At 47.1% G+C, this 57,671-nt stretch carries 47 protein-coding genes and 2 pseudogenes (2 of these 49 cut by a window edge); 27 read left to right on the plus strand and 22 right to left on the minus strand.

Translation table 11 applies throughout. From position 1 onward, the window contains the following. From BQ7489_RS10460 to BQ7489_RS10535, 16 genes are all read right to left on the minus strand, one after another. Positions 1-3,461, minus strand: the 5' portion of a protein-coding gene (locus tag BQ7489_RS10460; protein ID WP_072530953.1) for a hypothetical protein. It extends 637 nt beyond the left edge of the window; 3,461 of the gene's 4,098 nt are visible here — the first part of the coding sequence; it begins with the start codon at positions 3,459-3,461; its stop codon lies off the left edge, out of view. A 17-nt stretch (positions 3,462-3,478) separates the two neighbouring features. Continuing rightward, positions 3,479-4,582, minus strand: coding sequence for a hypothetical protein (locus BQ7489_RS10465; protein WP_072530954.1), 1,104 nt, complete (start codon positions 4,580-4,582; stop codon positions 3,479-3,481). A gap of 3 nt (positions 4,583-4,585) precedes the next feature. Further along, positions 4,586-8,176, minus strand: a complete 3,591-nt coding sequence (locus BQ7489_RS10470; RefSeq protein WP_072530955.1) for an nSTAND1 domain-containing NTPase — start codon at positions 8,174-8,176, stop codon at positions 4,586-4,588. Beyond that, a complete protein-coding gene (locus BQ7489_RS10475) occupies positions 8,166-9,545 on the minus strand; it encodes a toll/interleukin-1 receptor domain-containing protein (RefSeq protein WP_072530956.1) in 1,380 nt (459 codons plus the stop codon). Before BQ7489_RS10475 ends, BQ7489_RS10470 begins: the two co-directional genes overlap by 11 nt. Positions 9,546-9,612: 67 nt before the next feature. Continuing rightward, a complete protein-coding gene (locus BQ7489_RS10480) occupies positions 9,613-10,947 on the minus strand; it encodes a hypothetical protein (protein ID WP_072530957.1) in 1,335 nt (444 codons plus the stop codon). Positions 10,948-10,993: 46 nt separating this feature from the next. Next, positions 10,994-13,342 (minus strand): CHAT domain-containing protein, encoded by a 2,349-nt coding sequence (locus tag BQ7489_RS10485; protein WP_162617802.1) that lies wholly within the window; start codon positions 13,340-13,342, stop codon positions 10,994-10,996. Between the two features lie 17 nt (positions 13,343-13,359). After that, positions 13,360-14,508 (minus strand): protein kinase family protein, encoded by a 1,149-nt coding sequence (locus BQ7489_RS17435; RefSeq protein WP_072530959.1) that lies wholly within the window; start codon positions 14,506-14,508, stop codon positions 13,360-13,362. Then, positions 14,505-15,890 carry a trypsin-like serine protease gene (locus BQ7489_RS10495; protein ID WP_072530960.1) on the minus strand — a complete coding sequence of 462 codons (1,386 nt, stop codon included), beginning with the start codon at positions 15,888-15,890 and terminating at the stop codon, positions 14,505-14,507. The genes BQ7489_RS17435 and BQ7489_RS10495 overlap by 4 nt, the downstream gene beginning before the upstream one ends. Next, the gene (locus tag BQ7489_RS10500; protein WP_162617803.1) at positions 15,875-16,891 is read right to left on the minus strand and encodes a hypothetical protein; all 1,017 of its coding nucleotides are present in this window, start codon (positions 16,889-16,891) and stop codon (positions 15,875-15,877) included. Before BQ7489_RS10500 ends, BQ7489_RS10495 begins: the two co-directional genes overlap by 16 nt. Positions 16,892-17,376: 485 nt before the next feature. After that, a complete protein-coding gene (locus BQ7489_RS10505) occupies positions 17,377-18,033 on the minus strand; it encodes a hypothetical protein (RefSeq protein WP_072530962.1) in 657 nt (218 codons plus the stop codon). 150 nt (positions 18,034-18,183) lie between these two features. Continuing rightward, positions 18,184-19,944 (minus strand): outer membrane beta-barrel protein, encoded by a 1,761-nt coding sequence (locus BQ7489_RS10510; protein ID WP_162617804.1) that lies wholly within the window; start codon positions 19,942-19,944, stop codon positions 18,184-18,186. Between the two features lie 434 nt (positions 19,945-20,378). Further along, entirely contained in the window at positions 20,379-21,188 is an 810-nt protein-coding gene (locus BQ7489_RS10515) for a hypothetical protein (protein WP_072530964.1), read from the minus strand. Positions 21,189-21,194: 6 nt separating this feature from the next. After that, entirely contained in the window at positions 21,195-21,827 is a 633-nt protein-coding gene (locus BQ7489_RS10520; RefSeq protein WP_072530965.1) for a hypothetical protein, read from the minus strand. 12 nt (positions 21,828-21,839) lie between these two features. After that, complete coding sequence (locus tag BQ7489_RS10525; protein WP_072530966.1) at positions 21,840-23,051, minus strand: caspase family protein; 1,212 nt, start codon at positions 23,049-23,051, stop codon at positions 21,840-21,842. A 6-nt stretch (positions 23,052-23,057) separates the two neighbouring features. Continuing rightward, positions 23,058-23,615 (minus strand): hypothetical protein, encoded by a 558-nt coding sequence (locus tag BQ7489_RS10530; RefSeq protein WP_072530967.1) that lies wholly within the window; start codon positions 23,613-23,615, stop codon positions 23,058-23,060. Positions 23,616-24,052: 437 nt separating this feature from the next. Continuing rightward, the gene (locus tag BQ7489_RS10535) at positions 24,053-25,525 is read right to left on the minus strand and encodes a PP2C family protein-serine/threonine phosphatase (RefSeq protein ID WP_072530968.1); all 1,473 of its coding nucleotides are present in this window, start codon (positions 25,523-25,525) and stop codon (positions 24,053-24,055) included. 215 nt (positions 25,526-25,740) lie between these two features. Here BQ7489_RS10535 and BQ7489_RS10540 point away from each other — a divergent pair, with 215 nt between their 5' ends. Genes BQ7489_RS10540 through BQ7489_RS10550 form a run of 3 tightly spaced genes read left to right on the plus strand, consistent with a single transcriptional unit; the run spans position 25,741 to position 27,112 of the window. Next, positions 25,741-26,388: an MBL fold metallo-hydrolase gene (locus tag BQ7489_RS10540; protein WP_072530969.1), complete on the plus strand. Its 648-nt coding sequence runs from the start codon at positions 25,741-25,743 to the stop codon at positions 26,386-26,388. A gap of 59 nt (positions 26,389-26,447) precedes the next feature. After that, positions 26,448-26,687: a DUF4160 domain-containing protein gene (locus tag BQ7489_RS10545; protein ID WP_072530970.1), complete on the plus strand. Its 240-nt coding sequence runs from the start codon at positions 26,448-26,450 to the stop codon at positions 26,685-26,687. 8 nt (positions 26,688-26,695) lie between these two features. Continuing rightward, positions 26,696-27,112, plus strand: coding sequence for a DUF2442 domain-containing protein (locus BQ7489_RS10550; protein WP_072530971.1), 417 nt, complete (start codon positions 26,696-26,698; stop codon positions 27,110-27,112). 35 nt (positions 27,113-27,147) lie between these two features. On the opposite strand, the gene BQ7489_RS10555 is transcribed toward BQ7489_RS10550, so the two are convergent. The 5 genes from BQ7489_RS10555 to BQ7489_RS10575 all read right to left on the minus strand — a co-directional run bounded on the left by BQ7489_RS10555 (position 27,148) and on the right by BQ7489_RS10575 (position 32,450). Continuing rightward, positions 27,148-27,393: a DUF4248 domain-containing protein gene (locus BQ7489_RS10555; protein WP_072530972.1), complete on the minus strand. Its 246-nt coding sequence runs from the start codon at positions 27,391-27,393 to the stop codon at positions 27,148-27,150. Positions 27,394-27,518: 125 nt separating this feature from the next. Further along, positions 27,519-28,505, minus strand: a complete 987-nt coding sequence (locus BQ7489_RS10560; RefSeq protein ID WP_083580568.1) for a type II toxin-antitoxin system antitoxin SocA domain-containing protein — start codon at positions 28,503-28,505, stop codon at positions 27,519-27,521. Between the two features lie 9 nt (positions 28,506-28,514). After that, on the minus strand, positions 28,515-28,862 hold the full coding sequence (locus tag BQ7489_RS10565; protein WP_072530973.1) for a toxin: 348 nt from the start codon (positions 28,860-28,862) through the stop codon (positions 28,515-28,517). Between the two features lie 460 nt (positions 28,863-29,322). Then, positions 29,323-31,842, minus strand: coding sequence for a DUF3987 domain-containing protein (locus BQ7489_RS10570; protein ID WP_072530974.1), 2,520 nt, complete (start codon positions 31,840-31,842; stop codon positions 29,323-29,325). 218 nt (positions 31,843-32,060) lie between these two features. Beyond that, positions 32,061-32,450 carry a hypothetical protein gene (locus BQ7489_RS10575; RefSeq protein ID WP_162617805.1) on the minus strand — a complete coding sequence of 130 codons (390 nt, stop codon included), beginning with the start codon at positions 32,448-32,450 and terminating at the stop codon, positions 32,061-32,063. A 302-nt stretch (positions 32,451-32,752) separates the two neighbouring features. Here BQ7489_RS10575 and BQ7489_RS10580 point away from each other — a divergent pair, with 302 nt between their 5' ends. The 6 genes from BQ7489_RS10580 (at position 32,753) to BQ7489_RS17980 (ending at position 40,629) form a co-directional block, all read left to right on the plus strand. Then, a complete protein-coding gene (locus tag BQ7489_RS10580; RefSeq protein WP_072530976.1) occupies positions 32,753-34,159 on the plus strand; it encodes an undecaprenyl-phosphate glucose phosphotransferase in 1,407 nt (468 codons plus the stop codon). A 178-nt stretch (positions 34,160-34,337) separates the two neighbouring features. Beyond that, positions 34,338-34,769 (plus strand): BT0820 family HAD-type phosphatase, encoded by a 432-nt coding sequence (locus BQ7489_RS10585; RefSeq protein WP_072530977.1) that lies wholly within the window; start codon positions 34,338-34,340, stop codon positions 34,767-34,769. A gap of 49 nt (positions 34,770-34,818) precedes the next feature. Further along, entirely contained in the window at positions 34,819-35,619 is an 801-nt protein-coding gene (locus BQ7489_RS10590) for a polysaccharide biosynthesis/export family protein (protein WP_072530978.1), read from the plus strand. Positions 35,620-35,658: 39 nt separating this feature from the next. Further along, positions 35,659-38,118, plus strand: a complete 2,460-nt coding sequence (locus BQ7489_RS10595) for a GumC family protein (RefSeq protein ID WP_072530979.1) — start codon at positions 35,659-35,661, stop codon at positions 38,116-38,118. A 256-nt stretch (positions 38,119-38,374) separates the two neighbouring features. Further along, positions 38,375-39,826 carry an MATE family efflux transporter gene (locus BQ7489_RS10600; protein ID WP_239496945.1) on the plus strand — a complete coding sequence of 484 codons (1,452 nt, stop codon included), beginning with the start codon at positions 38,375-38,377 and terminating at the stop codon, positions 39,824-39,826. A 326-nt stretch (positions 39,827-40,152) separates the two neighbouring features. Continuing rightward, on the plus strand, positions 40,153-40,629 hold the full coding sequence (locus tag BQ7489_RS17980; protein WP_394334080.1) for an acyltransferase family protein: 477 nt from the start codon (positions 40,153-40,155) through the stop codon (positions 40,627-40,629). A gap of 29 nt (positions 40,630-40,658) precedes the next feature. Here BQ7489_RS17980 and BQ7489_RS10615 read toward each other — a convergent pair whose 3' ends face one another. Continuing rightward, complete coding sequence (locus BQ7489_RS10615) at positions 40,659-41,822, minus strand: IS4 family transposase (protein ID WP_072529666.1); 1,164 nt, start codon at positions 41,820-41,822, stop codon at positions 40,659-40,661. A gap of 123 nt (positions 41,823-41,945) precedes the next feature. Between BQ7489_RS10615 and BQ7489_RS10620 the strand changes: the two genes are divergently transcribed. From BQ7489_RS10620 to BQ7489_RS10705, 18 genes and pseudogenes are all read left to right on the plus strand, one after another. Next, positions 41,946-42,377, plus strand: a complete 432-nt coding sequence (locus BQ7489_RS10620) for a hypothetical protein (RefSeq protein WP_072530983.1) — start codon at positions 41,946-41,948, stop codon at positions 42,375-42,377. Between the two features lie 86 nt (positions 42,378-42,463). After that, on the plus strand, positions 42,464-43,579 hold the full coding sequence (locus BQ7489_RS10625; RefSeq protein ID WP_072530984.1) for a glycosyltransferase family 4 protein: 1,116 nt from the start codon (positions 42,464-42,466) through the stop codon (positions 43,577-43,579). A 101-nt stretch (positions 43,580-43,680) separates the two neighbouring features. Then, positions 43,681-44,049 carry a hypothetical protein gene (locus tag BQ7489_RS10630; protein WP_022054426.1) on the plus strand — a complete coding sequence of 123 codons (369 nt, stop codon included), beginning with the start codon at positions 43,681-43,683 and terminating at the stop codon, positions 44,047-44,049. 1 nt (position 44,050) lies between these two features. Beyond that, positions 44,051-44,395 carry an IS66 family insertion sequence element accessory protein TnpB gene (tnpB, locus tag BQ7489_RS10635; protein WP_022054427.1) on the plus strand — a complete coding sequence of 115 codons (345 nt, stop codon included), beginning with the start codon at positions 44,051-44,053 and terminating at the stop codon, positions 44,393-44,395. An 87-nt stretch (positions 44,396-44,482) separates the two neighbouring features. Beyond that, a pseudogene (locus BQ7489_RS10640) lies at positions 44,483-45,385 on the plus strand (IS66 family transposase); the annotation flags it as partial. Positions 45,386-45,464: 79 nt separating this feature from the next. Further along, a complete protein-coding gene (locus BQ7489_RS10645) occupies positions 45,465-45,842 on the plus strand; it encodes a hypothetical protein (protein ID WP_239496946.1) in 378 nt (125 codons plus the stop codon). A gap of 11 nt (positions 45,843-45,853) precedes the next feature. Further along, positions 45,854-46,222, plus strand: a complete 369-nt coding sequence (locus BQ7489_RS10650) for a hypothetical protein (RefSeq protein ID WP_204352751.1) — start codon at positions 45,854-45,856, stop codon at positions 46,220-46,222. Position 46,223: 1 nt separating this feature from the next. Further along, positions 46,224-46,568: an IS66 family insertion sequence element accessory protein TnpB gene (gene tnpB, locus BQ7489_RS10655; protein WP_072530987.1), complete on the plus strand. Its 345-nt coding sequence runs from the start codon at positions 46,224-46,226 to the stop codon at positions 46,566-46,568. A gap of 88 nt (positions 46,569-46,656) precedes the next feature. Continuing rightward, entirely contained in the window at positions 46,657-48,438 is a 1,782-nt protein-coding gene (gene tnpC, locus BQ7489_RS10660; protein WP_072530988.1) for an IS66 family transposase, read from the plus strand. An 87-nt stretch (positions 48,439-48,525) separates the two neighbouring features. Further along, a pseudogene (locus BQ7489_RS10665) lies at positions 48,526-49,410 on the plus strand (IS66 family transposase); the annotation flags it as partial. Positions 49,411-49,671: 261 nt separating this feature from the next. Beyond that, positions 49,672-50,925: a glycosyltransferase family 4 protein gene (locus tag BQ7489_RS10670; RefSeq protein ID WP_072530990.1), complete on the plus strand. Its 1,254-nt coding sequence runs from the start codon at positions 49,672-49,674 to the stop codon at positions 50,923-50,925. Then, on the plus strand, positions 50,918-52,240 hold the full coding sequence (locus tag BQ7489_RS10675) for a hypothetical protein (RefSeq protein WP_083580570.1): 1,323 nt from the start codon (positions 50,918-50,920) through the stop codon (positions 52,238-52,240). Before BQ7489_RS10670 ends, BQ7489_RS10675 begins: the two co-directional genes overlap by 8 nt. A gap of 47 nt (positions 52,241-52,287) precedes the next feature. Then, positions 52,288-53,271: an acyltransferase family protein gene (locus BQ7489_RS10680; RefSeq protein WP_072530991.1), complete on the plus strand. Its 984-nt coding sequence runs from the start codon at positions 52,288-52,290 to the stop codon at positions 53,269-53,271. 11 nt (positions 53,272-53,282) lie between these two features. Then, a complete protein-coding gene (locus BQ7489_RS10685) occupies positions 53,283-54,284 on the plus strand; it encodes a GHMP family kinase ATP-binding protein (RefSeq protein WP_072530992.1) in 1,002 nt (333 codons plus the stop codon). A 15-nt stretch (positions 54,285-54,299) separates the two neighbouring features. Then, positions 54,300-55,268, plus strand: coding sequence for an NAD-dependent epimerase/dehydratase family protein (locus BQ7489_RS10690; protein ID WP_072530993.1), 969 nt, complete (start codon positions 54,300-54,302; stop codon positions 55,266-55,268). A gap of 14 nt (positions 55,269-55,282) precedes the next feature. Continuing rightward, positions 55,283-55,921: a D-sedoheptulose-7-phosphate isomerase gene (locus BQ7489_RS10695; RefSeq protein WP_072530994.1), complete on the plus strand. Its 639-nt coding sequence runs from the start codon at positions 55,283-55,285 to the stop codon at positions 55,919-55,921. Positions 55,922-55,936: 15 nt separating this feature from the next. Continuing rightward, positions 55,937-57,253: a D-glycero-beta-D-manno-heptose 1,7-bisphosphate 7-phosphatase gene (gmhB, locus tag BQ7489_RS10700; RefSeq protein ID WP_072530995.1), complete on the plus strand. Its 1,317-nt coding sequence runs from the start codon at positions 55,937-55,939 to the stop codon at positions 57,251-57,253. Positions 57,254-57,257: 4 nt separating this feature from the next. After that, positions 57,258-57,671: the 5' portion of a glycosyltransferase gene (locus BQ7489_RS10705; protein WP_072530996.1), read on the plus strand. The gene runs 579 nt beyond the window's last position; the window shows 414 of its 993 coding nt (coding positions 1-414); it begins with the start codon at positions 57,258-57,260; the stop codon falls past the right edge of the window.

The following is a 57,671-nucleotide window of genomic DNA, read 5'->3' on the forward strand; positions in this document are numbered from 1 at the left end:
TTCAGGTGGACAAACACAGTAGTGCTGTCTACATTATCCCATGACGTATCCCCCTTCATATCGACTTCCATTTCACCGTTTTCCTTCAACGAAAGTACGCACGAAGATAAAAGGAGTTCAGGAATCGTAGTCCACCATTGCCCTACCAGCCGCCTGGAGTCTGTGTCATTAACCAGGTTTACCGTTCTGGCGGAAGCGGGCGTCTCCTCCAGGCCATTCCCTTTTTTCTTCTCTTTTGCTACCAGCCTTGACAGCGTATAGATAACCGTGGGGCCCTCAACGACCAGCGTTTCGTCCGAAAGGGATTTCACCAGAAACAGATTGTCCAAATTTCCGACATTCATTCTCCCGGTAAAGTAGGCAGGGTCATTTTTGATCATATTCTTGACAACAGACCATATTTCCGCTTCCTTGCTGCTGTCTCCTCCTACCATACTGATATATTCCAGTTCCGGCTGTAATTTTCCGGAAAGCCTCCACTCCAGGAACTTACCCGATATGCGCCATTCCCCGTCAAGATCCTGACGGTATCTGACGATAACCGATGTTTCATCATCATAGATAAACGAAGCGTATTTTTCCACATGACCTTCCAGGGTTCCGTCCTTCAGCAAGACCATCCTGACGTCGAGCGAATCACCGGCTGCACCGGAACGGAATTCCCATGTGCCCACAAATCCGTCGGCCTCTATCCGGGGAACATCCGTCATTTCGCGCGAAATGGCAGGTTCCGTACGTTTCAGTAACGGCAACAACTGCTCATACACCTCATCCGATACCATTACCTTAAGCCACCGGGTATTCACGGAATTTTCAGTACATTCCCAGTCAACCACATCCCTACCGTTTCTTGTCAGGAAGAAATGCAGGTCCGGATATTCCGAAACATTACTCCGAAACATTGAATGCATGTTCTTAAAGACAGAAGAATCCTCTCCCATCCTCCATACCATGTCACCGTCTTTCATACACGAGGCCACCAGGACCGCCGGATCGGTAACCAGCCTGCCGTACGGAAGGGTCCTTTCACTGCGGTACATGTCGGTATAAGCCAGAATAAGACAATTACTGCCCGAATAATCCTTTCCATCGAAGTCTCTTTCCTTCACCAATGGAGCATCCGACTCCATATTTTCCAGGACACAGCCCTGGATCCGTTCCACCTGTTTCCAGGTCAGATAACGGATGTGGGCAAGGTATCCCAGGTCCGAGGGGGAACCTTTCAGACCGTCTATCTTCACCAGACCGTATTCCAACGTTTCCGGATCTACCCGGAACACCACCATGCTACGGTTCCGGCCGGCGTCCACCACCGAATGGAGTGTCCAGCTCCTGATCAAGTCATCAACACTTATTCCAGTGATGCCGAGTGAAAGGACATCGGCGGCATATCCACCGTCAATCAGAACCAAATCGTTGTCACGGAGCCCCAGCCGGTAAGCTGCCGAATCGGTCACCTCTATGGTCATCAGTTTCGGACACGCATCCTTGAACAGGCCCTGGTCGGTTATAGGCTGGTTATTCTCGTCATAATGCTTCGCCCCTCCCTGATACAGGAGTTTCGTATAATAATAGATGCCGGTTCTAAAATATACATAATCGGGTTCACCGAACTCGTCACGTCCGATAAAGGATGACAGCTGCTCTCCCGAGGTGGAATACATGACTTTCCCTCTGTAATACCGGATCGAAGGATCTCCCCCCGCACGGCACGTTACCCCGTAGGCATTCGCATCATCCTCACTGAGGACATTGCCGTTCTTGTCGTATCTCCATATGTAAGACTTTGTCAGTGCACCCTGTTCATCATACGTCCGGACAAAGCTCCTGACAGATTCCGATAATGTATCCTGTACAATTTTCTCAACCGCATAATCCCCGAAAGGATTGCAAAGACGTCCGTTGCCGTCATAATAGCTGTCCGTGTATCTGTATCGGTTCGGGCGCTCTATATATTCGATCCTGTTGAAAGCGAACTCCTTGCTTTTATCCGGATTCCCGTCTTTATCATAATAGGCACGCAGCGTAATACGGCCCCGGGCATCCAGTGAATCGATTCTGGTACTGCCATCCTCCCATCTGACAAATGAATAACCCTTGCCGGTTTCCTCCATGTAACTCTTTATCTCCTTACCGTCTACCACACTGTATTCTTCATACAGAATCCGGTTACCTTCGTCATCATACCTGTAGACAACTCCCGACAGATACCCTTCTGTCGAACAGGGCTTCCTGTCTTTTCCCAGATAAACACTTCGTATGGTTCTTCCGGCATCATCGTATTCGTGCATCACAAAAGCCGTACCCGCGGAACTCTCCGTCGGCTCACCGTTCTTGTCATAATTCACCACTTCCGTCATATTCCCCCGGTCATCGAATGTATAGACTGTCCGGTGTACCCCGTATGCATTGGTGTCGGGCACATCATCCGCCGTATAATAGGCTTCCTCCGTATTTCTGCCGTAACGGTCATATTTAAATCGGATCTTTATGACATTTTTCTTGCTTTCCACATTCCGGCTGTCCGGCATCCGCATCGGCTGCCACTTGTCGTCCATGTACATGGACGAAACATTCTGGTGGTCGGCATTCCATTCATATTCCACTCCACAGTTGTTCCAGTTGTCGATGGTCAGGTTTCCATCCCCGTCTCTCGACTGTTGCTGCACGACATGCCCGTACCTGTCATAGGCGAAAGCCTCCATAGCTACCCCGTCCGAGTTGGGTTTCCGGCGTCCTTTCGCATCTATGTATTCCACGATGGAATCATTCCCCCACCGGTCTTCGGTCAGACGCACCAGTGTCCCGTAGGTAAACAGTGAATCCTTCCTCATTTCGGCAGGCAGGCCGTAACAGTCCTTGTAAGAGCCTATATATTGTCCGTTCCCTATCGGCACGCGCGAGTAGGTATACACGATGTTTCCGTCCTTATCGTACACACGTTCCTGAATGACATTCTTTCCCGACGGGTCGGGTACAAACTCATAAATGCAGTTTGTCTTCAGCTTTTCAATCCATTCGGCATTTGCCGTGGTATCCGTATCTGCCGAACCCAGCTTCAGGATATAAGGCGACAAATAGCTGGAAGCAAAGTTTCCGTAAGCGTCTATGGTCTCCATCTTTCCCCAGTTTCCGGAAGGATAGCGGTGGGTGAAACGGTACGACAGACTTCTATGTGAAGCATCCTCCTTACTGATCGTATCCATGGGAAGTATCCAGCCATACTGTTTCTTGGTCTGTGTACTGTATATCGTATCGTTCCCGTACAGGCTGCGGCTCCGTACTTCCTTCCGTCTTTCCGTCTCCGTCCGTTCCGTTGCCCCGTCATTCCGCATCACGGCATCCGTTTCCCTTCCGGTAAGCCCCACACTCTTTCTGATGCTTTGCGGATAGAGTAATACCGGCCATGACAGCAGCAGCCATACCGGCAGCATGCAGATTCCTGTCAGTTGTCTTTTCATAGCGTCCTCCTTTCTGGTTAGAATGTCAGCGGGTCATTGTCCAGGTCATAAAAGGTCTCTCCCAGAAGTTCACCCGTGTCGGAATATTCGTATACCACCCGGTGTATGCCGGCCAGGGTCGTATCGGGGTTCCCTCCGGCATCCAGGAAGACCATCTCCCGCTTCCTGCCCCACTTGTCAAGCTTCACCAGGCAGCGTATGTAGGTCTCCAGCTTCCCCGCCCTTCCTTCCGGCATCCGCATCGGCCGCATCTCCTGGTCCACCCGGGTTATGGTATAGCTGTTGCCGGCATCGTCATATTCATAGACGTTGCCGCAGTTGCCCCAGTTGTCTATCATGTAGTCGCCTACGGCATTGTTCGAACTGCTCCGCAGCACACGCCCTTTCTCATCGTATGTATACTGGCGCTGGTCCACCCCGTCGTTGTTCAGCCGCCGGAAACCCGCCCCGTCCAGGTAGTCAATGATGGAATCATACCCGTGCCTGTCGTAAGTGATCATCACCACATTTCCATAGGCATAGTTACCCGATTCAGCAATATCCACCGGATAACCGTAATCGTTGGTATAGCTTGCCACCACCCGGTTCCTGCCGTTCCTGATGGGCTGGAACCCGTAAATCATATAGTTGTTTTTGTCGTAGGCCCGTTCTTCGGCCACCTGTTCGCCCGAAAGGTCGGACGTGATATACCACTGGCATATCCGCGCCAGCTTGTCTCTCCATTCACGGTTCTCGTCCGACGTATCCGATTCGGGGTCGAGTATGTAGGTCCCCTGCCCGTGGTCCGATGTCAGCGAATCACCGTGCATGGCCTGTATATGCTGCCAGTGCCCTTTCGCGTTCTTCAGGGCCAGCTTGAAATAATACGGCAGGTGGTCGGCCACCTCCTGGGTAATGGGGTCGCCCTTTCCCACAATCCACGAATACCTGCGGGTAATGTCCCGGTACAGTACATAGTCGGGTTCGGGAGCAGCTTCCCCCGCTTTTGCCTTTACCACTCTTGGAGCAGGTTTTTCAAGTACCAGCCTAGTCTCTTCGTTGGGTCTGAAACGGCTCAGCTGCTGCGCTTCGGCTACCGTGATGCCGGCAGCCAGAAGCAGGAACAATAACGCTTTCTTCATGTGTCAGTCCTCCTTTTCCATTTGTCGTTGAACCCATTCATACTCCGTACCGGTCAGAGCCAGCACATGGAACTCGGCACCCGGTCCTTCCTCCGCTCCGGCACCTATGCGCTCTGTCACTTCCGCATAACCTCTCCGGATATCCGGCCGCAACACCGTGATCACACTGGGTTCCGCCCCGATCCGTTTCCATTCCTGTTCCAACATCCGTGTATCCATCCCGAAGCTCCACCGCCCACAGGCCACAATCCGGTCGCCGTCCTTCAGTCCGGCCCGGTACAGTACACTTTCCTTGTCCAGGATGTGCAGGTAAGGAATGTAATGGCCGCTCAGGTCGGTCGGGGTCACGAAATTCATCTGGCTGTACGAATTGGAGATGATGTACTTCTTTTTCCCATAGATGAAAAGACGCCCCTTGCAGTCCAGGTATTCGGTCTCCCAGTAGCTGACACCGTCATACAGCACGCTGTTGTCCTCCCACTCGTTCACGGCACGTATATTGGCGTAATTGTTGTCGTTGTTCTTGTTGAAATAGATCTTGTAATACTCGAATCCTTCCTCTTCCCAGCTTCTGCAGCGTACCGGCGTACCGTCTATGCCGCATACCGCACGGCCTATCTGCTGCCCGTTCTGGATGAAGTACATCATCGACTTCACGATCTTCCCCCCGGCGTCATAGATCCGGTACTTCGATACGATACCGTTCGGGTCGGTCGTGGTCTCCTTCCTGAAATAGGAGGTCACATTACCGTAAGCGTCCGTCTTTGTCTCCAGCGGAAGGACGGAGCCTTGTTCCTCGTCGTACGTGTAATACGAAGAGACGGTCACATTCCCTTTCCGGCTTCTCACCACCCGGTGGAACACCAGGATGGAATCCTGACCGGAACCGTTCCTGAACCACTGTCCGTTGATCTTCCGGCCTTTCTCACCATAGAAAGATGTTACAAGGGTATTCCCGCTGATGGAATCCACCCGCTTCACCAGCGGAACCGGCTTGGTGATGTCATTCACCTCCTCGGTTACCACATCCTGCTGCCGGGTCACGGTCCTCCGGTAGGCGGTCACGTTCCGTGCGTTGACGCGCTCCTCCAGGGTAAGCCTGTCGGCATCGTCGTATGCCCACTTCCACCGGTAAATCTCGTCACCGGTCTTTCCGTAAGGTGTTCCCCGGGCGGTAAGGACACTCTTCGACACCAGGATGCCTCCGGCATCGTACTCATATTTATAGATGGCAGGAATCCCTTCGTCCATACGGCCGTCTATCCGGGTCTCGAGCACGTTACCCCGTCCGTCACGGGTGGTGACCAGTTCGGCCACGGCCTTCCCGTCGCGGCTGTCGAACAGGAATTCACGCCCCCCGGTGCTGACGGTCATCACATACCCCAACGGTCCCCTGGCAGGATCGGATGCCAGCGCCTGGATGGAATCACGGATGCTCATGCTGTTGGCATACCAGGTAACGATACTGTCGTTCGCCGCCCGGAAATAGATGGTGTTATATGCCTGGCCCGACTGGCGGGTGGGCTGTGCGTATTCGTTCAAGATGTACTTGCACACAACACCGTCGGCGGCATAGACCCAGAGGTAACCGCTCACGCCCGGCTCAATCTCCTGGCACACCCCGTTATAGTCGTAATAAGTGATGCCTACCAGCCGCCCCCTGTCATCCCACGAGAGCTTGGCCTGTTCCACACCGCTGTCGCGCACCTGCAGACTCTGGCCACGGCCCGACACGAAATGTACCCAGGCTTCCCTGTCGTTCATGTATGAATAGTTCAGCTCGAACAGTACCGTCCCTTTTTCGTTGACGTATTCTTCCTTGATGATACGCCCGTTCTTGTCTTCGTTGATCCTGATACCGGTCACCGACGACAGCAGACCCGAGAACAGGGTACCTTTCGCATCGGTCTCCGCACATTCACCTATCTCCAGGGCCTTCAAGCGGGGACTGTGGGGCAGCTTCCCGTTCGACGACCGTACCTCGATTTCCGAAACGTGCGTCAGCCATCCCGTATGCTTCAGGCAATAGTACAGCGGCGTCACCTTACATTCCGCATCGCCGAGCTCAAAGAACGGCAGTCCCACTATCTGTCCGTTCCGGATGTCGTAGCGGGTGAAGTTCCCGCTGTATACATGGAACTTCAGGAAATAGGTAACCGCACCTATCAGCAGCAGGGAAACGATCACCGTACCGAAAAACGCCGTACGCCTGCGGTTCTGCCTTCTCGCCCGCCGGGCGTTCTCCATCAGCAGCTTCCGCTTGCGCTCTTCCTCCGCCAGCAGCTTCTGCTTCTCTTCTTCCTGCTCCCGGAGCTGCGCCCGGACCTCGCGGCGGTTCTTCACCACCCCGCACAGGATGTCGTGGATGTATTCCACACGTATGTCGCCTCCGTACGAGAACAGGCGCAGCAGTTTCCGGCCTTCACAGCCTTCGCAGCCGTCGGCAAGCTTCCTGATGTCTTCGGCTGCCACCCCATGGGCCGTCAGGTCCGAAAACGACACATTGTTGCGCCGCCCCTCGTTGGTGATGAGCACGTCTTCCAGGTAATCGGCCGTAGCCTGCGGTATGTCACGGATGGAGTCCTCATAGAAATCCTTGATGATATCATCGCTGAACTGGTCCACCAGTCCGGCCGTAATGCAGCCTCCCTCGGGCATCTTCTCATAGAGGCGGCTCAGGTAGAGCGAGAGGATGGCGGCGTCCACGTCTATTTCGGGAATCCCGTCGAGCAGGAAATCCTTCCGCCCCGTCACCTTCTGGATGATCAGTGCGGCCACATCCTTCTGCACCAGTCCCGGACGGGGCTTCATGATGATCTCGGCGGCCTGCTCCTCGTTGATGGGCTGCAGGGCGAAACGGTTGACCTTCATCACGGGGATGTAGGCGGTATAGCGTTCCAGGTACGAGAGGAAATCCTCACGCAGGGTAAACACGATGTGGTACCTGGGCGACTGCAGGTATTCGGGCATCCCGCTGCCGCCGTCTTCATCCAGGTCGATATCAAGGTCCAGGTCGTCCAGACTGGCTACCTGTACAGGTGCCGGCTTCACGACAGGCTCCGACGTATCCGTCATGGCGTTGACGATGTATTGCGGCGTGACGTCGTTCAGCAAATCGGCCAGTTCGGCAAAGAACCGGGTCTTCACCTTCTCGTTCTGCTGCAGGGTGAAGATCTCCTCAAACTGGTCGAACACCAGCAGCAGCTGCACTTCCTTCCCGTCCTTATCACTGAAAGTATTGCGGTGCAGGTACTCCCAGATGGTTTCACGGTCCTTGTCTATGACCGGAACCACTTCATTCACCGTCACACCGGCCTTTACCACCGCCACACGGATCTGCTCCATATAGTCTCCCTCACGGTGATGGTCGAAACGGATTCCCACCGGGAACAGGCCGCAGGCTCTCGCCACAGGGAAGATACCTGCGTTCAGGATGGACGACTTACCGATACCCGACTTTCCGTACAGCACGGTCTGGGTATTGTTGATGATGTATTGTGAGAGACTTTCTATCTCCCGGTTTCTTCCGTAGAGTATCTCACCCTCCACGTAGAAGTTCAGCCCTTTCCAGGGATTATCTGTCTTAGTTGCCATAGTTCAATTCCCTTTCCATCCGTTTAAATTCCTGAACTCTTTCACAAAGCTTGTCGGCAATGCCTTCTATATCGGCCGAATAACTGTACCATGCGGCGTTCTGACTGCTGAACGACCGGGGTATCGCCGTATTCTCGTTATAGAAGTCGAAACCCTGCTCGGCTACCGGACAGATAAAAGGAAGTCCGCCCCGCTTCACGGATACGGCATCGGCTTCCAGCCACTCGGTACGGTATTCATGTTCCTGCAGAATCTCGGCCTCGATGTTCTTCGTCAGGACGGGCACGAACAGGCGGCTCTGCCTGATGCCCGCCATGATCTTCTGCTTCCAGCCTTCCCATTCACGGATACCGCCTCCCGTATCGAACCATACGTTCAGCCCCCGGCTGCTCAGAATGTCAAACAGGTGGCTGGCTACAGCCGAATCGCTGCGCGAATAAGAGATAAACAGGTCGTAGTTGAATACCGGCCCCCTGGGTACGGCCTGGTTCGCCCGACGGTAGATACGGGTCACTATTTCATTGACCGCCTTTTCCGGATCGGTCTGTACAAACGTTTCCAGGCGGTTCAGGAACTGCTCCAATGAATTTTCGATGTGACTGCTCACGAACACCGAAGGCTGGTTGCGCTCGGCCGAGCGCATGAAGTACCAGATGAACCGGAACAGCCAGTCGCTGTAGTTGTTGCCCAGAAACAGCAGGTACTTCTGCCTGATCACTTCGGCCAGCAGTCGGGGCACTCCCGTACCCGACATCCACGCCTTGCAGAACTGCATCATGTCAATGTCGGTCACCACGTAGCGGTGGGGTTCGATGCTGTACTTGCCGAACATGTAGAACACGGTAGGCTGCCTCAGTTCCCGCTCGTTCATGATATCGCCCGCCCCCACCCGTGTGTCGTGGATGGGGTTGTTCGTGAACTGCAGCACCCTCACGCTCCCCTCTCCCCACACGTCGTCCATGGCCTTCTCTACCACACCCGTAAACGAGGTGGTGATCACAAAGGGGAACTTCTTGGTCTGCAGGAGCTTCAGCAGCAGTTCCGACGGTTTCGAAGGGATCTGACTCAGCACCTTGTATATCAGCGGATATATCTTGTCGCGCTTGTTGTCTACGGCCGCCGTGAATGTCTTGTCGTACACCAGTTGTGCAAACGACTGCGGGTTCGACGTCACGCCATACTTCTTGGCAAAGAACCTGATCAGCTGGGTATGCAGGTTTTCCGGGTCGTCTACCTGGAAATCAGGCCCTATCACAGGTATCACGTTTCCCTCCATCACTTCATCCAGGAGGGACTTCCACCGGTTCTCGGTCTCTTCCTTGTTCACGTCAATGTCTATGTCGACAATGTCAAAATCTTCCAGACTCATAGTATGATAGTATTTGAGGTTCAGGTTTTCGGGTTTGTTTCTCTTCCGTACCGCTTCCGTCGTCCCGTCACGGCTTCTGGCCCGTCTGGGGCGATCCGCCTGCCGGCTTGCCCGACGCCGCCGGAGCTCCTCCCGTCATCTGTGCCTTGGAGGCGCTTGCCGAACCGCTCAGGCCCAGTGCCTGTACCCCGTAATTGAGCAGGGGTGTATAGGTGGCCTTCAGGATGGTGGAACTGTTGTCGCGGAAGGTGGTCACGATGTCCGAAATGTAGTCGTTGCCATTTTTACCGTTGTTCTGCATGCGTACAAGCTGCTTGTAGTCCTTGTGCCAGTCGCGTGCGCGACCGTCTTTCGGGTTGTAGCGGCACTTCTGGCTCATCACCACCTTCATCTTGTACTCGCCGGTTCCCCACGACGGACTGGTGGCCGATACGGGCATGTACGAGCGGGGCACCACAAAGCAGTCGCCGCTGATGTCTATCGTCTCCTGCCCCCGGGCCAGCGCTTCCTCACGGCTGTAGAAATAGACCGAATCACGCAGCATGGATTCCTTTATGGGGATGTCGACCGAGAAAGAGCCCAGGTGCACGTCCTGATACACCTGTACCGCCTCGTTGATCCACGATGAAGTAATGTCCATGCGGATGTTCACACTCGGTTCCTGCTGCTCGTTGAAGTCGAACCGGCTGATGGTGTTCCAGTATTCCTGCTCATCCTCCGAAGCGTCCTCGCCCGGCCCCATGATCCGGTTGGCCGACAGGTTGGGCAGGTACGACTCGTACGGATGGAACTCCAGCGTGTCGAGCACCAGGTAGAACTTGCTGTGCATGAAAAGGTGGGTAAAGCGGGCCGTGTCCAGGTGGCACACCATGCGCAGCACATCCCTGCCGCCCCGGCGCGCACGGAAGGTGATGCCGTCGAAATTCATGTCGGTGGGGTCCAGCGGACCGTAGTTCGAGGGCATGCGGTAAAAGTCGCGCTGTCCTTTCACCGACTGCAGACTGTCTATGAACATACATTCACGGTTACGCATGGCCTCCCATTTCGCCCTCTGTTTCTTGCGTATCTTGGTCAGGTTGATGATTTCGGTACTGATTACGTTCACCACCGAAGTCACTCCCCCGTAGAGCATGGCCTGACCCAGATCGAGCAGCACGCCCCGGTTTTTCGAGCGGTACTTCGAGGCCACGGCGTTCAGCTTGTTACGCCGCTCGCTGGTCATCGGGTTGACGTCTACCACAAACTCGTCGCGCAGCGGCAGGCCGTTCATGCTCTGCGGGACAGATATGCCGGCTCCCGCCGGACGGCCTTCTCCGGGCCGGCTGCCGCCTTCGGCTCCGGGCTGTGCCCAGACGCCGGTAAAGAACAGGGGCAGGATGAATAACAGTGCTTTCCTTTTCATAGTCGTATTTCCTTAATTTTCATATTCCATATTGTATATTTTCCGGCTACATTCCGTCTATCAGGATGAAGGCGTCATAGTAGCGGGGTTTCCCGTATGTCTTCTTCACTGTCAGGTCGGGCAGCTGTGCCCGGCGGTACCTCTTTTCGGTGACGGCTGTCCGCAGGGTTTCCCGGGCATGGAAGAACGCGTCGTGCAGACTCTCCCCCCGGTCGAGGTTGGCCGTCAGGTTCCGCATCAGAATCGCGGTGGCCTGGTCGTCCACTTCCCACAGACTTGCCACCACGGCCCGTACCCCCGCCGTCTTCAGTCCGCGCTGCAGCCCCGACACACCGTCGGCAGTCACATACCCCAGTCCCGACTGGCAGGCCGAGAGCACCACCAGGTCTACGTCCGAGAGGTCGAGCGACGCCAGTTCCCGTGCCGAGAGCACCCCGTCCAGACTGGCCGGATTGAAGTCCCTGTCGTTCAGGTTGGTCTCCGCACCCGCCAGATACAGGCAGGTCCTCGACAGCTGCTCGTCGGTAGCCAGAGGCCGGATGTCGGTCCCTGCCGTCTCCGCGTCGGGGAATGTCCCGTGCGTGGCGATGTGCACCAGAGGGTACCTCCCCATCAGCCGGCGCACCGCCGCTTCCGAAGCCGAGACATCGGTCAGCAGGGTATCCCGCTTCCCTTCGCCCCGCAGGGCAGCTATGCTGTCCACTTCCGCCAGCGACCCTTCCAGGTAAGGCAGACCCGCACCCGCGGCAGCCATGGCGGCGTATGCCACCTCGTCGTTCCCTTCCGTACCGTCTCCGTCATCAGCGGTCTTGTAGTCCACCCCGCCGCACAGCAGCATCGCCTCCGTGCGCACCGCCGGCCGCTTCTCCACCAGCATCCGCGTAGACGTCAGGCGGTAAAATTTCCGGTCCTTCAGGGCATCCGGCAGCAGGTATTCCACGGCCAGCAGGTGAAAAATCCCGTCGGCGGCGAAATACACCGAGGCGGCACCGTCCAGCGCCTCCACCAGCTGCCTGTTCCATATCTTCCCGGCCAGCACACTGTCGGCATACAGCAGGTCCTTCCCTTCGTGCTCCGTCGATGCCAGCGCCTCCCCGACGGTCGTCCCGCCGTCCAACCGGAGCGATGTCAGCTCATCCAGCGCGCCCACCTCCACAAACACGGGAGCCGGAGCCTTCCTGCCCAGCACCAGCGCACCCAGCCGGCTCTTCCCCGCCTTTCCGTAGGCGATGAACTCCACGGCGGCCGACGACGCAGGCAGGGCTGCCCGTACCTTCTTCCAGTCCACCCTTACCGCCGACAGGGCCCCGGCGCGCTGCCGCTCCGTCATGCCGGGAGCGAACACACGCCCCATCTGCAGGAGCACCGCCTTGCTGAACAGGGCCACGTCATACAGCAGACCCGGATCCTTGTCCTCCAGCCGGTAGCAGTCGGTCACGAAAGGCTGTTCGGCCATCCAGAACTGTTCCCGCTGCGAGGCACTCATGGCCACAAACTGCCGGTCCACATACTTCCTCGCCACCGCAAGGTATTCCTTATAATACGCCAGAGCCCGGGCGTCATACCTGCCCGTAGCATCGTATTCCAGCATCAGCACCTTGGCAGCCTTGCGCAGCGCCTCCGCCAGCATGCGGCTGTCGTTCTCTTTTCTGAAGAAGGAAACCACCTCCTCCATCACCTCCCGCGCATCGGCATACCGCCCCATGCGCGCCAGGCAGAGCGCCCGTTGCGACTCGATCTCCCGGCGTTCCTGCAGGCTTCCCTGCACCCGTGCGGCGGTCCCGAACCGCCTGCCCGCCAGGATGGAATCAAGCTGTGCCAGCGCTTCGGCGTAACGCTCCTGCCTGTAATACAGCTGTGCCAGATCATCCCGTACGGCATCCGCATGATCGAATCCGGCATTGGGGGTAAGAGCCGCCTGCAGGCGTTCTTCCGACCGCCGGTAGTCGCCCGCCAGAAAATACATGCAGCCTTCCACCCGGGCCAGCTCGGCCTCATAGCCTTCCGTAAGCGCCTCATTACCGAACGCACGTGTAGCGAGCGCTTCGCGCAGCTCTCCCGCCACCTCGCGCATATCGGCGTAAAGCCCCAGCTTATACGCCACCTCGGCACGGCTCTTCACCGCCGGCCAGTAAGGAAAACGGAACTCACCGTCGCCCAGTCCGGCCACCGTAATCCCGGCAGCGTCCATCGCACGGTCCATCATCCGGGCCACTGTTCCGAACGCAGCATACGCATCCAGATACTCCTTCCGGTCGTTCAGGTCGTACGCCTCCAGGTAGCGGTCGGTCACCGCATCGGCAAACACCCTCTCCTGCGCCCCCGTACCGGCAGCCGCCGCCAGCAGGGCAACAAGGACCGACAGTCTGTAAATAGTGTGGCATATCCTTTTCATACGGTATCCTCCTTCCGTCATTTTCCCGGGTTATGGTTGATAATCACAAACGCCATGTTCTTTCCCGAAGTGTTCTTCAGCGTCAGCCTGAACCGGTCCTTCCGGGTCACCTTCCCGTCCAGCTGCACATAACACACCCCGTCCTTCACCGTAGCCGAAGAGAACTTCCTGCCGTCTTTCGTCACCTCCGCACCGAACGTGGCCGAAGCCTCATACGGCACAATGGCAAACCGCTGCAGGCCCTCCCGGCCCGTAATCTCATAATTCACCGTAGCACCCTTCTTCACCGTAATCTCGATGAACGAGTACCGGTAGCGCGCGTCCTGCCCGTTGCGGAACCTCCCGCCGGTATTCACCGCCCCGCCCTGCCTCCGGGCAATCCGGTAGCCGATGTCGTTGATGCCGAACATGTCTACAGGGTCTTTCGACGTACATTCCCCCTGCCGGTCGATGTCTATCTCGTCCATCAGCGTCCATTCCATGTCGTACAGCAGCTCACGCTCCACCCGGACGGTGTTGGCAGGCATCCGCAGCTCCTTGCACCTCCGCACCAGCGCCTGCATCTCCGCCGTCACTCCCGTCTGCGCCTGCAGCACAAGCGGCATGAAAGTCATCAGCAGGAAAAGCGCCACAGTCACCATCTCCTCGGGCCAGAACCCCACGAGCGACGAGGCATACGCCTTCCCGCCCGTATTGGTGAGCCGCCTGGCGGGACACACCTTCGCGGCAGCTGCTTCACGGGCCGCCATCAGGATCTCCTCCATCGGAGGCCTCGCCTGCGGTTCATAAGCCAGGCACCGGTACACCAGGTCGCTCAACCTGCGGCTGCAGTGCGCCGACCCCATGTGAGGCACCTCCGTCCGTGCCGTCTGGTTCCTTCCCCCCATGCCGTCGAACACATGCATGCCCGTCACGGCATAGAACGCCAGGGCGCCCAGGCTCCATACCGCAGCGGCGGCACCCTCCTTCTCCGGAGCAGCGAACGGAGCGTCCGTCTCCCCGCTTCCGGCATCCGCCGACAAGGCGATGCGGTCGTCCTCCACCACGATGTCCGCGGCCGAGAACGCCGCCCTGCCATGCTGCAGCCAGCTTCCGGCCACACATTCCATCAGGGTCCAGACGGCCTTCTCCGTCATATATCCGGCTATATGGTCCAGTGTAATCATCTTCTGTATGTTATTGAATCGTCCATCAATCCTCCATGTGCGCGCAGCAGGTGCACCTCGGTTACGGGAACCGCCCAGAACACCCCCTGTTTGGCCATCCCGTCGGCCTTCGACACGATGCCTATCACCTTGATCCGGTTGCCCGTACGCGCCACCACAGGCCCGCCCGAATTTCCCGGGTTGACCGGCGCCATCATCTGGATGCATCCGCGCAGGTTCTCCCCCTTGCCGTCAAACTCCAGGTGCTGGCTGTTTCCGTACACCTTCACACACAGTTCGTCGGCGTTGTTGTCGTTCACCGGGAAACCGATCACGGCAATCTCCTTGTCGGCCTGGCGGTCAAAACGCTTCAGGTCCTCCAGCGATGCCAGCTCCAGGTTGCCCGTAATGCCCCCTTCCGCCTCCACATAAGCAAAGTCGCCCAGCTCCATGTCGCGGCGGTTGGCCAGCGGCATGATGGTGCGCCAGTATATCGGTTCCTTCTCCGTCCCCAGACGCAGCACCTTGTCGCGCGTCTTGTTGAAACGGAAGTCGGTAGAATACAGGTAGAAAGTCTCCAGTCCGTTGCTGATCACGCAGCGCGCCTTCACCCCGTAGGCATCCGTGCCCTGCGTCCGGTTCCTCGTCTCCGCTTCGGCGGCCATCCTCACGGCGGGCGGCATCTTCACGTCGAAGCCGGTCCCGTCCCATTTCTCGTCGGTAATCCAGGGCTCCACACAGTGCCGTGCGGTGACAAAGAGCCCCTCGTCGGTCAGGAAGCACGTACCCGAAGCCGGCACCTCCAGCGCCACCGCCTCCAGCACCTCCTGCCACGGCCCCCCTGCCACGGCCGTATCGTGCACCAGGTACACCGAATCGACGGTGATGCGGTAAATGCTCCGGTCGAACACGTCCAGGTTCTCCTGCCGCAGCGGGTTCCTTCCCCGTCCGGTAAACACGGCCACCAGCGCCACCGCCAGAGCCGCCGCCACGGCCGCCAGCATGGCATACTGCATACGGCGTCCCTGCACCCTTTCCCTGTACACCAGTCCCTTGCGTGCGTCATACTCACCGTCGCGGCACACCACGAAATCCAGCCGGGTACGCCCGTTGTCCGTCACCACCGTAATACCGTCGCCTCCCGCCAGCCTCCGGCACACCTGCAGCGGCGTCCCGTTCACCAGCACACTGTAGCAGTCGGTCCGCTTCACGATGATCCACCCCTTCCCGTCGGGATCGGGCAGCACCGACGCCATCACCTCCGGCTCAAACCCGTCCGAAGCGTGTATGTACACGTCGCACGAAGGCGACTGGCCGATGTCTACGGGCTTCTGTCCGCAGAACACCACGTCGCCCACCTGCTTCTTCAGCGGCGAATTACGGTATATCAGCTTGTAATACATGACTTGATAATTAAAGGAATACCCTGTGTAAGCACCTTGTCGTACACATCCACGTTCTTTCCGGTACCGTCTTCCCTGAGGTCGGAAAAAGCCCTCAGGTCGTAATGTATCTTCTGTTCCCTCAGCACCTTCTTCATCCGTATGTCATCCTCCACCAGCTTCTGCTCGGCATCGGTCACGGGCCGGTACCCAAGAATAAGCTCCTCCACACTCCACCGGTTGTGTTCCACCTCGGTGAGGATGTCGACCTCATTCATCGATACCGCATAAAACGTGTCCCAGTCGCCGCGGCTGTGACCGAGCGAATGCATCTTCGGACCGAACGTCATGGCGTTGAAGATATTCGAATACTGTTTCGGGAGAGAAGGCACGGCCGCCCACTGGCTGTCGAGCACATCCGTGTCAATGGCCGACGGAGCCGATACAGGCTCGCCCGGCTTCAGTGAGAATACATAGTTATAGACATAGTTCACCCTTTTGGCCATCTCCTTCAGCGCCCAGAGCGTATCAAGACTGCATATCCCGCTACCGAAAGGCAGTACGGAGTCATAGAGGCTGCACCCCTTGGCCAGTTCCATCATGTCCGGCTCCTCCAGCCGGCACAGCACAGGCACCTGCGCCCGGTACACCTCTTCGGGCAGTGAAAGAGATTCGGTGAAGTTCCGCTGCATATCATCGTGGCACACGGCCAGCGTCAGCTGTTGTCCGGGGTTACAGGCCCATTCCACAAGCTTCCGCCTCAGGGCGGCGTTCCCCAGGCTCCCGCTCACGAACTCCCATTCCACATCCACGAAATCCTCGCGCGTGTCCCTGTACAGCGGCGTATGGCACACACACTGCGGCATCTCGTCGCCCAGATCCAGGCTGCGGTAATACGAGTGTTCGAACAGGTGGCAGTAACGCTGCAGCATCCGGTCGCGGAAGCCGGATACGTCATCGTCCACCACCGTAATGCGCGTCCGCAGGCGGTGGTCACGGCAGTAGTTGGGATAATGCGCCACCAGCGCCGCATTGACCACCAGGGCTTCGGCCATATCGTTCCCTCCGGCCACCACCAGGTGCACCGTAGTTTCAGAATCCCTCGTGATGCCGTCGCGGTCCAGCGGCGGGAACGGCGTCTGCACCGCCGGGAACTGCACAAACAGCGTCTTGGCAGTCAGGTCGGCCACCGTAACGGCCAGCACATCCACCTTCCGGTGCACATATTCCGGCACGCCTGCCGTCTGCATGATCCACAGCGAGATCTGGTTTTCCAGTATCAGGAAACACTCCAGCCGCTTTCCGCCGTGGGCACCGATATCGTATTCCGAAGCCACCTGCAGGAGCCGCCTTACGGCAGCGCTGTCATCGGGCTCCGGATACACTATCCCGCCGGCAGCCCGTTCACGGGCCACCAGCGGGAAACCATCAGTAATATGACTTGTTATAAGCATCCCCGGTTATTATATAATATGTATAATCCTGATTACGGCAGGAGCTGCGCCTGTCAGTTGGTCCTCAGCACATAATTGTTATACACATTTCCACGGTTCACGATCTTGATGACGAACAGACCCGTCCAGCGCGGATTGAAAGTCACCACACAGTCGTCCGTATAGTCCACATCCTTCGCAATCAGGTTGTTGTTCTCGTCGTATACATACAGGTCGAGGTCGGTATCACCGTCGCCTATCACCACTACCGTAGCCTGCCTGTTGGCGTCGAACGTAATGTTATACACATCCGTACTGCCCGCGTTCACCGAACTTTCGGCGTAACGTGCGCCGTTGGTGGCTCCCCGTACATTATTCTTCACTTCGTCAATCAGTGCCAGCAGTACCCCGTCGTCACCGGCCTTGGCCTTGGCATCGGCCAGCAGCTGTTCCGGATCCAGGGAAATATTCCCCTTCTTGTCTCCTGCCGGAGTCTCCGTACCCGAACCGGTCTTCTCCCGTTCTTCCTTCACAAGCCCCGCCTTCTTCGAGAGGCGTGCCGCCTGTATCAGCGAAAGGGCATCGTCATTGGCATACCCGAACTTCGACAGCTGGGCTGCCATGCGGATCAGATTTTCAGACTGCGGAACAACAAGCGTGTTGTCCTTCTCCTCCTGTGCGGCTGCTGTCACCGGCAGCAGAAACGCAACGGCTAACAATAGATTCTTCATTTTCTTCAGTTTTTAATGGTTTTCATCATAGGGTTTTCAGACTTAAGGCCTCGTCTTAAATAAAGATATGCAACAAATTTAGTAAATTTTCCGTATAATCAAAATTTTATTTACAAATTTATTCTTCAGGAAAAACAAAATGTCATTGCCTTAAAAATAAACGGTTGCACCAATGTTCATCAATTTATTCTGTTTTACTTTGTACTCCTCACTGCCCGACATATTCACAAAACCTTTCGACATGGTAAAATTCAGCTGAAATCTATTGATTCTCAGTGCAGCACCATATTCAAGTGAAGCATTAAAATGCTTCATGTCAAGTTCTTTGTCATACAGATTCTGAGAATCAAAGGTTTCCCCATCCGAACGTAAATAAATCCTGCCTTTAATCCCATAATCAAGACCGATACCTCCATAAAATGCCAACTGGAACCATTTGCTGAAATTAAGTGAATACTTTAAGTGGACCGGCATATACAAACTATGTTCTTCGGATGTATAATGATAATCAATACCCTCTTCCGTCAGATTTTCACTTTTATCGAAATAATACTCATAATATAGACCCGTATTGATACCGAAACCATATCCAAATTGAGGATCTATACGAAGACCGAATTGAACCCCGTTAGTATACTGATCTTCCCCAAACACATCCATTTTTTCTTTCGTATCTCCCCAATCGTACACCCACTGTTTTTGTACATATCCTGCCGACAAGCCAACACAATATTTGTCTTTGGCTTCATTGAACTGATGAGAAGAATAGGTATATACATGACTGTCTGACAGACTGCCGGTATTTGTGTGGTTATAATTATTCATTGATGTATGCGACTGTGAAGACGGATGACTTTGAATATTTGAATGATTATTTCCGACATTATCGGTATGACTTACAGAATTATAGGGAACACTGCCACCTGCATTACTTGAAACTTGTCTTATCAATTTCCGGACATCTTCTCTCGAAGCAGGCCAAAGCTCCAATCCCATGAATTCTCTCAAGTTTTCAATATCTTTTTCCAGCCTATCACCTTCCAATGACTTTTCCAGCCATTTTATGCCCTCTTCTTTCCTGAATGAAAATTCGGATTCCGTGGCAAGGATTTTGCCCAGGATTGCCATAGTAACCGTATTTCCAGTTTCTGCCGATCTTTCGTACCACTTTACAGCTTCCTTTTTATTTCCCACATTATATTCCTCTAATGCCAGACAGAAAAATGCAGGAGGATAATTTTTCTCTGCCGCTATCTTCAAATATGACATGGCTTCCGAATATGTCATATCTTCATCACTAATTCCAATCGAATAAGATTGATATATATTCCAGGCCACATAAATCATGTATGCAGCTTCCACCGCATTATCTTCATTGGCCTCTACACTTTTTTTCAGATAATAGGCTGCCTTTTTACTGTCAGCATCAGGAAAATTAGCTTTAGGCATACTATAAAACAGACCCAGCATATAATACACTCCACCCAAGGATTGGTAAGACTCTGCTCCTTTCAACAACTCAGATTCTAGTTGTCTATAACATTGAAAGGCATCCATATACCGTCCTTCCTGCAAGGCTATTTGCCCTTTTATGCTCAAAATATATCCGATATCACCAAGCAGATTCGCATAATTGAGGGCTGCTTTAAAATCCAAAGACATAACACATGACAGATAGGCTCCCATATAACAATCTCTTTTCATGCTAAACTTTTTTCCACCGTTATTGACGGCTTCTTCAAAATAAGACAGAGCCTTTTTATATTCTTGCTTAGCAAAAGCGTCAAGTCCTTTTGAATAACTTAATATAGGACTGTCTTTGCACACAAACGCCGTAATTTTCCCGCTTTTCCGACTATAAATCAACTTTCGTTCCGTAGATTTTCCCAAAGAAGGCAATTTCTGTTCCACATTGAAGACAATCACCGTATTCAGTAACCGGTCATGTTCCAGTTGGGGTGTCATTGCCATCAGGTATTGCTCTCCCGTAAATGCGCTGTAAGCTCCAGATACAGAAAAATCATATTCCTGATACATTTCACAGGCACTAAATGTAGGCTTTGACAACTGCATTTCCAGTTTTGCAGGATATTGCCGTTGTATTGCCATCAAATAATTACGCAATGTAGTTTCCGTATTTGTCTTTATATCGTCAAAAGCCGAACAGTCCGCACCGGAACACAATGCAAAGATTTCCGTGTTCAACATCCGCTCCCCATTGCTGAACCTGACCAACAGGTCGCAGAATCGGGTAGCACATTGCAAGGCTTCTTGTTTCTGAGTTTCAGTCAATGCCTGAGCCGACGCAAAAAATGGTATACAGCTCAATATTAATAATAGATATCTCATAGCTTATCATCATTTTTCAGTTTCGTAATATTGCTTATCAACCACCCTTTATTATATGAATCCGCTTTCTCGAACCTTTCAACGGTAAAACCATAGTCATCAAGCCGAAAGTGATAAATCACTTTTGTCACAGTCTGCAATTTAATCTTACCGGTCGATACGAGATAGGCAAATACAGTCAGAAGATCGGGCCTGTATCCTTTATAAAACAAAGCCTGTACCGACTTGGCATTATGGTTTACGGTTTCAGGTAATGTCATGAACGAAGTACCATGTGCACCCGGCATGATAGAGGCCCCCGACCTGATGGTATCGGTCAGCTCCGCAAAAGCCGGGGTTTCTATATCTGTAATTACCCATTTATAAATGACATCCTCTACCTGTTCTGTCCGTAAAAAGATTCTGGCAGGATAGGTTTTCCCATTCATCGAGAATGATGATATAGCTTCGGCATTCCATGTAGTATCCGTATAATGGATCTGTTTGTCATTCGCTATTACATAATTCAAGAAAGCCGTTGAAACAGAATCCAGAACCCCATTTTTGTCAGCAAATGTATCGAGATTCAAAAGCGTTACAAGATTCTTGCGCTTCATGACGGAATCATTGGAGACGCTGTCCGTATTTGCCACAATCGGATCTCCCTTATAATCCGTTTCATAATTAAAACGCCGGAAAAACTCATCAATCAGTTTAACTTTAAACTGTAATTCCTGTTCATCTATCGCTTGTGTGAAAATCTGGGCATCTACAGCATTCATACCTATTATCCCAGACAAGAATATGATAAGTGTGATCTTTTTCATAGGAAATCAATTATTATCCAATTTAGTCGTTTCCGATACATTTATATCTCCAAACTTCATATCCCAATAAGTTCCAAGGCTACCGTCCTCGATACGTTGGATATAAATATCGACATCCTTTTGCGTATAATCCCGATAAACGACAACTTCACCCGATTGCCCTGTAAAGTATTGAAAGAACGTACAGGTTCCCATATACATATTTGCACTGACTTTATAGAGATTACTTATCATACATGTCTTAGCTTTCTTAAGCTCTACCCTTGTATAAGGGAGATTCCTTAAATTTGACAAATATTTTTTTAATGTCGGACTGGGGGTACGTACCGTAACCCTTCCGTTTTTATCAATTGACGAGACCTGCATTTTTACAGCATCATGCCATTCGTTGTTTGCATCTTTCCAAGGGTCGCCTTTTCCCATGAACATGTCAGGAATCGTCTTGATATAATGATCTTTGATCTCAGAACTTTGTTGTTTGTCCGCTATGATCTCCAATCCCATCTGAAAGGCGTCGACACGCTCCTGACATTGAATCTTAAAGGCTTCAAGTTCTTCTTGCGTCAAATCATGTGTCTGCTGGGCGTTTACCGTCAAAAATGAAACGGCCAGCGATAAAAGCAATAATAATTTTTTCATTGTATTATTTTTTTACTGATAATGTATTTCATGGACTTTCAAATATGTCACTTTTCCCGCATTATTCCGGTTCATTTCAAGTACAACCACCTGATCCATTTTTGTAGCTATACTCAAATAGTTAAGATAGCTATCTATATCACAGGTATTTACAATAGTCCTGTTATCAAATCCAACCACCTGTACTTTCGCAGATGTCCCCTCAAAATATTTCTTGGCCTTCGGTATATTCCGTATCCGGTCAAGTCTGGATATACTTTGATTACATATCATTGATAATGAATAGGAAATGTTATCCTGCTGATTTGTTTCCACATCATTTGAAGAAAGTGGAGCCTGCGGTGGGGTCACGATATCCGTATTTGTCGAAGGCGACTGAACCGGAGTGATATTTTCCTGATATATAGGTACCTGAGGACGTCTGGAATTACCGTTAATATCGGTTTTCGTCAAATCTTTTGTCAAAACAATTGTATTATTCATCAATGACGGCCAACTTACATTTTCGTTTTGTCCAACAAAATATTGCAGAACACATAAAAAAGAATGAGTAAGATAACCTCCGGCATTATACCATTTCCCGTTCTCTGAGAAGACATAACATCCTGATGGATATTCAGGCTCGCTCGATGCGGCGATGAGTCCGCCTTTAACATTAAGAAACAGATTCTTATATACATTACAAGTTCCCTTAGACAAAATTGTCGCACCCTTTGAAGCGTTGCCTTCACTCCTGTAATATCCTTCCACCAACGAATTACATAAATCCCCCATAACAACAGTAAGCCGGGGGTTCTTTTTCATAATACGTGAATAGACATCATACAAGGGATATAATTGGGCATTACTGTTATAGTCCTCATCATTTACAAACAGACACATTTCAGGAAAATCGGTCTTCTCATTCATTGCACGGCCTCCGTGTCCCGAATAATAAAAAAACACAATATCCTCAGGCGAGCAAGAAAGATCTGCAAGCACTTTATTCAAATTATTGTGATTGAAATTTGCAGGAGATCCATAATAATAATATTTTTTTAATGTATAGCCAATAGATTTCGCTATCGTGGTCATTTCAAGCCCCATCCGCTTGAAGTCTACTGCAACAGATTCCCCAATGCTATTATTCTGGGTATTGGCAAAAATAATCGCATGAAACGTTTGTCCGACAATTGCAACCGGAACCAACAGCGACAATGCTATTATAAAAACAAGCTTTTTCATCTTCTGTCATTTTATAAGTTTTTGATAATATTCTTCTGCAGGAAATTTCCGATAAGCCCATCTGGCCATCGGACGTTTGTCATACATTTGATAAAACTTGAAGTCACCTTCCACATCCGATATTGCCACCTCTTCTGTCCCAAAAGAAATAAACATAAAGGCCTTACATTTTCCTAACATAAATTCCAGTGCAATATTAGGGTGGAACGGCTGACGTATAGGAGCGTATCTTTTTATATACCACTTTTTGTCAGAAATAATAAATGATAAAACGGCCTTTTCATCCTTTCCCAGCAAACCGGCATCACGCTTGATTACATAATTGAAAAGGCTGTCCCTTGTTCCAACAGAATCTCTGAGTGCAGAGAAATCAACCATCCTATAGACGCGTACCTTACTTGCATTTATAATGATAGAATCTATAGAATCACTATAAATTACCGATGTAGAATCATTATCAGCAAGATTGTCAGCCAAATGATGTGAGCATGAATTCTTGAATAATGTACAGGACACCAAACTTGCAGAAACCACCAAGAGTCCGATAAGATATTTATAGCGCATAAGTATTTTTATAGCTCCTTCAGTTCCCCAGCAGCATTTCATTTATAATAAGAAACGTGGAACTGCAATGCATCTTGTATGCAATTATAAATTTTTCCAATTACTAATTACAAGATAAACATAACGCCTCTTTTTTCATATGTATTAGATATAACTTTACGTATACAGACACAAAAATATATAATTTATTTAACAAACAATCATCTCCATGATATTTTTTTACACCTATATACATTTAAATAAATTCCATATTTTTACTAAATCCAAAAACATTTCCAAATATCATCAGTGAATGACCTGACAGGCGTATTTCATATCAGAATACGTATCCGCATTTCTCATTGCATATTGTCACAAAAAAGGCCGGTATCATTTGAACCGGCCTTTTTTGTGACAATATGCAAGATTTATATAAAAAATTCCGTATAATCAAAATTTTATTTACTAATATCTTTCCTGATCTTTTCCACGATGGCCCGGATATTGTCCAGTGCCTTCCGCGACATCTGTGTATTCCGGTACATCCCGTCCTCTCCGGGCTTGTCTATCAGCATGGACAGCTTTCCGTCGCCCAGTTTCTCTCTTATCTCTTCCGTCTGCGCACTATAGTTCTGTCCGGTCAGCCGGTCAAAATGCCCCAGCCGTTTCAGGATTCTGCTACGGTATTGCGACTTCATGTCCAGCACCTCCCCGAGCACAGATCCCGATACATCCTTCATCCTGTTCAGGTAACCGTCCACCTCGTCAAGTATCGCTTCCGGCGTATCCGACAATCCCGGAGAATCCGGCACGTCCGGCAAGACAAACTTTTCCGACGGTGCCGGCACGGTCTTATCCTTGCCCGGAACCTTTTCTTTTCCAGACTCGCCGGCTTTGGTTCCCGGTTGTACCGCACCTTTCAGTCCGGCTCCCAGACTGTCCGGTCCATTATGTAACGAATCAGTTTTCCCTTCCATCAGCCGGTTATAGCGCAATTCATAGGGCTTCAGACGTTCCACTTCACTCATCAGACTCTTCATTCCGTTCTGCAGCTCCTTGTCCTGTTCTTCATTACGGATATAGAGGTTGATGTTCAATGCGATGCTTGCCAATAGCAATACCGCCAGCACAGCTACCATAATTCTACCCAATCTGCTCATCTTTTCCTTTAATATTGAATTTGTCATTGTTTCAACTACAGCTATCGTACGGCTGCCGGGATATTCTCCTGCACCAACGGCTGCCGGATCCAGACCGGCCACCAGCGACTCCATGTCGGGCCTGCCCGTAAAATGCTTTTCCAGTTCCCGCTCCGGCATTATCCTCCATATACCGCCGGTGCACAGAATGAACCTGTCGCCTTTTCTGAAAGGCTGTTCCCCGATTTCCGGCAAATGGTTACCGGGCCTTCCCAGCACCCGTGTTACGACGTCCAACTCGGGCGAAGTGCGGGCTTCTTCTTCCGTCATGACCTTGTCTGCCACCATTTCGTTCACCAACAAATGGTCGGACGTACGGAACACCACCCGTCTCCCGTGCCGTATCCGGTAACAGCGGCAGTCACCCAAATGGGCTATCATTGCCGATTTCTCACTGATAAGGATAGCCACCAGTGTAGAACCCGCCCCCTTGAGCCGGGAATCCTTCTCCCTTTTTTCGTACAAGGTATCATTGGCAACGGCCACAGCCTTCTGGAAGGCCTCCCTGCGTGACATCTGCCCGTCGCATGAACCGAGCACACGCATCAGCTCCTGTTTCACGATACACGAAACAGTATTGCCTCCCGGACCTTCACCTACCCCGTCGCATACCACCACCAGGAACCCCAGCGGAGTATCCATATAGCCCCAGTTATCCGGGTTTCCACTCCCTGATACAGAAGCAGCCACGCCACGGACCGGAAATCTTTCTGATATAATCTGAACTGCCATAATAGAATCTCTTTTCAGTTTACTTTAGCATAGACGGAACGACGGTCCGGCCCGCCCCCATAGTACGGGCATGCCGTTTTTCCGTCCTTTCATTGAAATTAAGAAACAAATGTAGCGAAAATTTAATACATCCACTGCTTCATTTCCAAATTTATTCCTTATGAAACAAAAAATGTCAATTTGAAATCCGTATCTTTACCCCAAATAATCCCACCATGCAGATACACACGGAATGTTTCAATCCCTACCACACCAACTGCTACTTCCTGACCGACGAGACCAGCGGCAGTACGGCAGTCATCGACCCCGGATGCTATTTCCGGCGTGAACGCACGCGTGTGCAGCGCCTGGCACTCCTTAACGGCTGGCACATCGAGCTGGTCATCGCCACCCACCTCCACATAGACCACATCTTCGGCGTACATTTCCTGACCTCCACCTACGGATGTCCTTTCGGAGCTTCTCCGGCCGACAACTACTGGATAGACCTGGCTCCCCGACGCTGCAGGGAAGTGGGTCTGGAGGCCAGAGTCAGCTTCGACGAGCCCGGTCTCCACCTGAGCCATGGTGACACGATCCGTTTCGGAAAAGAAAGCCTTTCGGTCATCAGCCTGCCCGGACACTCACCCGGCAGCCTCGTATTCTACAGTCCGGATTCCCGCTGCCTGTTTTCGGGCGATACACTGGTAAAGGGAAGCATCGGCCGCACCGACCTTCCGGGAGGTGACCACGACCTGCTGACAGCCGGTATCCGCAACAAGCTGTTCTCCCTCCCCGACGATACCGCAGTCTACCCCGGACATTATGAAAAGACCACCATCGGTGCAGAAAAAGAGAATAACCCCTTCCTGCGAATTTTATAGTATAAAGATTTGTGGGTAATGAAATAATTACCTATTTTTGTAAAAGCAATAATACAACCATGCCTACAATATTCATCTTATTCGGTTTTCGATTCATGTTCTATGCAAATGACCATGAACCTATTCATGTACATGTAATAAAAGGGAATGTAAGCGCTAAATTCCTTTTATTTCCGGTAACATTGGTAAAAAATAATGGTTTAAAGCCATCAGAACTTAAGCTTGTTGAAGCTATCATTGAAGAAAACCAGGAAATTATTGCAGAACATTGGAACAAATTTTTTAATAACGCAAAATAATTTTGATTATGGGAAACATGATGATAGAAAAAGTATGGCTGACCGATACGGCAATTTGGATACGTACTACCGACGGCAACGAAGCATGCGAGAAATTTTCCGATTTCCCAAGACTACGGTTTGCAACCCCTGAGCAACGGAATAATTTCACGCTGAGCGACGAAGGCATTCACTGGAATGAAATCGATGAAGATCTCAGTTTTGAGGGCTTCTTCCGTAAAAAAGCATCCAATCCCCTGTATGATCTATTCATAAACCATCCGGAACTGAACGCCTCTGCCATTGCACGCCGGCTGGGTATGTCACAAAGTCTGTTCGCGCAATATATCAGCGGGACAAAGAAACCTTCCAAAGAACGGATGGAAGAAATTTTTGAAACGATACGTTCTGTGGGACGGGAATTGTCCTCCATCTCAGTTGCCTGAAAACGAAGAGCATTGCACAGAACACCCCGCACCCGCTACGGCTCCCCCAGCTGCGAGATGATGAGCTCCACTTCCGGCTTGAGGAAATGCTTCCGGTACTTGTCATAACCCATTTCCTTCAGGCCCTCGCGCACGGCGGGGCAGCGGTTTATCCAGCGGTTCAGTGTCTGGAGGGCGGTGGCTGTACTTGCGTCGGGGAAATAGAGGCGGGCCAGTTCCGACTTGCGGTAGACCCTGAGACGGAACGGTTCGTCTTCGGTTGAATTCCGGTAATATGTCATAGGTTGAACTGTTTTATAAATTGATATAAATATACTATATTTCAACCTATTATACAAATATATTAAAGTAAAAGATCACATTATTCCATACTGTAAAAAGTCTATGGATCATAGTTCAAAAACCATCAGAGAGCCTTCAGAGTAAACGCCTCTATAAAATCAATCATGCCGTTCGAATCACGGTAATGCAGCCATGCATCTTCTTCATGACTCAGCTCTGAAATCCCGGCAGCCGACATGCCCTTGAAACGGAGTACCACCTGATCCAGCACCCGCAGATCGGCAGCCGAAAAACAGGCAATATCGGGAAGAGACAACGGACAAAGTTGAGTCCCATAATTTCCAGACGGGAAGACCACCTCTTCGGTACAGACATCATCCAGCAGGCTGTAGACCCTGTCCCAGCGCACAGGCACCGGACCGAACTGAATGGCCTTATATGCCAACCCCGTCATGCCATAGCCACGCGTCTTATACGAATAGAAATCCGCATAGAACAACAACTTGTTCATCTTGGTAGTAAAAGTATCACCACATTTCTGCAGAAAATACAGCACCACGTTCTTCAACCTTACATACGATTGGGGGGCATAACCGTTCCATTCTCCCCGGCCATACGTCTCAAAAACAAGTCTTTCCCTCACATCCGGCATATTCCGCTCTATCGCTTTGTCCAGCTTGGCCACTATCCCGGCATATTCCTTCCCTTCAAACTGGTTTCCGGCATTCTCCACAAAAGCCCTGAAGATTTCGGGTTGCCTGATGGAACCCAGAATCTTACCATTCGCCTCACTAGGCATATCACCGTTTTCATACAAACGGTACTGGTTGTTACCGAATCCCAAAATCTCCGACATCTTCGCCGCCGACAATCCATACATCTGCCGGAGTTGCCGGATCTCATCCGGAAACGGAATTCCGTATTTCACCCGATACCTGTTATACACCTGCAACAGATTGATTTCATCAATATCCGTTGTGGTAAAACGTTCTCCGGTATCTACACACTGGTAACTGAGGTGCATGTAACGGAAGGGCTCTTTACGGAACGTCAGTTCGGATTCCTCCCGCACCAAAACCACTTTTCCTCCTGTAAACGGACTCTTCATCATAATCTAACTTTATTTAAAAGGGTATTTCATCCGATATTCGGCTAAATGGAATGAAATACAGATGGTTTGACTATTTTCCCTACCTAAACAGATCTTTATATAAACTTCCCTGTTTTTGATAACCTTACCGAATACCCATATTTCTCCCAATCCATATAAGGCATCCACAAAAGGACCTTCCGAGTAGTCTGCAACCGTCAGACTGCCGACAACCGATTCTCTAAAGGCCGGAGTAATCTCTAATTCAGCCAAGGTCCGGATATTCTTTCCTCTATCATCTCTGAAAATAATCCGGAAAACCTTCATTTTCTGATGAAACTGCCTTAAAAACAGCTCCACTCTTTCTTTCGGAACCATAATTACAATGCAAATATAATGTTTTCATTTGATTTTACATAATAATTCCAATAAAATCAAACTTTAAAGTTGAATTTAGAAGAATCATAAAAGATATGGACCAGTTAAGAACCTACACCTGCCACACATATCATAACGCATGCCTGTAGAGATTTGCATGTTAAAGAACTTGGAATTCTGCCAGAAGAACTTGGAATGTTTCTATAAAGAATAAGGTATGGTGGTCCGCACGGCTTGAGGTGATGGCCCGCACGGCCTGAAGTGATGGTCTGCACACCCTGACGTTCCGTCTGTCTCACAGTCTCACTTTTCTCATAATAGTTGCGCGTACCTGCACAAAACCCTTATAACCCCTTTTACTCCAATGCGTTACGGCGTAAAATAACGGTCGCTGCATACCGTCCGGCCGCTGCCAGAGGCGCACCGACTCCGGGTGCGCCATAAAACAAGATGAAAAGAATCAGCCTATCTTTCTGTATTTACCTTCGGGAAGCAGTTCCAGAAGTCCCTGCTTCACCATCTTCTTGAGCCTGCGGTAGGATGTGGCCCTTGATATGCCCCGCTTCGCCATTTCCGATACAAAGTCGTGGGCGTAGAACTCTTCGGGAAGGACCTCCAGCACCAGCCGGCACGTAAAGAACGTCTTCATCCGCTTGCGGTTCGAATTCATGTCGGGCAGCGTGGTGAGCAGCTGCAGGCTGTGCCGCATCAGTGTCTTCACCAGCTCCATCGCCACCGCGAAATCCTCGTCGGTACACACGTACTCCTTCATGGTCATGCCTTCCTCGAACTTGCGGATGGCGGTGAATATCATGGCCAGGCGTGCCGCCTGCACCCCGTGACGCACCACAATGGAGTGTGCCGCGTCATTCCCCTCCATCTGCACCTGACGCATCACGCGGCGGAAGTAGCGGGTATGCTCGTTCCACTGCCGGCGCGACAGGCGTACCTCGGTGGGCCACTTCTCGAGGAAGTCGAACATGGCCTTCACACGCACGGCCAGGCCGTCGAACACGTCCGACACGTCGGCCATGCTGTCGTCCGGAGCCGCCGAGAACCACTGCGGGTCGGCCGAGTAGAGCAGCACCAGGAAACGGCTCAGCATACCGTCTTCGCTGCTGGGGATGAACACGCTCACCTGGTTGGGCGTACCAGACATGCACAGAGCCATCTTGGGCGCCACAATGCGGATGGGCCTCCCGTCTACCTTGAAGTTCTGCCCCACCGATTCGTGCATGGCAATCTTGCGCAGCTCGGGCGAGTGCCGTCCGTAGTCGGAGCTCACGGCGTTGCTCATTTCGTCTATCTCCGAGGCGTTCATCACCGGTCCGTAGGGCTGGATGGCCTCTATGCTGCGCATCATCTGACTTTTCGACATGGTGGGGCTCAGCATGATGAGCTTGTGCACCGGCTCGTGGCCCGGGTCCAGCTCCCAGTCGGGTTCCCGCTTCTCACGCATGGCCCGCTGCTGCTCCAGGTTCCAGCGGCTCAGGTCGCGCTTGTACTTCCGGGCTGCCTGCGTGTACTCCGCGTCCCACTGCTTCTGGATCTCTTCGGGCAGACGGGCGGCGTAAGACATCACCCCCTTGCCCGATCCGGCTCCCGCCACCACCATGATGAACAGGTGCGGATAGAACCGCTTGCCCGAGTAGAGCATCGACACGTTGGGCAGGCAGGCGCTCACGTTGCTCAGCAGGGCCAGCAGCAGCACATCCTTCAGCTGGCGGGTGCGTGCGGCCACCAGTCCGTCGGCCAGGATCGAGGGTAGCGCCTCATACACCTCATCGCTTATCAGCGGGCAGTTCCGCTCGATGATTTCCTCCTCATCGTCCTCATCCTCAAGATCTTCCGCGGTTTTGTACGGAGCCGCGCAACTATTATGAGAAAAGTGAGACAATGAGACAAGGCGTTCATCGGCCTGTTCCTCGGCGTGGCTGTATCCCCAGCGCAGGCGGGTCTCGATGAAACGGTCGGTCACCTCGCCACCGCCCAGCCTTTCCACGGCCATACGGACCAACTGGCGCAGGTCGGCATGCGTAAGGCGCCGGAAACGGGCCCGCTGCCCCAGCCGGATGAAGAAATTGTTCCGCTCGCCCACGATGAAGGGGTTGTACGTAAGGAAGCGTCTGAAGAAGCGCGACAACTGCTGTGCCGACATGGACGATTTCCCCTCACCATCCGCGGGGGCACTCCCGGGGACATCCGATGCGACACCTGACGCGGACCCTGAGGATGAAGCGGATGCGCAACCCCCATCCGGAGCGGGGGCCGATGCCGAAGACCGACCGCAGGCGGCATCCTGCCCGGAAGCGGACTCCGTCTGTGTCTTCCTCTCGTCTGCAAGGCCTTGCAGAAGCGCCTGTGTAACGGGCGAGCTCTCCGCCCCTTCCGGCTCCCCCAGGCAGGCGGAAGGGAACTCCTCCGTAGCCTCCATGGACGGACGCGCCAGCAGTCCGGGATCGAACGAGGCGTACGACGTGCGGCAGATGTCCTTGCACTGCCCGTCGAGCGGACAACCCGTAACCTGCCGCAGCGCCTCCATGAGCTCTACATACACCTCACGGTAGCGGTACAGCGGCACCAGTCCGATGCGGGCGAAGAAACGCAGCCCCTTGCCCGAAGCCGTGACGTGCACGGCACACAGCCACGGACACTCGCGCATGGCCCTTTCCTTGATGTACTCCAGCACCTCGGGACTGTCCGACACATGGTCGGCGTCGAGCATGCACACCCCCGTGCGGTCTTCCAGAAACTCGGGCTTGCGCGCCGCCAGCGTGTTTCCCGCCACCATGAGGGCAGGCAGCGACTGCTTCACCCGTGCCGCCTCCTCGTCTTTTCCTTCGGCCTTGAGCCTGCGGTACTGTTCCACCTGTGCGCGCCATTTTCCGCCACGCACCATTTCCAGCCATTCGGCCAGCGGCAGCAGAGAAGCCTCGCCGCCGTTCACTTTCCTGTAGAAAGTGCAGATAATCTTTTCCATAATGAGAAGATTTAAAAATTAGACAATATGTTTTTTTCATAGCGCCGGTATTTGGACCGGCGGCACAAAGGTATACAGGGGGCCACGGCCTCCAAAAACAGAGAAATCCACCCTTTGCCGTCCGTACCCTGCTGTATCCCAGCGGGGTTAGGATTCGCAAAGGGTAGATTTCCGGCGGTGGAAAAAAATTTCACATTTTTTTCTTCAGGCGGTTCCGTCTAGGCCCTTTCCTTGCGGCGGCGCTCCTTGCGCATGTCTCCGCCCGCACGCCAGGAATTCCCGTCGGGCATCCCCCCGCAATGCTGCTCCCACGACCTTCCGCAGCACCTGCAGGGCGCCCCTTCCACAAACTCACGGCACGCATTGCCGCATCTTTTCCGGCTGCGGGGCTTCACCCGTCGGGTCATCTTCACCAGCCGGGCCAGCAGGCGGTACGCCCTGTTCATCAGCACCCACGAGTCATGCGAATAGTAATACTCCTCCGCCAGCTGCTCTACGGTTCTACACAGGAGCTTTACCAGCCCCATCTTCTGCCGGTGCGTCATCCGGTTCTCTTCACTCTTTCTTTCCGGGACGCCTGCGTCTTCCGGTTTCCTCATCTTTTTCATGGTAATAGATTTAAAAAAATATAAAAATAATAACTCCGGCCGATCTCCGCTGCCGCCGTAAGTGTTATAAATGACAGTTTTCTACGCGGCAATCGTTAAAATCGGACAAATAACTGCAAAATTAACACGGATAACCGCAATAACAGGCTTAATAAGGAAAAACAATTAACACACGGCTTTGCTTATTCCTTAAAATAGTGTTATTTTTGCATCCGTTAATCCGCGTACGGGGGTATTGCGGTCCACCCCATAAAGGAAACCACGGAAACCAAACAAACAGTAAAAGAAGAACAAACGGAACCATGAAGAATCCGAACATACACTTCAACAGTATCATCATCACCTGTGTATTGCTGGGCGACATATTCATCTGCGGAGGGGTACTCTACCTGTTCAACGGGTGGGCACAGCTGTACGGCTGCTGCCCCGCGCTGACCGACAACTTCCCCCAGATCCTGATCACCCTCCTTCTGTGCTACCTGGTATGTAACATCCGTCGGGGCGTGATCCTGCACCGCACCAAGGTGTACGCCTTCCAGATTGTGATGACGGTATTCAAGAACGTACTCCTTTTCGCCCTGCTCTCGGCGGTGGTGCTCATGGCGGGCAAATACCTCGACGCCATCAGCGTGATCTACCTGGTCTACATTGTCATTACCTTCATAGTCATCTGCATATGGCGGCTCATGTTCCGCGCGCTGGTGAAGGAATACCGGCGTCACGGCGGCAACATGAAGCGCACGGTACTGGTGGGAAGCACCTCGAACAACCGCGAGCTGTTTCACGAGCTGACCGACGACCCGTCGACCGGATATTCCGTGCTGGGCTACTTCGACGAGGGGCCCAACCCCAAATTTCCCGAATGTACCTACCTGGGAAAGCCCGATGAGGTGATGCGGTGGCTGAGCATGCATCCGCAGGTGCACTACCTGTTCTGCTGCCTCCCCTCCCGCTACAGCGAGACCATCGTGCCCATCATCAACTACTGCGAGAACAACCTGGTGCACTTCTACAGTGTGCCCAACCTGCGCAACTACCTGCACAACCGGGTGTATTTCAACATGATGGGCAACGTGCCCTACCTCAGCCTCCGTCAGGACCCGCTGAGCCTGCCCGAGAACCGCCTGCTGAAGCGTGCCTTCGACGTGGTGTTCTCACTGCTCTTCCTGTGCACCCTGTTCATCCCCATCCTGATCATCGTGACCATCGTGACCAAGATCACCATGCCGGGACCGGTGTTCTTCCGCCAGAAACGGAACGGACTGAACGACAAGGAATTCTACTGCATCAAGTTCCGCTCCATGAAGGTGAACGCCCAGGCCGACACCCTGCAGGCCACCAAGGACGACCCCCGCAAGACCCGCTGGGGGAACATCATGCGCAAGACCAACATAGACGAGCTGCCCCAGTTCATCAACGTACTGCTGGGCGACATGAGCATAGTGGGCCCGCGCCCGCACATGCTGAAGCATACCGAAGAATATTCACGGCTGATAGACAAGTATATGGTACGCCACTTCGTGAAACCGGGTATCACTGGCTGGAGCCAGGTTACCGGCTACCGGGGTGAGACCAAGGAACTCAAGGACATGGAAGGCCGCATTATAGGCGACATCTGGTACATCGAGCACTGGAGCTTCTGGCTGGACCTGTACATCATCTACAAGACCGTAGCGAACGCCGTACACGGCGAAAAGAACGCCTACTGATACGCGGGCGTACCCCAACGGCGTATCGACTATTTTTACGTAACCTCACCGCTTACCTTGCATCTTCTGCCGACGTGAAGATGGGACAGGTAACGGCGAAGCGCGCCCGGAAGTGAAGGCCCCGGATCCGCGCTTTAGAAACAAAAAACAAGTATATACTCACATAATTACAGACACAATGATCATTGCCGTAGATTTCGACGGAACTATCGTCGAACACAAGTATCCTGCCATTGGGCGGGAAATTCCTTTTGCTATCGAAACCCTGAAGAAGCTGCAGGCGCAGCACAACAAGCTCATCCTGTGGAGCGTGCGTGAAGGACGCCTGCTCGACGAGGCGATAGCGTTCTGCCGCGAGCGGGGGCTGGAATTCTATGCCGTAAACCGCGACTACCCCGAAGAGGAGAAGGGACAGAACAACCATTACTCACGGAAGCTGAAGGCCGATGTGTTCATAGACGACCGCAACCTGGGCGGACTGCCCGACTGGGGGACCATCTATGAAATGGTGACCCACAAGCTGAGTTACGAAGATCTGATGAACCGGTATGAAGAGGACGCCGAGCCCCGGAAACCGAAAGGATTCCTTTCGCGCCTGCTGGGCAAATGACCTTATTTTTTATCACTGGAAAACAAATCCGTAAATTATAGAAACTTGTATGAAGAATATCAAAAGACTGACACTGATACTGGCGCTAGCCGCCGGACTGGCAGGATGCACCTCCTACAGGAACGTGCCCTACCTGCAGGACATCGAGACCGTGAACAACTACGGTAAGGAAATCCCCTTATACGACGCCAAGATCATGCCCAAGGACCTGCTGAGCATTACGGTAAACACTACCGACCCGCAGGCGGCAGCTCCTTTCAACCTGACCGTGCAGACCCCGCTCAATGCTGCACAAACCAACATTTATACGACGTCATCTCCATCCTTACAGCAATACCTGGTAAACAACGAGGGGGAGATAGACTTCCCTGTACTGGGACGCCTCAAGGTGGGCGGACTTACCAAGAATGAGGCTGAAAGCCTAATCCGCGAAAAGCTGCAGCCCTACCTGAAAGAGACTCCCATCGTGACCGTGCGCATGGCGAACTACAAGATATCCGTGCTGGGTGAGGTGGCACATCCCGGCAGCTTCACGGTGAGCAACGAGAAGGTGAACGTGCTGGAAGCCCTGGCCATGGCAGGCGACATGACGGTGTACGGCGTGCGTACCAACGTGAAGCTGATCCGGGAGGACGCCGAAGGCAAGCGCGAGATCATCCCGCTGGACCTCACCAAGAGCGACCTGGTGCTCTCGCCCTACTTCTACCTGCGGCAGAACGACATCCTCTACGTGACCCCGAACGAGACCAAGGCGAAAAGCTCCGACATCGGCACCACCACCACCACGTGGATATCCGCCACGTCCATCCTGATCTCGCTCGCCAGCCTGATCGTGACCATATTGCGATAACCAGAATGAAATCATCAAACGACAAAGAAACCGAACGATATGACTGAAATACAAGACCCGAATACCGAACAGCAGCACGAAGAAAGCATCAACCTGTATGCCATCTTCTTCAAGTACCTGGCTTACTGGCCCTGGTTTGTGGCAAGCGTCGTGGCGTGCCTCGTCATCGCCTTTGTGTACCTGCGCTACCAGGCACCCGTATATAACGTCACTTCCGCCGTCCTCATCAAGGAGGAAGATTCCCGCAGCAAAGGCATGAATGCGGCGGGAGGAGCCTTCGAGGCCCTGCAGAGCATGGGCGGCTTCTCCATGAGCAACAACTTCGACAACGAGCTGCAGATCCTGCAGAGCCGCACCCTCATCCGCAAGGTGGTGACCCGGCTGGGCCTGTACATCTCCACCGCCGAGAGGCGGATGACGGGCTACGACCTTCCGTTATACAAGGACTCCCCCATCGAGGTGTACATGGCACCCCTGGAAGCCGAGAAACTGGAAGCAGGGGCGAAACTGAATTTGGACTACAGCCCTGAAGGCAAGCTGCGCGTAAAGGTACGCTATACGCTTAATGGGGAAAAGCAGGAGACCGCCCAGGACTTTGACAAGCTGCCCGCCGTATTCCCCACCCCCGCCGGCGTGTTCAGCTTCACCCTGAACGACTCCATCCTGACCGGATGGAAGAAAGCCCATAGCGGAGACATCCGGCTGAGCGCGTATGTGGGTTCTCCATCCGCCGTGGCGAAGGCCTACGGAGCTAACCTGAGTGTGGAAGCCACTTCAAAGACCACCACCATCGCCCAGATATCGGTACAGAACACCGACAAGCAACGCGCCGTGGACTTCATCAACTGCCTGGTGGCGTTCTATAACCAGGACGCCAACGACGAAAAGAACGAGGTGGCGCAGAAGTCGGCGGAATTCATCGAGGAGCGCATCGGCATCATCAACCAGGAACTGGGCAGCACCGAAAGCCAGCTCGCCGCCTTCAAGCAGAAATCAGGGCTGACCGACATCACCAGCGACGCCCAAATGGCCCTGCAGGAAAACTCCAAGTACGAGCAGCTGCGCATCGAGAACCAGACCCAGATCCGCCTGGTGGAGTTCCTGCGCGACTACATCAACAACCCCGCCAACGAGCAGGAAGTGATTCCTTCGAACGTGGGCCTGCAGGACCAGAACCTGAGCACGGTGATCGACCAGTATAACAACATGATCATCGAGCGCAAGCGTCTGCTGCGCACCTCATCGGAAAACAACCCTGCCGTAATCAACATGAACACCGGCATCGAGGCGATGCGCACCAACGTACGCACCACGGTGGCGAGTGTGCTGAAAGGGCTCCAGATCAGCCAGACGAACATCGACCGCCAGGCACGCAAGTTCGAAGGCCGCATCAGCAGCGCCCCCCAGCAGGAGAAGGAATTCCTGAGCATCGCCCGCCAGCAGGAAATCAAGGCCCAGCTCTACATCATGCTGCTGCAGAAGCGGGAGGAAAACGCCATCACCCTGGCGGCTACCGCCACCAACGGGCGCATCATCGAAGAAGCACAGGCTGATCCCTACCCTGTTTCGCCCAAGAAGAAGATTATCGCCCTGGCGGCCCTGGTCATCGGCCTGGGCATTCCGGTAGGTTTCGTCTACCTACGTGACCTACTCAAGTACAAGATAGAGAACCGGGAGGACGTAGAGAAACTGACCGACGTATCCATCCTGGCGGAACTGCCCCGTGGCAAGAAGCCCGAAAAGGGAGCCATCGTGGTACGCGAGAACAAGAACGACATCATGGAAGAGACCTTCCGCGGCCTGCGCACCAACCTGCTGTTCATGCTGGAGAAGGGGCAGAAGGTAATCCTCTTCTCCTCCACCCAGCCGGGCGAAGGGAAATCGTTCGTGGCGGGAAACACCGCCGTCTCACTTGCCTTCCTGGGCAAGAAAGTCATCATAGTTGGTATGGATATCCGCAAGCCCGGATTGAACAAGGTATTCAACCTGAGCCGCCGTGCCGAGGGTATCACCAACTACCTGAGCGACCCCGAACACGTCAACCTATTCGACATGATCCAGCGTTCCGACATCAGCCCGAACCTGGACATCCTGCCGGGCGGACCGGTCCCCCCCAACCCCACCGAGCTGGTGGCACGCACCGTGCTGGAAGACGCCATCAACCAACTGAAGGAACGCTATGACTACGTCATCCTCGACACCGCCCCCATCGGAATGGTGACGGATACCGCCATCATCGGCCGTGTAGCCGACATGTGCGTGTACGTATGCCGTGCCGACGTGACCCCCAAAGCCGGCTACCGCTACATCAACGTGCTACGTGACGAACATAAGTTCCCGAAACTGGCTACCGTGATCAACGATATTGACATGAGCAAGCGAAAGAATAGTTATGGTTACGGATATGGTGCAAAATATGGCTATGGTTATGGCTATGGTTATGGCTATGGTTTTGAAGCAAACAAGAAGTCCGGCTCAAAGAAAAATACAGAGGCTTAGTCAGTCGCCGGCAGATTTAAAATCTGCCGGCACAAATATGCATTCAATCTGATTCGTAATTCGATAGAAATTGCCGAAGAATAGGAAAATTCTTTGTTAAGTTAACCGATACATAATTAGGGAGTTCTTTAAGCAAATTTATAATAAAATTAAATGAAAGATTCTTCAAGATTTAAGTAAAGTAATGTCCGACAACTTCAATAAAAACAGAATATTCAAGAATACCATTCTACTCTATGTCAGAATGTTATTCACCATGTGGCTCAATCTTTATACCACAAGACTTGTATTAGCAAATCTTGGTGTAGATGATATGGGAGTATATGGAGTTGTAGGCAGCTTAACCAGCATGTTTACCGTGTTTACTAATGGTATAACAGATTCCATACAGAGGTTTATAACATTCGAACTGGGGAAAAAGGACGGAAACACAAACAATGTCTTTTGTACATCCATCAATTTATTATTCATAGTATCAATAGCATTAGCAATATTACTTGAAACTGCTGGCATATGGATCCTCAACAATAAAATTAATATACCGGAAGATTCTATGGATGCTGCTTTCTGGGTATATCAATTCTCAATATTTGCTTGCTTGGTGAATATTATCAGTATTCCTTATAATGCACTCATTATAGCGCATGAAAAGATGAATGCCTTTGCAGCTATATCAATTATTCAAGTAATTCTGACATGTGCGTCGGCTTATAGCCTCTCTTTCTTCAATGATAATAAGTTGTTTGTCTATGCTTTATTAACAGCCATTGTTGGTGTATTGATACGTATTATTTATCAGATATATTGTCATTACAAATTTAGCGAAGCAAAATATAAATTTCTCATAGACAGGCAACTGATAAAGGATATAGGAAAATATGCGAGTATTTCAACAATATCATCCGTATTACATCTGATTGCATATCAGGGAATAACATTTGTCATAAATTGGACATTCGGAGTAACTTTGAATGCCGTTTATAATATTGCTATGCAATTAAAAAACTCAACATTGTCTTTCTCCCTTAATTTATTAAAAGCAATTTCCCCACAAATAACCAAAACGTATGCAAGCGGAGAAATAGAAGTACACAAGAACTTGGTATATACAGGAAGTAAGTTAGAAACTTTTTTAATCTTATTTATTATGATACCATTCCTTTTCAAGACTGAATATATAATGAATTTATGGTTAGGTGAAGTTCCTGAATATACAATTGCTTTTGTAAAAGCAATTATTTTTATCAGTCTTATTTATTCTGCTTTCGAACCAATAAGAACTGCAGTTTTGACAACCGGCAGAATAACGAAATTTATGATTATACCTAATGGCTTCTATCTTTTAGTCCTTCCAATAGGATATGCAATTGGCAAATTATCTGAGAACCCAACATTTATGATTGTCTCCATTACCTTAATGGAAACAATCACATGCATATTAAGGATTTATTTCGCATCTAAAGTAACAACTTTACAGATAAAAGAAATTACAAAAAAAATAGTATTCCCTGCTTTCATGGTTGCAGTATTTTCTTGTGCTATATGTTATCTGCTGTGTATAATCTGTAGTAATGATTTATTTGGATTATGCATAATACTCTTTACAAATAGTTTATCACTTATAGGAATTATTTATTTGATAGGGCTATCAAATAAAGAAAGAAATACAGTCAATAATATTTTTTCTAAAATATTAAACAAGAAATAATCATGATACTACAGGTAAAGATATAGAAATAACATCTCAACTGGATTTATAATTTTAAAACATGTCAGACCTAACTTTTGTGCAACAATCACGCGTTTTAAATGCTCTTCGCTTCCCCTTGGCATGCATGGTAGTGATTATCCATTGCAAAATCAATCCCGAAAATTGGATTTTACCTAATTGGTTTCAATTAACAGGTGAAGAATTTAGTGCTGCTATACAAATCTTACTATCTACCATATTCAGTGGAGTTGCAGTACCAACATTTTATTTATTATCTGGATATTTCTTTTTTTATCACATAAAATCTTTTAATTTATATATATATATATAAATTAAAAAAACGGATATACACGTTGCTTATTCCTTATTTATCATGGAATCTCTTGTATATTCTATATATCCTACTGCAAAAGGTTGCCGCCTCTTGCTTGAATTTAAATGATAAGCCTGTACGATCAAATATCTCAGACTTTTTTAAGAATAATGGTTATTTACACATGTTATGGGACTGTCAGATTTGGGAGTTAGTTAATGCCAATATATTAGGGTATAACAGCCTTAATAGCGGCCCTATTCTAATTCCAATGTGGTTTATTCGAGATCTTATTATAGTAGTAATCATTTCACCCATTATTTTTACAGCATTACGTAAATTTAAATATTGGTTTATTATAGCATTAGGTATATGCTATATAACTAAAATATGGCCCAATATCCATGGATTTTCCATTGATGCTATATTTTTCTTTAGTTCTGGAGCTTATTTCAGTATCTATACTAAAAATATGATAAATCATTAGTGTCCCGTTAAAATCGGGACAAATTAATATTAATCAAACAATCCCGGAAAAAGGGAAGAATTGAGTTCTTTGACATCGTTGAAATTAGTCTTATCAAACAGTTCCTTAAGGCATGTTTTGTCCGTAAGAGAAATGCTTAGAATTTGTAGAACTTCATATGTTGACCGTTCCAGTTGCATATCATGTTGCACTATAGCAACAAGGCAATAACTGATAATGGCAGTACTGATTTGGATTCGAACAGCGTTCTCCGTAGTACCCCAAAACTTCTTAATTTTGAGGTGCTGCTTTAGCCATTTGAAGAACAACTCAACCTGCCAGCGGTTTTTATACAGTTCGACGATTTCAAGTGAAGTGAGATGAAAAGCATTGGTAAGAAAGACAAACTCTCTATCCTGATTTTCGTCTCTGTACTTCACTAAGCGCAACCGCTCAGGATACTTCTGCCGAGTGATTATGTCGGTAAGTTCTATTACAGAATCGGTAAGTACATTCTTTGGCAATCTGCGTCTCCATCGGATACATTTAAACTGTAGATTCTTCTTGGCTCTCACCACAAAGAAAGACTCGTGCAAATGTATCTTATAGAGTTCTTTGAAGGCATTGTAACCACGGTCAAACACATAGTAAGACTCTGATTCATAAGGAATATACTTCATTGCTTTTGAATCGTGGACAGATGCTGTAGAGAAGTGGAAGTATGCTGGGACTTGTGCTTCCAAGTCATACAACACATGAGCTTTTACACCACCTTTCTTCTTACGAAACTTGGCCCACCAAAAGATAGACAGACATAAAGGTATTGTCGTAGAATCGAAAGCATACACATGCCCTTTCAACTTAAAAATATCTGTTGCCTGTTTTTTCCGAGCCTGTTCCATCATGAAGAATGCAAAGTCTTCAAAGATGCGGTAATCTCGATTTTGGTTGGCTGAAGCAAATGTCGTTTTAGCAATAGGATTCCGTCCTATTCCAAGATGATAGCATTTGGTATGATGCGCTTCCAGCGCCACGACTACATCGCGTAAACTTTCACGATTACTAAGCTGACCAAACATCAGTGCAAGAAGTTGGTTCCAGCACGTGAATGACTTGACATACCGATTGCCATTGTATTTGTCAACTAAGTGGCGAAACTTATCTTTATCAAGAAATTCTACCAATTGGGCAAAGATATATTTGTTTTTGTTCATATGCAGTCTATCTTATAGACTACAATGTAGCAATTTCAAATCGTCGCACCCTAAAAATGCTTGTAAAAGACTATATTTCAACTATTTCAAAGACCGATTCCCTTTTTTAACGGGACAGTAGTGATGATAAATGAATTAAAACGATTGCGTAAATGGGCATTTTCTATATATATTCCAATGACTTTATCAATGATATATTTCAATGGAATTTATACACCTATAGGAGCAACTATATATCCTTTTTATATCATTGTAGGGATTGTTACAATAATTAACATAATTACAATACTAGAAGAAAGAGGTAAACAACTAACAAACTACAAATTATCTGAAACAACATTTTTCATTTATGCATTTCATGGATTTATAGGGTTGAGAATTGCAGGATTAATTTTAAATCTTCTGTTCCCCATAACTAACAACTATTGGCCTTACATAACAATTCATTACCTGCTAAAACCAATCCTTACTATTGGCATCTGCCTTATCGCATTCTATTTAATGAAGAAATATATTCCTTCTACCATGAATATGTTGACTGGAAATAGAAATTAATAGATACAATTTCATCAACACTACATTAAAAAACTTGGTATTCACTTTTTATAGAGAGCTTTAAACTTAATAATATATTTAAATCCATGAGAATCCTTTTTATAACCAAACTATTACCACCTTTGGTAGACGGTGTAGGTGATTATACATTTAATCTAGCCAAGCAATTTGTAAGAAATGGCCATGAAGTATATATTATATGCAAGGATAATCCTAAAATAAATTCTGAAGTAAGCGGAATGACAATACTTCCTATCATAAAAAAATGGAATTTCGATTGCTATAAACCTATCATAAGACTAATAAAGGAGAAAAAAATCGACATAGTGTCTTTACAATATGTACCACATGGTTTTCAGACAAAAGGTTTACCGTTTCCTTTAATAAAGTTGACTAATAAGATAAAAAAACATAATGTAAAATTATTTACGTTCTGTCATGAAGTAAGTGTTGAGAAAGAAAAAGGAAATATAAAAAGAACTTTACTAAGTTGGCTAATGCAACATATAAGTAAAAGAATTATAGAAAACAGTGATTATGTTGCAACAAGTATAGAATATTATAGAAATATGATATTCAAGTTGGTTCCTAATAAAAAGAATATTCCGCTTATTCCAATTGCCAGTAATATTCCTGAAGTGCAAATATCTGAGGACGAACTTTGTTCTTTTAAAAAAGATATAGCTGCTAATGATGAAACTATCATATCTTTTTTTGGGGTAAGAAATATTCAGACAAGCATAGATGCCATTAATGAATTAATAGATGAAGGATATAAGTTGAAGGTCCTGATAATAGGTAAAACGTCAAATAACTTTCCCAAGAATTTACCTAATGACACCATAAAAACAGGAATTCTTAACATGGAAGATATTGATAAATATTTCAAGATTACAGACATTTTTATATTACCTCAGGACAGTATATATGGATGTTCTTTTAAAAGCGGTTCTTTTTCTGCCGCTTTAAGAAATAAATTACCTATTATAACCGCAAAAGGCAAAATGACATCAGTAATGTTAGAGAATAATAGAAATATACTATTTACAGACTTTAATTATATAAAGGAGATAAAGACATCTATTTTATTTTTATTAAAGAATAAAGATGTAGCTTCAGTTATAGGTAATAATGCATATAATATTGGAAAGGACTTTTCATGGAGTGAAACTTATAAAAAATATATCAACATACTAAAATAAACTGAATAAACAAGAAATCAACGTAAGCATACTATTTTCCGCCTTGACGCACATTATTCACAAACCTACCTTTGCGCCATAACCAAATAACAACAATGATTATGGCGAAAGAAAAAGTAAACTATCAGGAGGTATATGACCTCTATCAGTTATGCAGCGAGACCAAGGGTCTTCGCGAGTTCTGTGCGGATTATGGGGTAAATTATGAGAAGTTCATGAACTGGCAGCGTCATCAACTGTGGAGCGAGAAGTTAGGCAAGACTGTTCATGTAGAACAACCTAAGGTTGCCAAAGTCCAGATAACCGGCAAGCCTTGCAACAGTCCAACTGTAAAGTTGGAAGTGAAACAGCCTGAAGGTGAATCTCCGATTAAGTGGGTAAAACTGCAATTGACATCCGGCGCGACACTGTTTCTGAGAAACACCACAGTTCTTGATTTGAGTCTGTTGCTTAATAAAATGATAGGATGATATGCTTGGACTGAGTGCTAACCTGAACTATTACCTGTTCAACGGTAATGTGGATTTGCGGAAAGGAATCTTCCGTCTGTGTGAGAGTATAAGGGAAGATATGTCACTTGACCCGAGTGATGCATCCAATGTATATATGTTCATGTCCCGTAACCGCAAGGTCGTGAAGATACTTCATTACGAACGTGGTTTTTATGTGCTTTATGAGAAACGTCCAGTCATGGGTAGATTCAAGAAACCTGTATTTGATGAGGTCTCCAAATGCTACCGGATACAATGGTCGGATATGGCCTATCTTACGGAAAGCATAGTGGTTGACAAGATGTACGTTAGTCCGAAATATTAATATTAATACACTGATTATCAATAAAATAATATAAAAATAAACGGTAAAAAGTTTGCGTAACTGCCTGATTTTTCGTACCTTTATATCATGATTGATGAAAGAGCATACGAGTTACTTTGCTGCCAGCTGGGTCTGGCGAATGAGGAAAAGGCAGGGCTTCGCAAACAGGTAAACGAACTGATTGCGAGGCTTAAGACTATTGAAAAATCAAACAAAGAGAACTCCAAGGCTCTGGTTGATACAATCAATGACCTAAAAGATTCCCTCGAAAAGCAATCAGCCACGGTTGAACATTACAGGAAGGAAATGGAACTTATGAGAAGGCAGCTTGAAGCAAAAGACGAGGTGAACATGATGCTTGCAAATGAGATATCCAATCTCAGGCTTCAGCTTGAGGACAGCCGGAAACACCGTTTCGGCCGTACCTCCGAGCAAAGAAGGCTGCTGAACAACCGTAACATTGACAAGTCCGCAATGGGGAAGTCCGAGTATGACGGTTCTGACAAGAAAGATGATAATAATAAGGCTGATGGTAACGAATCCGGTGGCAATACCTCTCCCGGTAACGTACCTGCACAGAACTGCAGAGCTTCAAGGAAAAAGGAAACTGCTCCCCGTGCAGAAAAGACCAGGCTAAAGGTGGATAAGGTAATTGTTCATGAAATAGAAGACTATTACCAACTCCCGGATGGTGCAAGGCTTATGAACCGTAACGGAATGGCTGATGTGTGGGAATACAGGGTCATAGAACATGTAAGGGCTCATAATGTGGAGCATGTGTACAAGGTGGCGAGGGTAAAGCTTGCCGACGGCACTTTCACAAGCACGATGGAGCATCCCTTGAAAAACCTTGGAGGAATCTTCTCTCCTGAACTGCTTGCCCGCCTGCTTTGTCTGAAATATGACTTCAGCATGCCTGAAAATAGACAGATAAGGCTGCTTGCAAGAGAAGGTATCCATATAAGCAACACCACGCTGAACAGCTATATCGTAAGCATTCTATTTTCCGCCTTGACGCACATTATTCACAAACCTACCTTTGCGCCATAACCAAATAACAACAATGATTATGGCGAAAGAAAAAGTAAACTATCAGGAGGTATATGACCTCTACCAGTTATGCAGCGAGACCAAGGATCTTCGCGAGTTCTGTGCGGATTATGGAGTAAACTACGACAAGTTCATGAACTGGCAACGTCATCAGCTTTGGAGCGAGAAGTTAGGCAAGACAGTTCAGGTTGATCAGCCCAAGGTTGCTAAAGTCCAGATAACCGGCAAGCCTTGCAACAGTCCGACTGTAAAGATGGAGGTGAAACAGCCTGAAGGCGAACCACCAATAAAATGGGTTAAGTTACAACTGGCGTCTGGAGCGACACTGTGTAAGCATTCTATTTTCCGCCTTGACGCACATTATTCACAAACCTACCTTTGCGCCATAACCAAATAACAACAATGATTATGGCGAAAGAAAAAGTAAACTATCAGGAGGTATATGACCTCTACCAGTTATGCAGCGAGACCAAGGATCTTCGCGAGTTCTGTGCGGATTATGGAGTAAACTACGACAAGTTCATGAACTGGCAACGTCATCAGCTTTGGAGCGAGAAGTTAGGCAAGACAGTTCAGGTTGATCAGCCCAAGGTTGCTAAAGTCCAGATAACCGGCAAGCCTTGCAACAGTCCGACTGTAAAGATGGAGGTGAAACAGCCTGAAGGCGAACCACCAATAAAATGGGTTAAGTTACAACTGGCGTCTGGAGCGACACTGTTTCTGAGAAACACCAGCGTTCTTGATCTGAGTCTGTTGCTTAATAAAATGATAGGATGATATGCTTGGACTGAGTGCTAACCTGAACTATTACCTGTTCAACGGTAATGTGGATTTACGGAAAGGCATCTTCCGTTTGTGTGAAAGTATAAGGCAAGAGATGTCACTTGACCCTAGTGATGCGTCCAATGTATATATGTTCATGTCCCGTAACCGGAAGGTCGTCAAGATACTTCATTACGAACGCGGTTTTTATGTGCTTTACGAGAAACGTCCTGTCATGGGAAAGTTCAAGAAACCTGTGTTTGACGAGGTGTCAAAATGCTACCGGATACAGTGGTCTGACATGGCTTACCTGACGGAAAGTATCGTAGTCGACAGAATGTATGTAACTCCTAAAGAATGAATAATAAGGCGTTGATTTACAATGGAATAATACAAAAATAATCGATAAAAAGTTTGCGTAACTGCCTGATTTTTCGTACCTTTATATCATGATTGATGAAAGAGCATACGAGTTACTTTGCTGCCAGCTGGGTCTGGCGAATGAGGAAAAAGCAGGGCTTCGCAAACAGAATAAAGAACTGATTGCGAGGCTTGAGTCTATTGAAAAATCCAACAAGGAGAACTCAAAAACTCTGATTGATACAATCAATGACCTCAAAGAATCCCTCGAAAAGCAATCAACCACGGTTGAACATTACAGGAAAGAAATGGAACTTATGAGGAAGCAGCTTGAAGCAAAAGACGAGGTGAACATGATGCTTGCAAACGAGATATCCAATCTCAGACTTCAGCTTGAAGACAGCAGGAAACACCGTTTCGGCCGTACATCTGAGCAAAGAAGGCTGCTGAACAACCGTAACATTGACAAGTCTGCAATGGAGAAGTCCGAATATGACGGTTCTGACAAGAAAGGTGATGATGATAATAAGGCCAATGGTAACGAAGCTGGTGGCAATACCTCTTCCGATAACGCAACAGCACAGAACAGCAAGCCTTCAAGAAGAAAGGAAACCGCACCACGTGCGGAAAAGACCAGGCTGAAGGTGGACAAGGTAGTGGTACATGAAATAGAAGACTATTACCAACTCCCGGATGGTGCAAGGCTTATGAACCGCAACGGAATGGCTGATGTGTGGGAATACAGGTTTATAGAACATGTGCGTGCCCATAACGTGGAACATGTGTACAAGGTGGCAAGGGTAAAGCTTGCAGACGGCACTTTCACTAACACGATGGAGCATCCCTTGAAAAACCTTGGAGGAATCTTCTCTCCTGAACTGCTTGCCCGTCTGCTTTGTCTGAAATATGACTTCAGCATGCCTGAGAACAGACAGATAAGACTGCTTGCAAGAGAAGGCATCCATATAAGCAATACCACGCTGAACAGCTATATCCACAACGGAATCTCCAGGCTTAGGGAGTTTATGGAAGATGTCTTCAAGAAGTTTGTACAACAGGCAAAATACCTTATGGTTGATGAGACTACCGAACTCGTTGGAGTTGAAACACCGAAAGGTAAGGCTTACAGGAGAAAGTACTTATGGGCTTTCTTTGCAAAGCATGTCAAGTTGGTTTATTATCATTACAATAACGGCAGCAGAGCATCTGATGTGGCAAAGACCTTCCTTGATCATTTTATGGGATCTATATCTACAGACGGATATACGGTTTACAGAATGTATGACGGAGAAGGCTCAAAGGTGCTTCATATAGGATGCTGGACGCACTGCAGGAGGTTGTGGGTTGATGCTTTGCCATCAGACAGGACGGCGATGGACATAATAGATTCTATCGGTGATTTATTCAGGAATGAAGACCTGTTCCGCACAATGAAACTCAGCAGTGAGAAGATAAAGGAAAAAAGACTTAAACTTACGGGACCTGTTCTTGAACGTATACATCATAAGGTGGTCATGATGATGCAGGATGCGAAGATCATGGCTAACGAACTGATAAGAAAGGCTGCGAACTACACGATAAACCAGTGGAAATCCTTGAGAAATATCCTCAAGGACGGTTCAGCGGAAATATCCAACAATCTCTGTGAGCAAAGAATGAAACCTGTAAAGCTGCTGCTCAAGAACTGTATGAATATAGGAAGTGAGGCAGCCGCAGAAAACTCGGCATTCATCTTCTCCCTGATAGAAAGCTGTAAGTTGAACGATATAGATCCTCAGGATTACCTGAAGCACTTGTTTGAATGTATTCTTCATGGTAAGGACTGCGACAAGAAGGCTCTTCTGCCATGTTTTTATAAATCGGAATGTTAAAACTAAACTATTTTCTTACGGACATTTTTATTTTATCGGCTGAAAAACAGCCGATAAAATTGTCGTAGCGGAAAATAGAATGGTTACAGCTATATCCATAACGGAATCGCCAAACTAAAGGAATTTATCGGAGATGCATTCAAGGAGTTTGTACAGAGGGCAAAATACCTTATGGTTGATGAGACTACCGAACTCGTTGGAGTTGAAACACCGGAAGGTAAGGCTTACAGGAGAAAGTATTTATGGGCTTTCTTTGCAAAGCATATAAAGATGGTCTATTATCACTATAACAACGGCAGCAGGTCTTCCGATACGGCAAAGTCGTTCCTGGAATATTTTATGGGAACCATATCCACTGACGGATATACGGTTTACAGGATGTATGACGGAGAAGACTCAAAGGTGCTTCATATAGGATGCTGGACACACTGCAGGAGGCTGTGGGTTGATGCCTTGCCTTCAGACAGGAGGGCAATGGACATAATAGATCCTATCGGTGATATGTTCAGGAATGAAGACTTGTTCCGTATGATGAAACTCAGCAGCGGGCAGATTAAGGAAAAAAGACTTAAACTTACAGGACCTATTCTTGAACGTATCCACCATAAGGTGGTCATGATGATGCAGGATGCGAAGATTATGGCTAACGAACTGATGAGAAAGGCCGTCAACTATACATTAAACCAATGGAAATCCCTGAGAAATATCCTCAAGGACGGTGCGGCGGAAATCTCGAACAACCTCTGTGAGCAAAGGATGAAACCTGTAAAGCTGCTGCTCAAGAACTGTATGAACATAGGCAGTGAGGATGCAGCAGGAAACTCGGCATTCATCTTCTCCCTGATAGAAAGCTGCAAACTTAATGATATAGATCCTCAGGATTACCTGAAGCACTTGTTTGAATGTATTCTTTGGGGAAAGGTTTGCGACAGGAAAGCTCTTCTGCCATGTTTTTATAAATCGGAATGTTAAAACAAAAATATTTTCTTACGGACTTTTTTATTTTATCGGCTGAAAAACAGCCGATAAAATTGTCGTGGCGGAATATAGAATGGTTACGAAATCAACATATCATAAAAGAATTTGCTAAAATAATTTTTACATACTACTAAACAATATGATACCATTTCACTAAATATTGTTCAAGTAATCGGTATCAAGACAAAAAATTGCAACCAGAGATAGGCGAAAATCGGCAATAATTCTACTAATGAAATTAGCCAAAAGAATTATATGGAAAAACAAAAAAAAATAACAATATATCATCCTTTCGGTAATGCAAATACCAGAGCTGCCGTAGATGGGATCTTTAAGAAAGGAATTCTTGAAAGTTTTCACACATGCATAGCTTGTTTTGAAGGGAGCATGCTATATAAGCTTTCATCATTAAGCTTATTAAAGGAACTTAAAAGAAGAAAGTTTAGCCTTTTTATAGCTAATAGAACTTTTACACATCCGTTTAAGGAATTAGGTAGACAATTGTCATTAAGACTTAAACTTAACAAGTTAGTTGAGCATGAAAAAGGTATTTTTTGTGTAGATAATATTTGTCATAATCTAGACAATAAAGTCGCTAAATATATAAAAAAAAATAAAGATAAAATAGGTGGTGTTTATGCATATGAGGATTTGGCTCTAGAATCGTTCAGAACAGCCAAAGATAATAATATAAAATGTCTATATGATCTTCCTATAGGTTATTGGCGAGCAATGCGAAGCCTTTTGGATGAAGAAAGAGAAAAGAATCCTGAATGGGCCGTAACGCTTGGAGGATTTAATGATTCCTCAAAGAAACTGCAAAGAAAAGACGAAGAATTAAGATTGGCTGACAAGATTTATGTAGCAAGTTCTTTTACTAAGAAAACATTGGAAATGTATCCGGGAAAATTGGCAGATATTGAGGTTATACCATACGGTTTTCCTCCTGTAAATAATGAGAGAAAATACGACAATATCATGGATAGAAAAATAAGAGTATTGTTTGTAGGTAACTTATCTCAGCGTAAAGGTATTTCATATTTTTTTGATTCAATAAAAGGTTTAGATGACAAAATTGAGGCTACAGTTGTTGGAAGAGGGAATATTGACAGCAGCAAGGCTTTAAAAGAGTCTTTATCAAAAGTGAATTATATACCGTCCTTACCACATAACGAGATATTAAAACTAATGTCTAACCACGATTTATTTATATTCCCGTCACTATTTGAAGGTTTTGGTTTAGTTATAACAGAAGCCATGTCACAAGGAACGCCCGTAATTACCACTGACAGAACTTGTGGAGCGGATATAATAACCAACGGTGTAGATGGATGGGTTATTCAAGCTGGTACATCAGAACCTTTAAAGAAGTTACTTCACAAATTTATTAATGATCCTATTATCTTAGTAAATGCGGGGAAGAAAGCTATGGAAACAGCATCAAAGAGACCATGGAGTGTTTATGAAAAAGAATTGGCAGAATCAGTAAAACGATTTTTGAATGACTAACTATTTGAATCTAAATAAACTCACATCAGGAGAACCGTACGCTATATACAGGAAACTTATATGGATATATATATTCCTACTTATATTCGAAGGTGCTTTAAGGAAATGGTTCTTACCATCTTTGTCTGATTTATTAATAGTTGTTAGAGACCCTATTGTTGTTTGGCTTACTTTAGTAGGTTGGCGTAAAGGATGGTTAAAAAATAGGTATGCTGTGTCAATGATGATAGTCTCTACCATATCATTGATAATGACACTATTGGTCGGACATCAAAACTTGATTGTGGCATTATTTGGTTGGAGAATTTATTTTTTCCACTTCCCGATGATATTTGTAATTGGAAAAGTGCTTACAAGAACAGACCTTCTAAAAATAGGACAATTCTTTTTATGGATGTCCATTCCTATGACTATTTTAATAATCATACAATTCTATTCCCCACCAAATGCATGGGTCAATATAGGATTGGGTGGAGAAGGTACTGCAGGCTTTGGAGGATCATTAGGATATATGCGCCCACCTGGTACATTTTCTTTCATATCAGGCTATGTATTATTTCAAGGTGTAGTAGGATGCTATTTATTATATTACCTGCTAATGAATAATACTTTACCTAAAGAGTATCAATTCTCTAAAATAGTATTATTAGTATTAGTTGGATGTTATCTAATTTCTATACCTACATCTATTTCGCGAACTCATTTTTTTCAGACAGGAGTTTTCTTGATATTCTTGTTTATAGCAGCTATGAGAAAAAATAAGCTAAAGAGTAAATTCCTAAAATTTGCATTTGTTGCTGTTATAGCATTGATAATATTATATTTTTCAGGTTTGATGGAAACAAATATAGAAGTTTTTATTGCGAGGTTTGAAGGAGCGGATGAAGCAGAAGGAGGGCTGAAAGGCACTTTAGGTGAAAGATATTTGGGTAGTTTTCTCAGAGCCTTTACAAATTCAAATATTCCTTTTTGGGGATATGGTATAGGGTTAAGTACAAATATAGTATGGAAAGTATTAGGTAGAAACCCTTGGTCTTTTGGATTTAATGGAGAGGAAGAATGGACAAGAAATACAGGTGAATGCGGTATTCTTTTGGGTACCATAATTATTATTATAAGATTATTCTTTTCGTTAGGAATATGGAGGAAAGCGTATATTTTACTGATCAAAAGAAACGATTTATTACCATGGATGCTCTCAGCAGGAATGATGTTGACGGTTCCACAGGGACAATTGGCAGCACCGACAAATCTTGGTTTTTGTGTTTTATTCGGAGGTTTAGCAATGGCAGCTGTAAAACAAAAAAAGAATTAAACCATCTTATATAAAAGAATTATGTAACTTTTTAAATATTAATTTGTATGATTAACAGAATATTGTATATTGACAAACTAAAAGGTTTTGCAATACTTCTTGTTGTTATGGGGCATTTGACAGACAAGAGTATGGTAAATGAAGGTAGTATATTAAACGCTATCATTTTTTCGATTCACATGCCATTATTTATGTTTCTTAGCGGGATATTTGCATTTAACAGAAATATCACCTTCAAAAATCTGCTTTATAAGCGATTTTTAAGGCTTCTGATGCCATATCTTTTTATTGGGGGGGGGTATGTGCTAATGAAAGATTTCGGTCTTCAGAGTGCCTTAAAATCAATAGGCGGATATTGGTTCTTACCCACTCTATTTTTATGTACAATGTCAGGATATCTGATTGTTACATTGAATAAGTATATATACAAAAAACAAGGTTTATACGCTTCCGAAATCCTGATAGCTTCCATAATTTGGTTCATAGCATTGGCTTTATATTTCTTGCTGAAAAGAAATAATATCATGATTCCATATTTTCTAAATACCATAAAAATGTTTCCATTTTTCTATATAGGCAGCTTATACGGCAGATACGAAAAAATAAAAGCTGTCATAAATAATAATGCAACGCTAACTATTTCAATACTGCTATATATACTATTGTTCTTCTATCCCGTCAATATAGGTTTTAATGTACAGGGACTCTTTGCTATAGTCATCTGTCTGCAATTATTTTCCAAATATGATACTTCTATACCAGAACGGCTGTCTGTGATAGGAAAGAATTCTTTAGAGATATATGTTTTCCATTGGTTCTTATTACCCGATCTCACTTTCATGAACAACATACAAAATCCTTATAACTCAAACAATCTGAACAATGATAATGTTATTCTTATGTTTACAGTTCTTTCTGCTATAGCGTTGATCATATCTGTAATATGTATAGTAATATCTAAGGTGTTTAAAAATTCTACTGTGTTTTCTTTTTTGTTGTTCGGTATTACCGGAAAAGGAAATCATAACTAAAATATAGTAATATGATAATAAGTAAAACTCCATTCCGTATGTCTTTCTTTGGAGGTGGAACAGATATACCCGATTTCTTTAACGAACATGGCGGATCTGTAATATCTGCTACATTCGACAAATATTGTTACGTTAATGTGAGGCACCTGCCACCCTTTATGCCATACAGAAGTGAAGTCGTACATAGTAAAATTGAAAGAATTAATAATATTGAAGAAATAGAGCATCCACTAATTCGTGAATCAATGCGGTATTTGGATATTCATGAAATTAGATTAACCTATGAAGGAGATCTTCCAGCCCGTACAGGATTAGGAACGAGTAGTACGTTCGCTGTTGGGATGCTGAATACCTTTCATGCTTTAAAAGGAAGGTATGTCTCAAAAAAGAGACTTGCAGAAGAAGCCATTTGTATTGAACGGGATATACTTAAAGAACATGGAGGTTGGCAGGATCAGATAGCAGCAGCTTATGGCGGATTAAACAGAATAGATTTTAAAGAGAATAAATTCACTGTTCATCCAGTCATTGTCCATCCTGAGCGCAAGAATGTATTGAATGATAATTTATTGCTGTTTTATACAGGTATTCAGCGTTTTTCATCAGAGATACAAGCTAACAGTTTTTCAAATCCAGGAAATAAAATAAACCAACTTAAAGAGATGCTGAAACTGGTAGATGACGCAGAAAATATTCTAACCGATAACAAGAGGGACTTAAATGATTTTGGTAGATTACTTGACACTACATGGAAGCTAAAAAGAGGTATAGGGAGTAAAATAACTACATCATCAATAGATATGATATATCAAAGAGCTTTAAAGGCAGGTGCTTTGGGTGGTAAATTATTAGGTGCCGGAGGTGGAGGTTTTCTTCTTTTCTATGTTGAAAAGGAAAAGCAAAATAATGTTATTAATGAGTTGAATGAGCTAATGATGGTCCCTTTCAGATTTGAGGATGAAGGAACTAACATTATTCACTATAGTCCGATTGTTTACATTCCAAGAAAATAATTCATTAAAAATATTATGGCATATATTGTTACAGGCGGAGCCGGGTTTATAGGTTCCAATATGGTTAAGTATCTAAACAATCAAGGTCTAAATGATATAATTATCATAGATACTTACAATAATAAGAAAATGCAAAACTTGCATGATTTAACATTCAAAGATTTCATAGATTATAAAGATGGAATTGATAAATGTATAAATTACATAAGTAAAATAAACAGAATAGAAGCCTTTTTTCACATAGGAGCTAACGCAGATGTGTTGGTATATGATGAAAAAGAAATGATGAATGAGAATTTTGAGTACTCAAGGGCTTATTGCAATTTCTGTATGGAAAAAGGAATACCTTTTATTTATGCATCTTCTTCAGCCGTTTATGGAAATAGTAAAGAGTTTAAATTAGGTGTTAAGAATGAAATGCCGCATAATACATATTCATGGTCAAAATGGCTTTTTGACCGTTATGTAGAGGAAAACTTCCTATCTGACAATAAATATGCAATCTATGGGTTCCGCTTCTTTAATGTCTTCGGTATGGGTGAATTCCATAAAGGGAAGAATGCCTGTATAGCAAATCGTTTCGTGTCATTTATAAAAGAAAAAGGTTATATAGACCTTTTTGAAGATACTATTAAACGAGATTATGTTTATGTGGAAGATCTGGTACATGTTTTATTCGATACTTATAAACAGAAACCGGTTGTAAGTGGAATTTATAATTTAGGTGGCGGACACCAAATTTCTCATAGACAGATAGCAGAATATGTAGTTAAAACCTATTATGAAAAAGGGAAATTACACACACCATTAGAAGAGGCCATAAAAACCATTCCAATGCCATCGGATTTAAAAAACAAGTTCCAGTTTGAGACTATGGCTATGGATATGCCGTCGTATATTAGAAACATTACTATTAATAATGAGGATAAAATGAAAAAATACATATCAGATCTTATTGACATGGATTTCTATTATAAAGATTGATATATACGATTGTTATGGATTTGAACAAACATCTGAATGACTTAATAGAACGTTATCCACAATTGGAAACTTGTAGGGATTATATTATTGATTCATATAATATTCTTGAAAAATGCTACTTGAATGGCGGAAAACTCCTTGTCTGTGGAAACGGTGGTTCGGCTTCCGATTCAGAGCATATTGTGGGAGAGTTGATGAAAGAATTTAAGTTAAAAAGAAAAGTCTATTCCAAACAAGCCTCTGCATTAACAATGATAGATAAAGAAATGGGTACCTTTTTAGCTGAAAATTTACAAGGCGCATTACCGGCTATCACTTTAACCGCACATTCTTCTCTTACTACAGCGTACATGAATGATAGCGAACCGGTTCTGGTTTTTGCCCAACAGGTTAATGGATATGGGAAAAGCGGTGATGTGTTTTTAGGTATATCAACTAGTGGAAACAGTTCTAACGTATTATACGCTGCAATAACAGCTAAATCAAAGGGATTAAAAGTTATAGGACTAACAGGAGCCAAAGAGAATAAATTGATGAAGTTTGCGGACGTCTGCATCCAAGTACCTGAAACTGAGACTTATAAAATACAAGAATTACATCTACCTGTATATCATTGTCTCTGCATGATGTTGGAAGAACGTTTTTTCGGATAACAAAATTTTTAGTATATGAAAACAGTAATAATGGCAGGTGGTAGAGGAACTCGCATCGCTTCTGTAGCAAACGATATTCCCAAACCAATGATTAGAATATGCGGAAAGCCTATTTTAGAATATCAGATAGAGAATTTGAGGGCTTGTGGACTTACAGATATAATACTTGTCATAGGATATCTGGGGAATGTTATAAAAGACTATTTCGGGAACGGTGAAAAATGGAATGTCAAGATAGAATATTTTATTGAAGACACACCTTTAGGTACGGCCGGAGCTTTATTTAAAATACCCCAATTGACAGAAGACTTTTTATTGTTATGCGGAGACGTGATATTGGACGTGGATTTTAACCGTTTTATTGATTTCCATAAATCAAATAATGCTTGGGCAAGCCTGATGGTACATCCGAACGGACATCCATACGACAGCTCTTTGATTGTCACAAAAGTTCTTCCGCCACAGGAGAAAGGAGGCTTACCTGTTGACACTCATCAAGTTTTAAAATGGATAAATAAGGAAGATGAAAGAATATTCTATAAAAACAGGGTAAATGCGGGTATAGAAATTATATCTCCTGAACTGTTGAAAGAGACTATGAAGAACTTCATTCCAAGACACCCGGAAACCCCGGATAAAATAGACCTTGACAGAGATGTTTTAAAACCTAATATCAAAAGCGGAAAGATATATGCATACGATACCCCTGAATATATTAAAGATATGGGTACACCGGATAGATTTTATGAAACTACAAAGGATATAGAAACGGGTAAAGTTCATGCGCGCAACTTAAAGAACAAGCAAAAAGCGATTTTCCTGGATAGGGACGGAACCATAAACAAGTCATCCGGATTCATAACAAATCCGGAGCAATTCGAATTAATACCGGGTGTCGCTGAGGCAATCAGATTAATAAACAAATCAGGGTATCTGGCCATAGTTGTAACAAATCAGCCTGTCATAGCACGAGGTGAATGCTGTTTTGAACAATTACAATCCATTCATGATAAAATGGAAACGGAATTGGGTAAAAATGGAGCATTCATCGATGGTATATATGTATGTCCCCATCATACTGACAAAGGTTTTGCTGGTGAACGCCCCGAATATAAGTACGACTGTGATTGTAGAAAGCCGAAACCGGGACTTATTCTACAGGCAACAAAAGACTTTAATATAGACTTATCGCAATCGTATATTATTGGCGACAGTAATCGTGATATAGATGCAGGGACTAATGCCAAACTGAAAGGGTGTATATTGATTGAAGAGAATGGTATAAATTCTTTAAAACAGAAAGTTATTAAAATTATAGATTCAAACTTATAAAGATATGAAGATAATATACTTTCACAGAAAACCTTCACTAGCTAATAGTATAGAAGAGAATTTTAAAGACTTTATAGCGAAAATGGGAGAAAACAACGATGTTGAAGTCTTTTCTATGCCATATACTGGAGGTAATCCAATTAATTTATGGAGAAACATTCGTTTTATCAGGAAGCATAGCACAAAAGATGGTATAAACCATATCACCGGAGACATTCATTATGGAATTTTGGGATTGATAGGTAGAAAATCAGTCCTTACAATACATGATGATTATGCTATGCGTATGGCTCATAGAGGTCCATTAGATAAATTATATAAATATATTTTTTGGATATGGTTACCCATTAAATTGGCATCTGCTGCAGTTTGTACTAATCCATTTGTTCTAAAATCAATACAGAGATATTATAATAAC

Source organism: Bacteroides ilei (assembly GCF_900128495.1).
GTDB lineage: Bacteria > Bacteroidota > Bacteroidia > Bacteroidales > Bacteroidaceae > Phocaeicola > Phocaeicola ilei.

Excerpts from the sequence above, each read along its gene's own strand:
- BQ7489_RS10690 (WP_072530993.1), top strand. The coding sequence starts at position 54,300 with ATGGCATATATTGTTACAGGCGGAGCCGGGTTTATAGGTTCCAATATG.
- BQ7489_RS10575 (WP_162617805.1), bottom strand. The coding sequence starts at position 32,450 with ATGAAAAAGATGAGGAAACCGGAAGACGCAGGCGTCCCGGAAAGAAAG.
- BQ7489_RS10550 (WP_072530971.1), top strand. The coding sequence starts at position 26,696 with ATGGGAAACATGATGATAGAAAAAGTATGGCTGACCGATACGGCAATT.
- BQ7489_RS10580 (WP_072530976.1), top strand. The coding sequence starts at position 32,753 with ATGAAGAATCCGAACATACACTTCAACAGTATCATCATCACCTGTGTA.
- BQ7489_RS10670 (WP_072530990.1), top strand. The coding sequence starts at position 49,672 with ATGGAAAAACAAAAAAAAATAACAATATATCATCCTTTCGGTAATGCA.
- BQ7489_RS10540 (WP_072530969.1), top strand. The coding sequence starts at position 25,741 with ATGCAGATACACACGGAATGTTTCAATCCCTACCACACCAACTGCTAC.
- BQ7489_RS10615 (WP_072529666.1), bottom strand. The coding sequence starts at position 41,822 with ATGAACAAAAACAAATATATCTTTGCCCAATTGGTAGAATTTCTTGAT.
- BQ7489_RS10530 (WP_072530967.1), bottom strand. The coding sequence starts at position 23,615 with ATGCGCTATAAATATCTTATCGGACTCTTGGTGGTTTCTGCAAGTTTG.
- BQ7489_RS10485 (WP_162617802.1), bottom strand. The coding sequence starts at position 13,342 with ATGAAAAGGATATGCCACACTATTTACAGACTGTCGGTCCTTGTTGCC.
- BQ7489_RS10675 (WP_083580570.1), top strand. The coding sequence starts at position 50,918 with ATGACTAACTATTTGAATCTAAATAAACTCACATCAGGAGAACCGTAC.
- BQ7489_RS10565 (WP_072530973.1), bottom strand. The coding sequence starts at position 28,862 with ATGGTTCCGAAAGAAAGAGTGGAGCTGTTTTTAAGGCAGTTTCATCAG.
- BQ7489_RS10480 (WP_072530957.1), bottom strand. The coding sequence starts at position 10,947 with ATGAAAAGGAAAGCACTGTTATTCATCCTGCCCCTGTTCTTTACCGGC.
- BQ7489_RS10590 (WP_072530978.1), top strand. The coding sequence starts at position 34,819 with ATGAAGAATATCAAAAGACTGACACTGATACTGGCGCTAGCCGCCGGA.
- BQ7489_RS10680 (WP_072530991.1), top strand. The coding sequence starts at position 52,288 with ATGATTAACAGAATATTGTATATTGACAAACTAAAAGGTTTTGCAATA.
- BQ7489_RS10535 (WP_072530968.1), bottom strand. The coding sequence starts at position 25,525 with ATGGCAGTTCAGATTATATCAGAAAGATTTCCGGTCCGTGGCGTGGCT.
- BQ7489_RS10495 (WP_072530960.1), bottom strand. The coding sequence starts at position 15,890 with ATGTATTACAAGCTGATATACCGTAATTCGCCGCTGAAGAAGCAGGTG.
- BQ7489_RS10595 (WP_072530979.1), top strand. The coding sequence starts at position 35,659 with ATGACTGAAATACAAGACCCGAATACCGAACAGCAGCACGAAGAAAGC.
- BQ7489_RS10465 (WP_072530954.1), bottom strand. The coding sequence starts at position 4,582 with ATGAAGAAAGCGTTATTGTTCCTGCTTCTGGCTGCCGGCATCACGGTA.
- BQ7489_RS10585 (WP_072530977.1), top strand. The coding sequence starts at position 34,338 with ATGATCATTGCCGTAGATTTCGACGGAACTATCGTCGAACACAAGTAT.
- BQ7489_RS10475 (WP_072530956.1), bottom strand. The coding sequence starts at position 9,545 with ATGAGTCTGGAAGATTTTGACATTGTCGACATAGACATTGACGTGAAC.
- tnpB (WP_022054427.1), top strand. The coding sequence starts at position 44,051 with ATGCTTGGACTGAGTGCTAACCTGAACTATTACCTGTTCAACGGTAAT.
- BQ7489_RS10620 (WP_072530983.1), top strand. The coding sequence starts at position 41,946 with ATGATAAATGAATTAAAACGATTGCGTAAATGGGCATTTTCTATATAT.
- BQ7489_RS10470 (WP_072530955.1), bottom strand. The coding sequence starts at position 8,176 with ATGGCAACTAAGACAGATAATCCCTGGAAAGGGCTGAACTTCTACGTG.
- BQ7489_RS10645 (WP_239496946.1), top strand. The coding sequence starts at position 45,465 with ATGGCGAAAGAAAAAGTAAACTATCAGGAGGTATATGACCTCTACCAG.
- BQ7489_RS10555 (WP_072530972.1), bottom strand. The coding sequence starts at position 27,393 with ATGACATATTACCGGAATTCAACCGAAGACGAACCGTTCCGTCTCAGG.
- BQ7489_RS10650 (WP_204352751.1), top strand. The coding sequence starts at position 45,854 with ATGGCGAAAGAAAAAGTAAACTATCAGGAGGTATATGACCTCTACCAG.
- BQ7489_RS10505 (WP_072530962.1), bottom strand. The coding sequence starts at position 18,033 with ATGAAGAATCTATTGTTAGCCGTTGCGTTTCTGCTGCCGGTGACAGCA.
- BQ7489_RS10545 (WP_072530970.1), top strand. The coding sequence starts at position 26,448 with ATGCCTACAATATTCATCTTATTCGGTTTTCGATTCATGTTCTATGCA.
- gmhB (WP_072530995.1), top strand. The coding sequence starts at position 55,937 with ATGAAAACAGTAATAATGGCAGGTGGTAGAGGAACTCGCATCGCTTCT.
- tnpB (WP_072530987.1), top strand. The coding sequence starts at position 46,224 with ATGCTTGGACTGAGTGCTAACCTGAACTATTACCTGTTCAACGGTAAT.
- BQ7489_RS10600 (WP_239496945.1), top strand. The coding sequence starts at position 38,375 with ATGTGGCTCAATCTTTATACCACAAGACTTGTATTAGCAAATCTTGGT.
- tnpC (WP_072530988.1), top strand. The coding sequence starts at position 46,657 with ATGATTGATGAAAGAGCATACGAGTTACTTTGCTGCCAGCTGGGTCTG.
- BQ7489_RS10685 (WP_072530992.1), top strand. The coding sequence starts at position 53,283 with ATGATAATAAGTAAAACTCCATTCCGTATGTCTTTCTTTGGAGGTGGA.
- BQ7489_RS10515 (WP_072530964.1), bottom strand. The coding sequence starts at position 21,188 with ATGAAAAAGATCACACTTATCATATTCTTGTCTGGGATAATAGGTATG.
- BQ7489_RS17435 (WP_072530959.1), bottom strand. The coding sequence starts at position 14,508 with ATGATTACACTGGACCATATAGCCGGATATATGACGGAGAAGGCCGTC.
- BQ7489_RS10630 (WP_022054426.1), top strand. The coding sequence starts at position 43,681 with ATGGCGAAAGAAAAAGTAAACTATCAGGAGGTATATGACCTCTATCAG.
- BQ7489_RS10525 (WP_072530966.1), bottom strand. The coding sequence starts at position 23,051 with ATGAAAAAGCTTGTTTTTATAATAGCATTGTCGCTGTTGGTTCCGGTT.
- BQ7489_RS10695 (WP_072530994.1), top strand. The coding sequence starts at position 55,283 with ATGGATTTGAACAAACATCTGAATGACTTAATAGAACGTTATCCACAA.
- BQ7489_RS10625 (WP_072530984.1), top strand. The coding sequence starts at position 42,464 with ATGAGAATCCTTTTTATAACCAAACTATTACCACCTTTGGTAGACGGT.
- BQ7489_RS10560 (WP_083580568.1), bottom strand. The coding sequence starts at position 28,505 with ATGATGAAGAGTCCGTTTACAGGAGGAAAAGTGGTTTTGGTGCGGGAG.
- BQ7489_RS10520 (WP_072530965.1), bottom strand. The coding sequence starts at position 21,827 with ATGAAAAAATTATTATTGCTTTTATCGCTGGCCGTTTCATTTTTGACG.
- BQ7489_RS10570 (WP_072530974.1), bottom strand. The coding sequence starts at position 31,842 with ATGGAAAAGATTATCTGCACTTTCTACAGGAAAGTGAACGGCGGCGAG.